A 48,593-nucleotide genomic window follows, 5' to 3' on the forward strand; every position below is an offset into this window, starting at 1 on the left:
TAAAGAGGGTGCTGAAAAAGTCATTGGCGAAGAGAAAGGCGTACCTCAGCGGCTAAAGCCGCGTTGATTTTGCAGCGTTAGCGGCACGGCTGAAGCCGTGCCCTTAAGCAAAACTGACTTTTTCAGCACCCTCTAAAGCCCCTTGAATTTGCTGGGATTTTCGCAGGCTGAAGCCCCGCGCTTCCACCGAAAAGCACAAGGCGCGCATTTCTCCGCAGCCTGTTTCAGCCCTTGATCTTCCCGGTTAATCCAGCCTGGATCTTTGGCCTGGGCTGGTATGTGTCGCGCCGCTGGCGCTTTCTCGTTTTGCGATTCTGCGGGAAGGCACGCATTTCCTACAGGGTTGCGGAGCGGGGTGGCGGCGCGTAGGCTTTAAGGTGCAGCCGGAGTTTTCCGGCTCAGGTGGCATCCGGCCAAAGCTGCCCGGTTGATGCGGACGGCGCGCGGTGGAGCTGCACTGGAGTTGGTATGAGTCTGACTACGTTCCGAACGGCGCCTGCCGGAGCGGCGGGTGAGGGTGTCGCGCGTGGGGAGCGCGGCGCGGAGCTTTCCTTAGAAAAAGTGACGGTGCCTTCGCTTGCGGAGAAGAAAGCGCGGCGGCAGCCGATTGTGTCGCTGACGGCGTATGACTATGCGAGCGCGCGGCTGCTGGACGAGGCGGGGCTCGACCTGGTTCTGGTGGGCGATTCGCTGGCCATGGTGATGCAGGGCCATGAGAATACGCTCTCCGTGACGATGGACGAGATGCTGGTGTATACGCGAGGCGTGCGGCGTGCAGTAAGGCGCGCGCTGGTGGTGGCCGACATGCCGTTCGGCAGCTATCAGGCGAGCGAGGCCGAGGGCGTGGCGAACGCGGTGAGGTTTGTGAAAGAGGCCGGGGCCGAGGCGGTGAAGCTGGAAGGCGGACGCGAGCGCGCGGGGCTGGTGCGGAGACTGGTCGGCGCGGAGATTCCTGTGCTGGGGCACATTGGACTGACTCCGCAGAGTGTGCATCGCATGGGCGGCTACAAGGTGCAGGGCAAGACGATGGCCGCGATGGAGGAGCTGCGTGCCGATGCGCTGGCTCTGGAAGAGGCTGGATGTTTTGCGATTGTGCTGGAAGGCGTGCCGCGCGAGCTGGCGCAGATGCTGACGGCTGAGTTGCAGATTCCGACGATAGGGATTGGCGCGGGGCCGGACTGCGATGGGCAGATTCTGGTGCTGCATGACATGCTCTCGATGACGTTTGGCGAGCCGGCGAAATTTGTGCGGCGTTATGCGGATGTGGCGGGCGTGATGCGCGCGGCGCTGGCGGAGTACAAGCGCGATGTCGAGGCGCGGGCGTTCCCTTCGGATGAGGAGAGCTATCATCTGCCGCGCGAGACGCGGAAGTCGCTTGAGGTTGTGGAAAAGGTTGCGGGTTAGACGGGCTGCGATGCGGATTGTGACAAGCGCACAGGAGATGCAGTGGGTGTGCCGCGAACTGCGAGGGGGCGGGGCCGTGCTGGGGCTGGTGCCGACGATGGGCGCGTTGCACGAAGGGCACCTTTCGCTGGTGCGACGGGCGCGCGGCGAGTGCAGCGTGGTGGCGGTTTCAATCTTCGTAAACCCGTTGCAGTTTGGCCCGCACGAGGACTTTGCTCAGTATCCACGCACGTTTAAGGAGGACTGCCGGGCACTGGAGCGCGAGGGCGTGGGAGTGGTCTTCGCGCCCGAGGCGGAGGAGATGTATCCGGCCGGCGCGGTGACGACGGTGTCGGTGGCGGAGGTGGGGGACCGGCTGGATGGGGCTTCGCGGCCTGGACATTTTGCCGGTGTGGCGACGGTGGTGGCGAAGCTGCTGCACATTGTGGGGCCAGCGCGGGCGTACTTTGGCCAAAAGGACGCCGCCCAGTTGGCCGTGCTGCGCCGGATGGTGCGTGACCTGAACTTCGATGTGAAGCTGGTGGGCTGTGCGATTGTCCGCGACGCAGACGGGCTGGCGCTGAGCAGCAGGAACCGGTATCTGAGCGCGGAGGAGCGTGCTCTGGCGCTGGCGATCAGGTGTTCGCTTGCGGTTGTGGAGAAGATGATTGACGAGGGAACGCGCGATGCGGACGTGCTGGTTTGCGCGGGCAGGCGGGTGCTCGACGCGGAAGGGCTGCGGGTGGATTATTTTGCAGCGGTGGATGCAGACACGCTGCTTCCGGTCCAGACGGTGACGCCGGGAACGCTGGTGGCTGTTGCGGCGTGGGTGGGTGCGACGCGGTTGATTGATAATTTTCTGGCGCGATAGCGTGTGGGCTCAAGTGGCTCGTTTGCCGGCTCAGGAAAGACGGCCCGGGCTCAAGCCGCTTGAATTCGCCGACGTTTTTGCGGGGCTGAAGCGTTTTCCCTGAGATGTAGTTCGGCGCGACTCAAAACGAGACGCGATTTCCTTCGGGAATGACGACAAAACAAGGCGTGGTCTATTCAACCGAGTGAGGCTAGGTATTGATGCAGCACGGCGTTGAAGTGTTCAGGCGCTTCGAGGTTGGGTAGGTGGCCGATGCCGTTGAAGACTTCAAGCTGCGCTGACGGGATGGCGGCCTGCATGCGTCGAGCCGTGTCGAGTGAGACGTACTTGTCTTCTGTTCCTACAGCGATGAGCGCCGGAACAGCAAGCGCGCGGAGCGTTGGGCTGTAATCCTTGCGTGTCGCGCGTCCGCGGAGCGCGGCGGCAGCTCCGGCGGGCGGGGCGTTGGCGATCATGGTGAACACTTTGATGGCGAGCGCGGGGTCGCGCTTGAGCGAGGCTGGGGCGAGCAGGCGAGGAAGCATCTCGCCACCGGGCACGACGGAGCCTTCGTTAAGGAAGCGGTCGGCGGCGGCGCGGCGGGCGGCCTGGACTTCGGCGGTGTCGGCCTCGGGGAAGGTTGCGGCAAGGATGAGGCCGCTGAGGCGCTGGGGGAACTGGTCCGCGAAGGCCATGGCTACCTGGCCGCCCATCGAGAGCCCTGCTACGACAGCGCGGTCGATGTAGAGATGGTCGAGCAGCGCGCTGACGTCTGTGGCCATCGTTGCGAGCGTGGTGGCTTCGACGGCGGGTACCTCGGATGCTCCGTAGCCGCGCAGGTCGAGTGTGACGACGCGGTACTTTGACGAGAGCGCGGCAACCTGCGGCTCCCACATGGACTGGTCGAAGGGATGTCCGTGCAGGAAGACCACGGCTGGGCCGCTGCCTGTGTCGCGGTAGGCGATGGAGACGCCGTTGAGCGAAGCTGTCTGCATCATGGTTTCTGTTCCCGAACTTATGCTTCCGGATGGAGCTTGATGCCTGCCATCTCTTCGAGCGCCTGCACGAGCGCGTGGTTGCCGAGGCCGCCTTTGCCCTGGCGCTGCAACTTGTTATAGAGCTGATGCACGAGACTGGTAGCCAGCATCGGCACGCCGAGTTCTTCAGCGGATTCGAGCACGAGGCGCAGGTCTTTCTGTTGCAGGTCGATGGTGAAGCCGGGTTTCCAATAGCCGTCGATGGCCTGAGTACCGCGCTGTGAGAGCATCCAGCTTCCGGCGGCTCCGGCCTCGACCGCGGCAACGGCCTTACGGAGGTCGAGGTTGGCGGCGCGGCCCAGCAGCAGCGCCTCGCCGACGGCCAGCATGTTGACGACGACCAGAACCTGATTCATCAGCTTGGTCATCTGTCCGGAGCCGGTGGGCCCGATGTGCGTGATGCGCGTTCCGATGGCTTCGAGGATGGGGCGCGCGCGGGCGAAGTCGCCCACCGAGCCGCCTGCCATGATGCTGAGCGTACCTTTGGCTGCTCCTTCGCTGCCGCCGGAGACGGGCGCATCGAGAAAGCCTACGTTTTGCTCGGTCAATTTTGCGCCGAAGCGTCGCGCAGCCGACGGGCTGATGGTGCTAAGGTCAACGACCAGCGCGCCCTGGCGAACGCCGGTGGCCACGCCTTCGTCACCGAACAGCACCTCTTCCACGTCCGGCGTGTCGCTGACGCAGATGAGCACAAATTCGCGACCTTCGGCTACGGCGCGGGGCGACTTTGCCACGGAAACTTTGATCTCTTTGCTCAGTTCGTAGGAGCGCTCGGTTGTCCGGTTCCATACCGCGACGGAGTGCCCCTTTTCGACGAGGTTTTTGACCATCCCCCGCCCCATGATGCCTAGCCCGATGAAGCCAATCTGTGAAGCCATTCTGTTCAATCCTCGCGGGTCTCTGTCTCGAAGTTACAACAACTGAGATGCGTCATCGTCCATGCCGACTCAGTGCCCGGAGTGGTAGGGGTGTCCGGCGAGGATGGTGAGGGCGCGGTAGAGCTGTTCGGCGGCAACGACGCGGGCGAGCTGGTGCGGCAGGGTGATACGGCCGAGGGAGAAGAGCAGGTTGGCGCGAACGAGCGCGGTGTTCGACCAGCCATCGGCGGGGCCGATGGCGAGTACCAGGCGCTGGGTGCCGGCGTCGCGGAGTGTGCCGACCTGCTGGGCGAACTCCTCGGAGCTGAGCTGGCGGCCGCGGCTGTCGAGCAGGATGGCATACGCCGGTGCGCGGCCGGCGCGGCGGTCGAGGGATTCGAGCAGGGCGGCTTCGGTGTCGAAGATTTGCGAGTTGCAGGGGAGATAGTGGCCGGCGCGTTCGATGTAGTCGGCCAGCAGACGGTCTGATGCCTCGGATTTGGTCCGGGAGCGGCGAGGCACGATGGCGGCGAAGGTAATCTTCATGGTCTGCCGGGAGGGATCTCAAAAGCTATTTTGCCAGCGCCTAAACCATTTGATACGCTGAAGTTACTGGCTAGTGGGTCTAAAATTGATCAACTTTCTCATTACTGGCTGGAACCAAGACTGCTTGTTCCCCGTATGCGATTATGTTCCGCAAACGAAGTTCTGCGTCGAGATAGCTTGTCTGGCAATCAAAAGACAATGTACTGTGTTGCTTCTTGTATTTTTGGAGCCTTCGGGCTCGGGAGGTAGTGTATGCGAGTAAAAGATTTAGGGATAGCAATATTATCCGTCGTTGCCTTGGTTGCAGTTGGATTTTCTCAAAGCAGCAAGGGAATCCTGGCCGGGGTTGTTCGTGATCAGACGGGCGCAGTGGTGGCTGGCGCACAGGTGACAGTGACGAACCAGCAGACGCAGGTAAGCCGCACCGTGGATACAAGCGGAAACGGTGCATACCGTATTGAGGGTATTGATCCCGGGCCATATACGATCCATGTGTCGGAGGCAGGTTTCGCTCCGGTCGATTCCAAGAATCTGCTGGTAACGGCTTCGCAGGTCACGTCGTTCGATCCCACGCTGACGGTTGGTAGCAACTCTGCGACAGTCGAGGTGGATGCCATCTCCAATACGATCAACACTGAAAACGGTCATCTGGGCGGCACGGTTAGCGAAGTGGCGCTGGCAAAGATACCGAACTTCTCGCTTAGTCCAGTGGCCCTGGCTGCGATTGTGCCTGGAGTCTCACCGGTCAATCAGATGCTCGGCCTGGGTGGGTCGGGCGGCAACGGGCAACAGATTCAGGTGAACGGCGCACGTCCTCGCTCGAACAACTTCATGCTCGATGGCCAGGACATTAACGATATCGGCATTGGTGGCCAGGCATTTCAACCTGCGCTGGTCGATGCATTTCAGCAGGTGACGGTGCTGACCAATAGCACCTCGGCGGAATTTGGACGCACTGGCGGCGCAGTGGTGAACAGTATCACCAAGACCGGCACAAACCAGTTTCACGGCACGGTGTGGGACCTCTATCAGGGCTCTGGCCTGAACTCGCAGGATGGACAGTCGCGCCAGAACGCTGGCACACCCAAAGCTCGGTTCGACGAACATAGCTTTGGAGCGTTGGTTGGCGGTCCAATCATCCGGGACAAGCTCTTCGCCTTTGGTGGAACGCAATTCCAACGGTTTTACGGAAACTCCCAGGCTTCTCCTATATTTTTGCCAGATCAGGCGAGCTACAACCTGATCAAAGCTATCGGAGGGCCGCAGGCAACATTGCTGGAGCAGTACCTGGGCAACGGCACTTATCTGAACACCTTTTCGCCAAGTGTGAGCGGCCAATCGTACAACATCAGTCCGCGCCCGGGTTGCCCGTCCGGTTGCACGATCGACACCGTTGCGTGGCTGCGTCCGCCTGTGCCACAGCAGGAACCCGATACGCAGTGGATCGTGCGTGTCGATTACACTCCGACTTCGAAGGACACTTTTACTTATCGCTACTTGCACGACAACCAGTCCTTCACCCCTGATCTTTCGACCAATACGTCTGGTCTTCCTGAGTTCGACAACACGCAGGGTGGGCCTTCGGAGCTGGCACAGGGCGGCTGGACACACGTGTTTTCGCCGAATGTGATCAACGAGCTTCGCGCAGGCGAGACGCGCATCCGGTTTGAGTTCGCGCCACTGCCTGCCACGGTCAATGGTCCGCTGGGCAACGCCCCCAATCTGAATTTTAGTGATAACAATGGCCTTGGAGATCTTGGCATCGATCAGAACCTTCCGCAGGGCCGCGCCGAGGATCTTTATCAGTTGCAGGACACGGTTGGCTGGACGATCGGGCGTCAGTCGCTGCGCATCGGCGTGGACCTGGGGCGGCAGATTGAGAAGGACATCGTCTCGCAAAATCACTTCGGCAATCTGACCTACTCGAAGTCGGGGACTCCTACGACTCCCGCTCTTTCCAAGCTGGACAACTTCTTCAACGATCGGATTGGAGGCTCAGGTAGCGCAAGCAAGAGCTTTGGGCCGACCCGCATTGACCCTCATGCCTACAAGGTTGCCGCCTTTGTTCAGGACGACATCAAGCTGAGGCCCGACTTCACGCTGAATGTGGGGCTGCGCTATGACTACACCTCTCCCATCGAAAACTCGCTGCCGTATCCGGCCCTCGACACCTCTAATCCGTTCCTGCCGATTACGGCTGTGATTAAGGTGCAGCCGGACAGGAACAACCTCGGTCCCCGTGTGGGCTTCTCGTATGCTCCTTCGGGCAACCACTGGCTGGAGAACACCTCAATCCGTGGCGGCTTTGGCGTCTTCTATGATGTAGATTTTTCGAACATCGCCATCAATGGGGCGCAGTCGGCGCCGAATTCGCCGACAGGGACGATCGTTTCGACGACCAAGAACCCGGTGGATGCTCCTGCTTCGACGTTGCTTGCCTCGATTACTCCGAACCTGACCCCCTTCAATAGCGTGTTGAGCGTCAGCAGTCATCTTGTCAACCCGCTGACTTATCAATACAACTTCGGTATCGAGCGAACCCTGCCTGCTGCGATGAAGCTGGGAATCAACTACGTGGGGGTCCGTTCACTGAAGCTCTACGCCAACCAGCAGTACAACTACTTCGACGCCAACACGGGTCTGCGGCTGAACCCGAACCGCGGCGCGGTGAATGCTCGTATCAATGACGGCGTTTCCAACTACAACGGTGTTCAGGTCGAGGTCTCCCGTCAGTTCCACCATGGGCTGTATCTGGAGAGCAACTACGTCTATAGCAAGCTGCTGGACGACAGCTCGGAGGTCTTCGCACTGTTTACCAGTCAGACGTCGTATGGCGCTCAGCTTGCCCCGGGTAAGCGGGGACAGGAGTGGGGCAACTCAGCGTTTGACCACCGACACTTCTTCTCGATCGCGTATGTCTACTCACCCGTAGGCTTCCGGTCAGGCAATGCGCTTACGAATGGCCTGCTCAGCGCATTTACCCGCAACTTTACCTTCTCTGGCTTGACTCAGTTGCAGTCAGGGTCCTATTCGAGCTTCCAGATCAACGGCCTGGACACGAATGGAGACGGCAACCCGGTCAACGACCGTCCGCTCATCGGCAACCCGCGCGCGCCGCTCGATACGGCTGGCATCGATGGAGCCTACGTGGGAGGAACGCCGGGGTCGTACTACGACATGGCAATCGCCAATACCCAGACCGACTCAAGTGGCAACCCCATCCTTAAACCGGTGGACGTGAACTCTGTTCACTTCCTGATTCCCCTTGGCGGTGCGGAGATTACACCACGTGAGCTGCGCCGGAACTCCTTCTCCAACCCCGGAACGACCACGTGGAACTTCGCGGTGGAGAAAGACGTTCCGGTTTCAAGATGGACCCATCTGGAAAACAGCGCGCTCCAGTTCCGGGTGGAGGCACAGAACGTCTTCAATCACAACGATGTGGGTGTTCTGGGAACGGATCTGCTTACCATCGGTACACCAGCGTATATGAATACGTCGGCGGCGCGTGATACGCGAAACCGCGCGCTTCACCTTTGGGCGAAGTTCGCGTTCTAAGCTGCCGGCTTCGAACTTCCATCGAAAAGACCCGCCATATTCGGCGGGTCTTTTTGTCTTGGAGGGCCGTTGTTGGGCGGCGTGTGTGCCATCGGGGGCAAAGGGCGGGGTTACTTGGGTGGTCTGTCCTCTCATTTTTGGAAGAAGCGGCCATTTGGAACATTCCATATTCAGTGAATATGGGTTCAGTGGTGGGCGGCTGATCCATTTTTTCATATTTTCCATGCAATGTGGAATTTTTTTGGAATAGTTAAGGCCTGAATAATCATTCATTTGTAGATTTTTTGTGATGAGTGTGTCGTGTGTGTGATTTTTGGCGTCGGAATTGCGTAATCGACACCCTGGGTAAGCGCATACGTTTGTGCAATGGACGTTCGCACGATTTCCTGGTAGAGCATCGGCGTCAAGAAGGACATTGGCAGGCGGCTTCCCGAACGAATGGTGTTCAATGGAGAGGTTTTTGAGCATGAAAAGATTATTTGGGCTTCTGGTAGTGATATTCGCTCTAGTGACAATGAGCTATGGGCAAACGACAAGCGGCAATCTGGTGGGAACAGTCAAGGACACAACGGGGGCAGTGATTCCGAACGCGACCGTGATCGCAGTCAACGAAGACACGGGCGCCACCTACACGGCGAAGACAAGCGCTACTGGCGACGTAAGCATCCCCAATCTTCCGCCGGGCAACTACGATGTCACAGCTTCCGCCGGCGGGTTTACCAACTACACGCTGAAGGCGTTTCGTATCGACATCAACAAATCATCGACGCTGAATATTGTGATGACAGTCTCGACGACGCAGACAGTTGAGGTCTCGTCCATCGCTGCTGTAGCCCTGGACACAACCTCAACCAACCTGACCCAGGTCTTCCAGACTAAAGAGCTTCAGAATCTGCCGAGTGCGACAGTTGGATTGGGCGTATTGAACGTCTCGCTGTTGAGTCCGGGTGTAGCGACTGCCGGCGGCATCGGTATTGGAACAGGTCCATCCGTTGGAGGCCAGCGCCCCCGCAATAATAACTTCACCATTGATGGCATCGACAATAACGACAAAGGCGTGACTGGCCCTCTCGTTTATGTGCCCAACGACGCTGTCGGCGAGTTCTCGATCATCACCAACCAGTTTTCTCCCGAGTTCGGACACTCTTCCGGCGGCCAGTTCAATACCAACATCATCAGCGGCACAAACACGTTTCATGGCGCGGTCTATGAGTATTTTCAGAACCGCAACCTCAATGCAGAAAATGTTCCTGCCGGCCAGCATCAGGCCAATCCGCGGTTCGATTTCAACCGCTACGGCGGCCAGCTTGGCGGGCCGATCTTCAAGGACAAGCTCTTCTTCTTTGCCAACTTCGAGCGGCAGACCACGGGCCAAAGCTCGTCCTATTACATTTGCACGCCGACTGCCAAAGGCATCACGGACCTCAAGGCTGTACCCGGTCTGAATGCCAACAACCTTGCGCAGTATGTGAAATATACCCCTGTCTCTCCCAGCCAGGTGACTGACGCGAACGACGTTGCCTGTTTCAACCAGAAATCCGGACCGCAGACGGCCGCTGTCTTCGAGGACACGACGAAGAGCCCCGGTCCCTATGCTGACAATGCACTCGGACAAGTGTACGGCTCGGGCACTCGGCACGATATTGCCCTCGGCAACTATCTGGTCTCCGCACCGGCGTATATCAATTTCAACGCCCTGACTACGAACGTCGATTTCAATATCTCGCCGTCCGACAGCCTTCGGGTTAGTTACCTGCACAATACCAACTCACAACAGGACACCGCCGCTCAGGTTCCTATCTTTTATCAACCATTGCCGTTGAAATATCATCTGGGGGCTCTCAGCGAATTTCATACGTTTACGCCGAACCTGACCAACGAGGTCCGTCTAGGCTTCACTCGCTTTACGCAAGTTTATTCGGCCGGAAACTACTCATATCCTGGGCTGGATTCGTTCCCCAACGTGTACGTCTACGATCAGAACTTTCTTGACTATGGTCCCGACGACAATGCTCCGCAGTCAACTGTCCAGAACCTCTACCAGTTCGTGGACAACATCAGTTGGACAAAAGGCAAGCACCTGTTCAAGGTCGGCTTCGACGGACGTAAGTACATTGCTCCGCAGACCTTCACGCAGCGTGTTCGCGGAGACTATGAGTATAACTACCTCACCGAATTTCTCCACGACCTTGCCCCCACGGCCTTTGGTGATGTTCGACAGGCAACTTCGTCTACTATGGCGACCAGACGGCGCTCTATGGATATTTCAACGATACGTGGCGCTTTCTTCCGAAGGTCACGATCAACTACGGCGTCCGGTATGAATTCACCTCGGTTCCTGTCGGCGAGCGGGCCCAGGCCCTCAATAGCGCCGCCAGCGTTCCCGGCCTGATCTCATTCCACGCGCCGCAGCCGCAGTACAAGAACTTCGACCCTCGCGTCGGAATCGACTGGGCGCCGGACGATAAGACCTCGGTCCGCCTTGGATTTAGCGTGGCGCAGGATGTTCTCTTCGACAACCTTGGCCTGCTCTCGTTCCCGCCGCAGTACTCGTCGACCAACGACGTGGGAGGAGCGGGGAATGCGTCTCCAGGAGACCCCAACTTCCTGGCTAAGGGTGGCTTACCGGCAGGAACCGGGACGCTTGCGGTCTTCTGCACGGATGGAACAGGGCCTGGCACAGGCGTACCTTGCGTGCAGGATTTAGCCAAGCAACGCAAGGCCACCTCGGCCTACATGCCGAACCAGATCGTCCCTTATGCAGAGACGTGGTCGCTCGGCGTCCAGCGCGTCTTCGCCGCGAATTACACTGCGGAAATCCGCTATGTCGGAACCCGCGGCATCCATCTTCCCACCCAGATTCAGCTCAACGTACAGCCGCGAGTCAACGCGCAAAATCAGCTGTTCACCTCGTTCGATTCCACCGGGATTGTGATCGACTCCGCCAGCAATACCGCATCGACGAGCACCGCTGCAAACGTCAACACTTTAGCCAATATCGAGGCTCTCTCGAACATCCTCCCGCAGTATGCCAGCCAACATTTCACCAGCAAGATCACTTCGTACCAGCCTTACTCCGGTTCCAACTACAACGGCCTTCAGGCCAACCTGACGCGGCGCTTCCAGCATGGGTTCCTGCTCAATGCCTCCTATACCTGGAGCAAGACCATGGATGATGCGACCGCCGAGGTTTTCTCCACGGTCCTTACGCCGCGTCGTCCACAGAACTCGCAGGACCTCAGCGCGGACTATTCCCGCTCTGCGCTGGATCGCACCCATCGCCTGACCGTCGCGGCTGTTTATGACCTGCCGTACTTCAAGCACTCCAACTGGTTTGAAAAGAACCTGATCGGCAACTGGGAGATCTCGCCGATCTATACCTATGAATCGCCTGAGTACGCTACGGCACTCTCCGGAGTGAACTCAAATATGAATGGCGACTCCGGGGGAATTGATCGTCCGATCGTCAATCCAAATGGAAAGAAGGGGATCGGCAGCGCAGCCATTCCGGTCTACAGTACGAACCCGACTCTGGTCGCATCGTGCCAGACAGATCCGCCCACGGTCCCAGCGCCCACCCAGTGCGATGGCAACCTTGTTGGCTATGTAGCGGCCAATCCGAGTGCCTACTACGTCCAGGCGGGCGTCGGTACATTGCCCAACGTCACCCGCAATACTCTGCCGATTCGTCCGATCGACGATATCGACGTATCGGCGGCGAAGCGGGTCAACTTCACTGAGAAGGTTGCAGTCGAGTTCCAGGTGCAGGCCTTCAACGTGCTGAATCATCCGCAGTACACCGCAGGTAAGATCAGCACGATCGACCAGACCTCGACACAAGGGCTGTCTACTCAGTTCCAGTCCGTAAGCAATCCCGCCTACAACCATCCTGAGTTGCTTTTCACTCCCAACGCTCGCAACCTGCAACTCGCGGCCAAGTTCACCTTCTGAACCGGGCTGAACGAAGACGGCCCACCAGTGATCCTGGTGGGCCGTCTTATTTCTGGCAGAGAAGAGGAAAACAGGCTTCCCGCAGCATGGAAGCATGACGACTGAGTGAAGTCCGCAAGAAGGGTGGCGTGGCGGATCTTCGACACGATTTATTTTGCGCGTGTCTTTGTCTTCGCCTGCTTTTTAGGGGTCGCTTTCTTTGCGCCGGAGGCTCTTACAGCGGCCTTTCGGGTTGCTTTTTTTGCAGGTGCTTTTTTCTTTGCTGGCGCGGTCTTTTTGGGGGCCTTGGCGCGGGCGGCGGTGATGCGGGCCTTCAACTCGGCGTTGAGGTCGTCGATGCTGAGCGTGGTTGCGGTTTTACGGAGGCGTTCGAGGCCGTAGAAGGCGCGCTTTTCGGCGGAGAAGACGTGGACGATGAAGTCTACGTAGTCGAGCAGGATCCACTCGGCCTGGCGTCGGCCTTCGACTGAGTTGGGATAGACGCCAAACTCGCGCTTGAGGCGTAGCTCGATCTCGTCGGAGATGGCGATGTTCTGCCGGTCATTGGTGCCGTTGCAGATGAGGAAGTAGTCGGTGAGGCCGCTCTCGGCCGGGTCGAGCGCGAGGATGCGGATGTCTTCGGCTTTCTTGTCTTCGCAGGCCTGGGCTGCGGCGAGCAGTAGCTGGTTGCTTTCGATAGAGGCCATGGAACTCCTTGAATTCCATGGTAACGGCTTAGGGCTGCCGATTCCAGCGTTTGGGGAGATCCGGCGTCAGTTTGCCGAGGCGATGGCCGGCTGTGCGGCGGGCGCATTCCACATAGCCGCCCAGGCGGAGAGATCGCCGGGGGATTCGATGCGACGGTCCATCAGCGCGTCGAGCAGAGCGCGGGTGTGGATGGCGGCATAGGGGAGGTCGATGCGCTCCGGCTGGTGTTGATGCGGAAGCTTCACGATGTAGACGGGGCGGCTGTCGAACCGGCCGCCGTCGCTGGCGCGCTGCTCCTCCGGGGTCCACGAAGGCATGGGCTTCCAGAGGAAACTGGTTCTCCACGAATGGTCTCCCATGACGACGATGATGGAGGAGTCCCATGTACCGTTCTGTTCGAGCAGGGAGCGGACGTGTGCCAGGTAGCGGTCGGCCAGGGCGAGGTTGTCGATGTAGGTGGACTGGGTTGTGGTCAGGTCTCCTGTTGCGCGGTCGTAGATGCCGCCGGGATGCGGTATGGGCATGTGGAGAAAGACGAAGCTAGCGGAACGGTCCTGGAGAAGGCGGTCGGCATCGGAGTTGAGCGCAGTGTAGTCGAGGATGTGGAGGCTGGAAGCCTGAGCGTTGTGCGTGGGGACTCCTCTCAGTTGATCGACGAGAGAGAGTGCGGATGCAAGCGCATGGCGGAGTGGATTGAGGGTGTTTTCCACCAGGGAGTGGGCTGGAGAGATTCCGCCCAAAGATGGGAAGTTGAATGACCAGAAACACTGGTCGAGCACCTGCGGCAGGATGCGACAGTAGGGGTTGTACCAGCCGGCGATTGCGGTGCTGTAGCCGTTGTTCAGAGCGTCCTCGAAGACGGTCTGGCGTGGGTCGAACGGTGTCCACTGCCGGGTATCGGGGTTGTGGAGCGCAAGGTGGCGTCCGTCGATCGATGCCTTGATGCTGTCTACCGGTTCCGACGTCAGCAGGGAGGGGATGACGTTTTCGGTCATTTTGCCGGCGGGGATTGTGTGGGTGAAGAGTGTGGACTGAGCGGCGAGATGGTCGAAGGCAGGCAGCTCCAGCCCCGGGAAGCGCCGTTCGTAGACTTGCCGGTAGGAGAGCTCATCGAACAGGACCCAGATGATGCGGGTGTGCTCTCCGGTGGACTGGGCGGGTGAACGGAGTGCCATCTTCGTGTTGAGGTCACGGGCTTTCCAGCCCAGCCAGAGAATCTGGCCAACGACAAGTATGGCGACCACGGAAACGAAGCCAAGCGCTGTGGAAAGCAGGCGTCGTGTGCGTTCAAAGGCCGGGACGAATCGCGGCTTCCAACTCGTCAGGACGAACAGTAGGATTGCGAGCCCTGCTCCGCAAAGCAGAGCGTTGGTCCATAGCGGCAGACGCTGGCCGGTCAAGATGGTCCAGTTTCTGCAAAAGACCCAGGGAATCGGCACGGCCAGTGCGGTCCATATTGCCGCACCCAGCCTGTTTGGCCGCTGCGCCAGAAGCAAAAGGAGAGTCAGTACGATCCAGAGCAGCGAGAAATCAAGCAACATCGGCAAAATGAGGCCGGAGGAGGAACCTGCCCAGTGGTAGAGAATATCGTGACGGGCAGAGATAAGCTGCCCCGTGATTCCAAGTAGATAAATCTCCGTGAGCCCGAGCGCTGTCGTGACCGGATGCGTGAGCAGTCTCATCGGCGCTTATGCCCTTGAGAAGTGGAACAGGAGGCGGCCGTTCGCCAGAGTCCGTTCAGAGCAGAGAGTAAAGTGGGCGGAGAAAGCGCGGCGGAAGGCGGATTCGTCCAGATGCGCATAGATGGCATCGCGTCCGCGCAGCAGCTCCTGAAACTTGGGGTCCGATGGCGGTACCCACTCGATGATGAGGTGGTTGGTCGTGAGCTGGGCGCAGAGAGCGGCAATGCGGTCCAGCGGAATCTGACTGCGTAGCAGGAGATGGTGGATAACGGCCAGCATCAGGACTGCGTCGAAGCGGCCGGAGCAGCGATCGAGAAAGGACGAGTATTCGCGGTTCTCCCAGCCTACGGCTGGGGTTGGCTGGGCGAGGTCGAGGCACAGCGGAAGCACGTTTTTCCCGGATCCTCTGAGTTTGCTCGCGAGGCGATCGACGGCCTGGAGGTCGGTGTCCACCGAGACCACCTCGGCGCCGGTCTCGGCGGTGAGCAGGGAGTAGACCCCTGTGTTGCAGCCGATGTCGAGCAGGCGTGACGGTCTGACCGCGTCGAGCGTCTCGCGTACAAAGGCGCGCTTGCCCGCGTGGTCGTCATCGCTGTAGTGGTTCGCCGTCTCCGTGTAGTCGGACCATGTGGAAGACCGCTGGTGCGGCGTCGCCCGGCGCATTTGCGTGAGCAGGCCCTTCAGGGTCTTGAGCAGAATATGCCTTGCCACTTCGGGATCTTTGACGGTACGCGATGCGAGGGTGCTGGAGCCGGCCTTTTTGTTGCCTGCAAGCAGCGAAGGCAGTGTGACTGCCGAAAATGCGGGACGGCCAAGGCGTGAGCGCCACGGCATGGCGGCGTACAGTTCTTCCGGCTCGTAGCCGTCGCGGCGCGTCAGGGTCGTCTGCAAGGGCCAGCCCAGTCTGGAATGGGCCAGGAGGGGAAGCAGAAAGGTGCGAACGAACTGTCCGTAGGGAAGCCAGATGGACTGGTGAGGATCGATGCGCTCGATCGAGAGCGTATCGACGAAGATGGGCGCGGTTCCCTGGAAGAGGATGTTGAGCGGCGTGGCGTCTTTGAGTACCCAGCCCTGCTTCACCAAATCAACGCATAGGTCGATGGTCAACTCCGCCGCAGCGAGCCAGAGTGAAGGGGACCACTCCCATGGATACGACTGAAACCAGATGCGAGGATGACGGAGCACAAGCGGCTGCGCATCGGAGGCAGGCGTGACGGCTGCGCTGGCCACGAGCCTGCCTTCGGCAACAAGCCGGGCTGCCAGCGGCAGGGCCAGAAAGTCGAGAATCTCCCGGTCGTAGGGCGGGCGAACCGTGCGATACACGGCGTCAGGCCTGACCTCGACACTTCCTGCCGGATCGCGGAAGGTGGGGAGTGAGGACAAAGGTGTTTCCGTCATCGAATGGTTACTCTGCGGATTTATTGGCTGACGTCCTGGTGAAGAGCGCCTTGATGCGCCGGCGCAGGTAGAAGAGAGCGCCGGTGACGATTGCGCTCAGGGTCTGAAACATCAAAAGGCTGGAGCCGGGGTCCACATAGGCGTAGGCCGAACGCTCGAGTGTGAAGCTGAGCGCGATGAAGAGGGCAGCGGTTACGGCAAAATACTTCAGTTTGTGAGACATGAGATTCCTTCGGGCGTCTTGGGAGGCGGACGTGCGCCACCTTGTGAGTTCCAACACCAGGCCTCGTCGATAGTTTCGCGCCCATGTCGTGGATGTAGACGCTTCGCTATTGACGAAAGACGCACCTGGCGACCGGTGAGCAGTTCATGCTGTTGTTACTATCGGTCGTCTTATTTGAAGATGCAGCTTATTTTTCTCTCATAATCGGCCGTGCATCCCGGAACGGGAATGGGCTCGATGACGCCAAGGATGGGCATCCGAACGTAGGTGAGGGTTCAAAGAGAGATGGGTTCGCGTGCGCCTGTGCGCCAGCTTTTGTAGGCTGCGTCGAGGGCCAGCATATTCAAGACGCCGTCTTCGCCGGAGGCGCGGAAGGTCTCCTGTCCGCGAAGGGCGAGGGCGAAGCTGTCGAGCATACGGACGTAGCCATCGCCGTTATCGACGGTCTTTGTCTCGACGACTTCGCCTGCGCGGCGGAGGACGATCTCGATGGGGCGATCGACGGTGAGGCCGTTTTCGGCAACGAGTACGCCTTCGGAGCCGACGATCTCAACCAGCGTGCGGTAGGGTGAGCGTGCGCTGACGGTGACGTTGGCGAAGATATTGCCGGTCATCTCCAACTGAAGCGAGGCGATGGATTCAACCTGCGCAGCGTCGTCGTCCTTTGTGGCAGCGGTCGAGACGGAACGCACCTCTTCGCCGAGCACATAGCGCAGGGCGTCGATGCAGTGGACACCGACATCGGCGATGGGGCCCCCAGTGGCCAGAGTGGGGTCGGCGATCCAGCGGCGCGGAGCCTGATGGGCCGGATAGCAGTATTGGGCGTGGGCAAGCTGTGGCCGGCCGATGCGTCCTGCGGTGATCTGCTGGCGTATCCAGTCGAGGCTGTGGTTGTAGCGGAAGTTCTGGCCGCAGCCGTAGAGGATGCCGGCAGCCTTTGCGGCGTCGGCCATCTGACGCGCTTCGGCGGCGTTCATGGCCAGAGGTTTTTCACAGAGCACCGCTTTTTTGTGCCGGACGGCCAGCAGCAGGTCGTCTTTGTGCATGGCGTCAGGCGAGGTGATGAAGATGACATCGACTTCGGGAGAGGCGCAGAGCTCTTCGCGCGAGGCGAAGCAGTGCGGGATGTGGAACTCGGCGCAGTTTTTGTTTGCGGCGGCCTGGTCGCGCCGCCACATGCCGGTTAACACCGTGTGCTCGGAGCGGCGAAAGGCAGGCAGCAGGCGACGCACGGCGTGATGGCCGAAGCCGAGAATGGCGAAGCGGACGCGGGACATGTGTGCCTCGGGATCAGAGTATATGGAATAGGGTATAGGAACAGTTGGATGTTCCCCACCTTAGCGACGATAAAGCCGTCGCGAAGATGGGGCACCCGGCGTCTGTGGTGGGTTGAGGGAACAGCAGATCCCGCTGCGCTACGGAATGGAAATGGGAGGGGGGCGCAACTGAGAACTGGCAACTGAGAACGGACCACTATCGCACGGTCTGGTAGCCGCCGGGGACGCCGTGTTTCGAGAGGGCGATCTGCCAGAGCTGGGCTTCGCGGGCGCGGAGTGTTCCGGCGCAGGAGAGCAGATAGTACTTCCACATGCGATAGAAGGTCGATCCGTACTTCTGGGCAATGTCCGGCCAGTGGCGGTTGAAGTTGTCGAACCAGGCCATGAGCGTGTTGTCGTAGTAGGCGCCGAAGTTGTGCCAGTCTTCCATGACGAAGCGGCCTTCAAACGCGCGTCCTATCTGGGCAATGGAGGGGAGCATGCCATTGGGAAAGATGTATTTGTGAATCCAGGGGTTGGTGTGGCTGGCCGAGGTATTGCGTCCGAGTGAGTGGAGCAGGAAGATGCCGTCGTCCTTCAGGCAACGCTCGGCCACCTTCATAAATGCGCGGTAATTTTTGTAGCCGACGTGTTCGAACATGCCGATGGAGACGATGTGGTCGAAGGAGCCGTGGACGTCGCGGTAGTCCTGGAGGCGGAACTCGACGGGCAAGCCCGCACAGTGCTCGCGTGCCCAGGCCATCTGCTCGGCCGAGACGGTGATGCCGGTGACGGTTACGCCGTAGTTCTCTGCGGCAAATCGGGCGAAGCTGCCCCAGCCGCAGCCGATGTCGAGCACGCGCTGGCCGGCGCGGAGGCCGAGCTTGCGGCAAACAAGGTCGAGCTTGGCTTCCTGTGCCTGGTCGAGCGTGGTGGCGTGGAGCCAGTAGCCGCAGGAGTAGGTCATGCGGCGGTCAAGCATGCGCTCGAAGAGATCGTTGCCGAGGTTGTAGTGCTGCTCGCCTACCTTGAAGGCGCGGCGTTTTGACCCGAGATTGCCGATGAGCGCATGGAGCGCGAGGACGACATTGGCTGGAGTGATGCGGATGCGGCTGGCGAGATGATGCGCGGTGAGGTGCCCGGCGAGTTCGTCGAGCCGTTCTGTGTCCCACCAGCCGGCCATATAAGACTCGCCGAAGGCCATTACGCCACCGTGCAGCACGGCGGGGAAGAATCGCTCGTCATGGATATGGATGTCCCAGGGGCGGCGTCCGTTGATCCATACGTCGGCCTCGGCAAAGAGCTTCTCGATCAGTGAGCGCCCTCGATCCATGCGAACCACTATAAACCCTTATAAGCGGCTGAAAGGAGGGAGGTTGCAATTTTTTTTGCAGTGGAGCAGGCAACTCCACGGGTTCAAGACGGAAACGGATTCTTCTGCCGAGTCCCGACGAAAAATGCGAATTCTGGCAACGGAGAGCGATAGTCGATCACTGAGAACCTGCGGTTCGTGCGATCTCCGTGTGGTTGTAGCTCTTCCTGTGGGGGCAGATTTTGTGTAGCCACAGGGAAATGCGGGGATTCTTCCCATTCGACTTCGCTCAGGGCAGGCTGCTCCGCTCAGAATGGCGGATCAAAAATCGGAGACTTAATCAGAGGTTCCCTAGTGCGCGTCGTTCTTGAAGATCTGTTCGGCGAAGAAGTTCTGTACTTTGGCCTGATCGCGGAGCATCTCGAAGTACGCGCCTTTGAGAAGTTGCGAGCGGCCTTCCTGAAGCTGCTGGCGAATGGCCTGCTGGACGCGCGGGTCGCTCAGCTCGCGTTGTCCTGCGGGCTCTCGCGAGAGCAGTTTGTAGATGGCGTAGCCGACGGTCTTCTTCGATTGCGGCTCGACCATGGGGATGATGTCGGTGATATCGCCGGCCTTGAGCTTCGAGATAGCTGCATAGACGCTGGCGTCGGTGCGCAGGCGCGACTCGGGTACAAAGCCAATGTCGCCGCCGTTGGGGGCGGTGTCGGGCTGCTCGGAGTAGTTCATGGCGAGAACGCCGAAGTCGGCTCCACTGTCCAACTGGTTTTTGAGCGCCTGTATCTTCTTCTTCGCTTCGGCGTCGTTGGTGGCTTTGCTGTTCTGTAGGTTGCCGGGCTGCGAAGGCACGTTCGTCACCTGAATCTGCGCCAGGTGGTACTGCGTCTCGATGAAGTTGAACTCGGCCTTGTGCTGGTTGTAGTAGTTGGCCACGTCGGCGTCGGTGACGGTGATCTTGGAGTTGATCTCTTTATTGAGGAGTTTATTGATGGTGAGCGTGCGGCGCAGGTTGTGCTTCAGGTCGTCGAGCGTGGTGTGGTTGGCCTTCAGGCGCTCGTCGAACTGGGCGTCCGTGTAAGGAGCCTTCATCTCCTTGAGCTTGTCGTCCACCTCCTGGTCGGTGGCGGTGAGGTTCATCTTGGCGGCACGCTGCTCGACGATTTCTTCGTTGATGAGCGACTGGAGTACGTTGAGGCGTAGCGAGTCGGCCTGGTCGGGCGAAGGGGTCTGCTGCTGGGCCTCGCCAAGCTGCGCTTCATAGGCCTTGTCCAGATCGCTGCGCATGATGGCGTGGCCGTTGACGGTGGCGACGACGTCTGCGTTGTGGCTGCGTTTGCAGCCGCCCACGAGGGCTAGCGCGGAAAGTGCAAGAAGCCCGACGGCAAGAGATGTCCGCGAGCGCGCAGCGGAGCTGTGATCGGTATCAGTCAACAAAGTCGGCACGTGCTATCTCTCCTCGATGGGGCTAGTGCAATCTATTTTGCCTAATTGCCCGGTTTGGGTGCGGCAGCGGCAGGCGGCGTCGCCGCGGGTGTCTCCGGGGCGGGCGGCGGAGGCGGCGTCTGGCCGGCGGCAACGAGCGCGCTATCGATCATACGGTAAACATAGGCGAGCGGCTCGGCGCCCTCGAGTTTTTCGCCGTTGATGAAGAGAGCGGGGGTGGCCTGTACGCCGAGTGCCTCGCCCTGCGCGATCTCCGCCATCACTGCCGCGTCGTCCTGTTTGGCAATGCAGGCGTCGAGCGCGGTGACATCAAGGTTCTGACGCTTGCCTTCGTCGCGGGTCAACTGATCGAGCGCCTTGTTGGCCTCGGCCAGGCTCCCTGCCTGACCGCCCAACTCTGCTGCGTGGGCGTGGATGTAGTCCACCAGGTTCCAGTATCCGGCGGTGCTGTGCGAGCCGACACAGTTCACGTCGATGGCCGCGCGCATGGCCCAGGGGTGTTTGTCGTACAACGGAAAATCGCGGTAGACGATGCGGACTTTGTCGCCGTAACGCTGGAGGAGGGCAGGAAAGAGCTGCTCGTGCATCCGGGCACAGAAGGGGCACTCGAGATCGTCGAAGCCGACGATGACGACGGGCGCATTGGGAGGACCGCCACGGCTGGGCCGTCCGTCGGCGCTGACCAGTTCCTTGGGATCTTTACTGATGTCGTATTTGCTGAACTGGGCGAGCGTCTTATTGTCGTCGGAGAGCAGAAAGACGATGGGGCGGCTGGTCTTGTCTCCTGCCGAAAAGGTCACGGAGATGGCGTTGTAGCCGGGCAGCTCGCTTTTGGTCGGCGGGCTGATGTGGATGACATACGCCGCGGGCACGTCGAACTTCGAGCGGATGAGGACCTCGACGCGCCGGGTAAGCTGGGGCGAGAGGCCATTGGCGGCAGAGGCGCTCGCCGTCGCGGCGGAGGCGTTCTGGGCGGTGGGCGTCTGGGCGTGGCAGCCCAACGCGGCCAGGGTAACGGCAAGGACGAGGGCCCGGAACGGCCTGATTCCAGTCAACACAGTACCTTTGATTATCTCATGTGCCGCAGGCGGGAAGGGGCTGGCAGGTGCGAGCGACATCGTTATTCGTGGCTATTCGTAGCGGAGTGCGTCGATCGGGTTCAGGTTCGCGGCCTTCCAGGCGGGATAGATGCCGAAGACCAGGCCGATGCCGCACGAGCTTAAGAATGCCACCGTCATCCAGATTGCCGACAGTGCAGCCGGGAAGACGTAGCTCACGCCTACGGCGATTCCACTGCCGAGCAGAAGGCCGATGACGCCCCCGACGGCGCACAGCGTCATCGCCTCGAGCGTAAATTGCGTCAGGATGGTCTGTCTGGACGCACCAATGGCTTTGCGCACGCCGATTTCTCGCGTTCGCTCGGTGACTGAGACCAGCATAATGTTCATGACGCCCACGCCGCCAACGAGGAGAGCTACGCTTGAGAGCGACACCAGCAGCAGAAACAGGCCGCTGGTGATGTTGTTCCAGAGGCGTGTCAGCGAGTCGGTGCCGAAGATGGCGAAGTTGTCGGGCTGCTCGTTGCGCACCTTGCGACGGCGGCGCAGCAACTCAGTCAGCTCGTCTTCGACCAGCGAACGGTTCTTGGGGTCGTCGTACTTCAGGGTGATCCAGTAGTCGAGTTCCTCCGGGTGGATGTAATGGAAGGTCGTGATGGGGAAGTAGGCGTGGTTGTCCTGCGGGTTTTTGCCGCCGCCGAAGGCCTGCTTCTGCTTGTCGAGCACGCCGACGACAGTGAAGACCATGCCTGCGACCTCGACATCTTTGCCGATGGCGCTCTGGCCGGGAAACAGTTGCGCGGCGGTGTCGTAGCCGAGGACTGTGACTTTAGCTGCGCGCTGCTGGTCTTCGTCGTTGAAGAATCGGCCTTCGAGCATGTCCAGGTTGCTCACGTCCTGCTGGGCGGGCGTGTCGCCCTCGAGGATGGTGCCCTGCATGGTCTTGCCATTGCCACGTATGGCCGTGTTACCCGCGCGTCCGGGGGCGGTGTTGTCGGTGTACTGCAAGGCGGGCGAGACCGCGACGACGTGCGGCAGGTCGCGCATGGCCATCGCATCGTCGTAGGTGAGCTGCTTGCGCGTCAACATCTCCGAGGTGGGTCGCTGGCCAAAGACGGGAAAGCGGAAGACGAAGAGGACGTTCGAGCCCAGCGATTCGACCAGGCCCGAGACACGGCTGTTGAGCCCGTTGACCACTGACGAGATCACAATCACCGTCATTACGCCGATGACGATGCCCAGAATGGTCAGCCCGCTGCGCAGCTTGTTCGTGCGCAACGTGTCAAGCGCCATGATCACCGTGTCTTTGACATCTCTGATTTTCATAGAGCAGCTTCCAGTGAATCTCCAATCCAAGCTAATCGGCTCGTAATGCCACGATGGGATCCAGCATCGCAGCCTTGCGCGCGGGATAGACCCCGAAGAAGACTCCTGTCCCGGCAGCCATAACCAGGCCGACGAGCACGCTCCAGAGTGCGACGGTCGAGGGAAATCCGGCGACCAGCGTAATCAGTTCGGCTACGATGATTCCGCCGATGACCCCGAAGAATCCGCCGACGAGAGCAATCGTTCCTGACTCGATCAGGAATTGGGTGAGGATGTCGCGTGGTTTTGCGCCGAGTGCTTTGCGGATGCCGATCTCTCGCGTCCGTTCGGTTACGCTGACCAGCATGATGTTCATAATGACGATTCCACCGACCACGAGCGCAATCATCGCGAGGCCTCCGGCGACCGCGCCGAAGGAGTTGGTGATGGTGCTGAAGAAGCCGACGAGCGTGTTGTTGGTGTCCAGCTCGAAGCTGTCAGGCGCGCCCGGGGAGTCGTGGCGGCGCGAGCGCATGAGCACGCGCACCTCGTCGGCGGCATCGTCGAGCGCCGGGCCTGCGGACCCGGCCTTGACGTAGATGGTCAGGGTCTTCTGCGTGCCGTAGTTGCGCTGGTAGGAGGTCAGCGGTACGCCGACCCAGTTGTCCTGGCTCTGCCCGAAGGTGCTGCCCTGTTTTTCGCTGATGCCGATGACGGTGTAGGGCGTGCCGTCTACGCGCAGCTCCTGGCCGAGCGGGTTGACGCCGGGGAAGAGATGGTCCTGAATGTCGGTGCCGATGATGCAGACGCGCGAGGCGTGGTTCTCGTCGGCCTCGGTGAAGCCACGCCCCTGCTCGATGTTGAGGTTCTGTAACGAGGGCATCTGCCAGGTGTAGCCGCGAATCTGTGTGTCCGTGACCGACTGCGTGCCGCGCACGATCAGGCCCGTGGTGGATTGCATCGCGCCCATCCCCATGCAACGTTTGCAGTTCTGCCGAACGTAGAGGTAGTCGTCGAAGAGGATGTTCTTGCGCTTCTGGTAGCGGGTGTACTCCTCGGAGCTGGTGATGATGCGCGGCATCTTCGAGACGGTGAAGACGTCGGCGCCATAGCTGGAAAACTTGGTCGTCACATAGGTATTCGCGCCGTTGACCAGCGTCACGACCGCGATGACGCTGGTGACGGCGATGACGACGCCGAGCAGCGTGAGGATCGAGCGGAGCTTGTTGGCCCACAGAGACTGAAGGGCGATTTTGACGGCCTCTTTAAATTCCATGGTTACTCGATTTACTGGGCAGGCTTGAGACTACCAGCCCGTCGCGGCCAAAGCGAGGCCAGCCGCGAGATGATGTACGCAGCGGTGCGGGAATTGGTTCGCTGCGATAGACTTGGAGTGCAGGCGGCCGGATGATCGCTGCCGCCCAGCGATGGGCGGGGGAGGAAAGTCCGAACTCCGCAGGGCAGTGTGCCGGATAACGTCCGGGACGGATGGTTCAAGCCATCCGGACGGCCAGTGCAACAGAAAGGATACCGCCCAAGTTATTCATTTAGCTTGGGTAAGGGTGAAATGGTGCGGTAAGAGCGCACCGCGCGTCCAGTAATGGGCGCGGCAGGGTAAACCCCACACGGAGCAAGACCAAATAGGCAGGGACTTTGCCGCTTCTCTTCAGGCGGCACGGCGCGTACCGGCCCGGTGCGCCAAGGCGGAGAGACCCGGAAGGGGGCCGAAACCTGCGGGTAGGTTGCTAAAGCGCCGCAGCAATGCGTCGCGTAGAGGAATGATCGTCTAAAACAGAATTCGGCTTACGGGCCGTCTGCACGACCTGTGGCCCCGGGACCGCTCAAACGATCCCGGGGCCTCGAATTTTGGCATGGCTGTGGCTGGCGTTTATCTGCTGCGGATCGCTGTACGCATGTGGGCGATCTGGTCGAGGATGCGGCTGGCCATCTCGGTCTTGCTCATGGTGGGAAGCTCCACGGCACCATTGCGGGTCAGGAAGCTGCCTGCGTTCCGCTCCGAGTCAAACCCGGTTTCGGCGGAGGAGACATCGTTGGCAACGATGGCGTCGATGCCCTTGCGATCGAGCTTGGCAAGGGCGTTGGCGACGATGTGCTCGGTTTCCGCCGCGAAGCCGATCACCAGCGTTCCGGGGCTGCGCCTGGAGGATACTTCGGCGAGGATGTCTTCAGTTGGCTCGAGTTCGAGGGTTCGCGTGCCGGTGCGCTTGAGCTTTTGTTCTGCGACGTCTTTGACGCGATAGTCGCTGACTGCTGCGGCCATGACGACGATGCTGGCTTCGGGCAGCCGCTCGATGACTGCCTGACGCATCTCGCCTGCGGTTACGACGGGGATGACTTCGCATCCGGCAGGCGCGGGCAGGACTGTCGGTGCGCTGATGAGAATGACATGCGCCCCTCGCTTTCGGGCCGCCTCGGCTATGGCGTAGCCCATGCGTCCGCTGGAGCGGTTGCCGATGAACCGCACTGGGTCGATGGCCTCGCGTGTGCCTCCGGCTGTCACCAGCATGGTTTCTCCGGCGAGGTCGTCTTTGCCGCTGGCGTCGGCGGCCTGGGCGAGGACTTCCGCGACCGCAGCAGCAATCTCCGCCGGTTCGGCGAGTCGGCCGCCGCCGACCATGCCACAGGCCAGATAGCCGCTGCCCGGTTCGACCACACGCACTCCACGGGCGCGCAGCGTAGCAAGATTTGCCTGGACTGCCGGATGCTGCCACATATTGACATTCATGGAGGGAGCCACGATGACCGGAGCCGAGGTGGCCAGGAACATCGTCGTCAGGAAGTCGTCGGCCAGGCCGTGAGCGAATTTGCCCAGTATGTCAGCCGTTGCGGGGGCGACGACCAGCAGGCGCGTCGTCTGGGCTTCGTTGATGTGCTCCATTGGGGAGACTGCGCCCTCTTCAGCTTCGGCACCTGCGCCTGCACGCTCGTTCCAAAGGCTGGTGATCACGTTGTGCCCGGAGATGCCGGCAAAGGTGAGAGGACGAATGAACTCCTCGGCGGCTCGTGTCATGATCACATGCGGATCGAGCCCGGCGTTCTGTAGCAGGCGCACCAGCTCTACGGACTTATAGGCCGCAATGCCGCCCGCGACCCCTACCGTTACCTTTACACGCTCTGTGCCCATACCGTTACCTGAAACGATGGTCTCACAGGCTGCGAAGGGCCGTCGAAGCGGCGAAGCAAGCATCGTGACTATCTAATTATTTTTGTTTGATTTACGCGGAGACCACAACCATCGCGACGATGGCGCAGGAGATCGCGATGGCGTCTTCGGCCATGGCGACGTGCCAGTCCTGGAGGTTGGCCTTCTGGACGAGGTCGCGACGGATGAGGAAGCCGCCGTAGGTGCCTACCAGCACGCCCAGTACGCCGAGGATGATGCCCTCAATGACTGCTCCGTCGAGCCCGGTGGCCACGATGGCTCCGAGCAGGCCGCCAAGAAAGAGTTTTGCTACCACTGAGTACAGGCGGGTTCGGTCTGGGATCCAGGGCTGCTTGTCGGCCACCAGTTCGCAGATGGCCAGAACAGTGAAGGCGATGGCGACGGCGAGCTTTGCCGCCCAGAAGGCCCAGGTGTCGTCCAACGGCAGGGCCCGGGACCAGGCGAACCAGCAGAGGGCTGCCATGGGCGTGAAGGTGCGCAGACCGGTCACGATTCCCAGCATAGGAAGCGCGATGAGCCACGCGATGACCTCCATCGCCATAGTTGTCCCCCGGGGTCACGTCTATATTTCTGGAGATACTGACGTTCGAACTAACTGCGGAGCCAACTATACAACGGAAATTTTTCGGCGAGCGCCAAAACTTCAGCGCGTATCTGTTTGATCCTGCCCGGATCGTTGCGATGTTCGAGCGCCTGTGCGATCCAGCCGGCGATGATGCGCATCTCGGCCTCTTTCATGCCGCGTGTGGTCAGGGCCGGGGTGCCGATGCGGATGCCGCTCGGCTTCATGGGCGGGTTGGTGTCGTAGGGGATGGCGTTCTTGTTGACCGTGATACCTGCCGCGCCAAGGGCCACTTCGGCTTCGGAGCCGAGGATGCCCTTCTGGAAGACATCGACCAGCATGAGGTGAGTGTCGGTTCCGCCGGAGATGATACGGTAGCCCGCGACGGCCAGCTCCTCGGCCAGCACCTTGGCGTTGGCGACGATTTGCCTGGCGTAGCCGGCAAACTCCGGTTGCAGCGCCTCTTTGAACGCGACAGCCTTGGCCGCGACGATGTGCATCAGCGGGCCGCCCTGCTGGCCGGGGAAGACGCTACGGTCAATGCCGGCAGCGAACTCCTGTTTCGAGAGGATCAATCCGGCGCGCGGGCCGCGCAGGGTCTTGTGCGTAGTGGTGGTGACGACGTGCGCGTGCGGCACGGGCGAGGGGTGGACTCCGCCAGCGACGAGGCCGGCGAAGTGCGCCATATCGATCATCAGGTATGCGCCCACTTTGTCGGCGATGGCGCGCATCCGGGGGAAGTCGAACTGGCGCGGGTAGGCGCTGCCGCCGCCAACGATGACCTTCGGCTTCTCGCGCACGGCGAGCGCCTCCAACTCGTCGTAATCGACGACTTCGGTGTCTTTGCGGACCTGGTAGCCGACGATGCGGTAGAGTTTTCCGGAGAAATTGAGCTTGTGGCCGTGCGTCAGGTGGCCGCCATGCGCCAGGTCGAGTCCGAGGATGCAGTCGCCGGGTTGAAGCAGTGTCATGTAGGCGGCGGCGTTGGCCTGCGAGCCTGAGTGCGGCTGCACGTTGACGTGCTCGGCGCCGAAGAGCTGCCTGGCGCGGTCACGGGCGATGTTTTCGACCACGTCGGCGTGCTCGCAGCCGCCGTAGTAACGTTTGCCGGGATAGCCTTCGGCGTATTTATTGGTGAAGACGGTGCCTGCGGCTTCGAGTACGGCGCGGCTGACGAAGTTCTCCGACGCAATCATCTCCAGCCCTTCGTGCTGGCGGTTGACTTCACTGGCAATCTGCGCGGCAACGTCAGGATCGGCGGCAGAAAGGGAGGCATTCAGATCAATGGGCATACTGCCATTCTATGTCATGGGGTGACTGGGAAGGCTTAACGCAATCGGGATTAAGCCTTTCGGGCCAGTTCCTTGAACGCCTTATATACGAACGATCCCAGGTACCATCCGTCGAGGAATTTATAAGGCGTCTCGCCGGTGGTGTAGTGACCGCAGGGCAGCACTTTGGATACGTAGTCGATGCCGAGTGAGTCGAAGTTCTTGAGCACATCGAGCGAAAATTCGAGGGGGAACGTGAGGTCGTAGGTCGCGTGGACAACCAGCGCTCGTTTGGGATTGGCTGCGAATCGCTGCATGTACGACATGGGGCTGACGATGGCGAAGATCTCGCGCACCTGGTCCTGAGTAAGCCCGGCCTCTTCGAAGGCGGCGCGGATGTGGCGCGTGCTCTGGCCCTGCCATACCACGTCGCCAAACCATGTGGAGGCGTGGTTGAAGGCGCAGACACGAAGACGCGCGTCGAAGGCCGCCGCGATGAAGGCGTAGCAACTGCCGAGCGAGGTGCCCAGCACGCCGAACTGCTCGTAGCCCTGATGCTGGAGCCAGTCAAGACAACTGCGGACGTCGACGACGGCCTGACGGCAGGCCTCGGTTGTGCGGCCGATGTTGGCGCTGACGGCGTAGTCGGACCGCTCCAGCTCGGAAGGGCGGCGGATGTCGTGGTAGGGCTTCGAGAGCCGGAGCGCGGAGATGCCGAAGCGGTTGAAGAGCGTGCAGAGCGCGTTGTGGCTGAATGCGTCAGCGTTCCATTGCGGCATGACGACGATGGCCTGCTTTGGTTTGCCCCGCTGTTTTTCAGGTGGAGCGGGATACCAGCGCGCGTTGACGGTATCGTTTTCTGGATAGCGCGTGCGCACGGCGGAGGTGAAGCGGAGGAACTCAGCTTCGTCGAGTTCGCCGGTTTCGGCCTGGCGCTTCAGCTCGGCGTCCTGGGCCAGCGTCTCGGGGCGGACGTTGGTTGGGAAGAGTTCGGGGTGGCGTCGTTCGAGGCGGAAGTCCTCGGGCGTGCGGTAGCTGAAGAACTCATCGGCGCGGCGCACGATGTCGGCGTTGATGGCGGTCATGCGCTCGAAGCCGCCGCCGTTGGCGCTTTCAGCGGCTAGCGGGCTGAAATCTTCGAGCCAGTCGAATCCCCACTCCAGAGGACGGACGATGCGGTTGGTGTCGCGTGTGGTGAGCGCAGTCTCCCAGGCATACATCCACTTTGCGTAAAGGCTTTGGGGCATTGATTCAGTTTAACGTTTTTCAGGGATCAGATGGAGGTGTGGTTACAGCGCGGCGGCCTGTTCGGCTAAGACTGCTGCGCCGATGACACGCGTCTCCGGCAGGTCTTCGACGATCTCGAGCGAGTAGCTTTGCAGCGGGCTCATCTTGACCATCTCTCGCATGTACTCCTTGAGCAGTGGAAGGTCGAGGAAGTGGACGTTGATGCCGGTGAGATAGACCTTGCTCGGCCCGCTCATGTGGATCGAGGTAGCCGTTGCCGCAGCCAGCGCACGGTGCCAGAGCTTCTTGAACTCGACGCAGCGCGGGTCGCCCTTCTTTGCTGCCTCGAAGACTTCTTCCGGCTCCATGTCCAGAAAGCGTAGCCGCATGGCGCGGTGGCCCATGATGCCTTCCAGGTGTCCGTGCCCGCCACAGCCGCAGTATCGCTCTTTTTCGTCGAGCGTCACCACGGTGTGGCCGCCCTCCCACACGCCCGGAGCGAATGGGTAGCGTCCATAGCCGATGCCGGTGCCGAGCGTCCAGACGCGGATCATGCTGCCGAGCTTGCCGTGGCGCGAGGCCAGTCCGGCGGCCATGCCGTCGGCGTCGTTCACTGCCGTGACGGAGGTATTGAGCCCCTGCTCCTTGAGTTGAGCGGTCAGCATGTCCTGGATCTTTGCGCCCTTCAGTTGCGGCAGGTTTGGAGCTTCTTCGACGATGCCGTTTTTGATGAGGCCGGGCAGTGCGACGCCTACGGCGGCGATGTCTTTGGCTCCGGCGGCGGCCAGCATGACCTGGCGGGCGATCATGTGGACCAGACCGTCGGCGTGCAACTCGACCAGGCCGTCTACCTCGTCGTGGTCTTCCGGAAAACGATAGAGCTGCCCCACCAGCCTGTGATCGACGACAAGCGCAGCCGAAATCCGCTCCGAAACTGTGACCCCAATCGTCTTTGCCATGCCTGCCTTGCCTTCCCGCCGTGCGCTACTCGATCTTGCTTACACGGTTCAACCCGTTGAAAGCAGCCACTTTATAACATTCCGCCAGCGTTGGATAGTTAAAGACCGTATCGACAAAGTAGTCGAGTTTGCCGCCTAGCGCCATGACGGCCTGGCCAATATGCAACAGCTCGCTGGCGCCTTCGCCGATGATGTGGACGCCCAGAATCGAGTGGTCGAGCCGGTGGAAGATGAGCTTCAGTCGCCCGGTCGTGTCGCCGCGAATCTGCCCGCGCGCAATCTCCCGGTAGTAGGCTACGCCCACCTCGTAGGGCACGTCCTCTTCGGTCAACTGCTCCTCGGTCTTGCCGATGAAGCTGATCTCGGGAATCGTATAGATGCCGTAGGGATAGAGGCCGGGGTTCGAGAGCAGCCGTTCGTCTCCGAACGCCCGCGCCGCTGCCACGCGCCCCTGTTCCATGGAGACCGAGGCCAGCGAGGGAAAGCCGATGACATCGCCCACGGCGAAGATGGTCGGGACTTTGGTGCGGAAGTCCTTGTCCACCGGGATGCGCCCGCGCTTGTCGGCCTCGATGCCGACGGCGGCCAGGTTCAGTTCGTCCACATTGCCTTGCCGTCCTACGGCGTAGAGCAGCGCGTCGCACTGGAGTTTTTTCTTGCTTTCGAGATTGGCGACGACGGTGCCGTCGGGCATCTCTTCGACCGACTCCACTTCTTCGTTGAGCCGCATGGTGACGCGCGAGTCGCGCAGGTGATAGCTCAGCGCCTCGACGATCTCCTGGTCGGCGAACTCGAGCAGCCGGGGGCGCTTTTCAATCAGCGTGACGCGCACGCCGAGCGCGGAGAACATGCAGGTGTACTCGACGCCGATGACGCCGCCGCCTACGACGATCATTGTCTTCGGCAGGTTCACCAGATCGAGCACGAGATCGCTATTGATGATGCTGTGCCCGTTGATTGGCACCTTGGGCGAGCAGGCGGGCTTGGTTCCGGTGCCGATGACCACATTTTTCGTCTCGTAGACCTGTGAGCCGCGCGAGTTCGTTACCTTCACGTGGGTTGCGTCTTCAAAGCTGGCTACGCCGACCAGCATCTCGATGTTGTTGCGCGAGAGCTGTGCCTCGGTCACGTCGATCTCGGTCTTGATCACATGCTGCACGCGGAAGGCGAGGTCCGCCATGGTGATCTTTTCCTTGACCCGGTAGTTCATCCCGTAGATCGATTTGTAGTTGTAGCCGGAGAGATGCAGCACGGCTTCGCGCATCGTCTTGGAGGGGATGGTGCCGGTGTTGATGCAGACGCCGCCCACCATCTCGCGCATCTCCACGAGCGCGACTTTTTTGCCCAGCTTGGCGGCGTAGATCGCCGCTCGCTGCCCGGCGGGGCCGGACCCGATGACGATCAAATCGTAAACATTACTCATATATCCACTGGCTCGCCTGACTCCGCCAAACGCTTGAGTGACGGTGTCTTATCGTTATCGGCCCCTCAATCGCTATCGTGAGGGCCGGTTATCGTTCATCATTTTCAGAACTTCCACAGCCTAAAAACTAACACAGAGAGCATACGCCTCTGTTGGGTCTGTCAGTACACTCAAGAGGCGATGATTCGATATGCGATTACGAGCCGCGCCCTCTTCCCCGGCGATGAAGCCCGGCGGCAGGAGTCGCTGATCGAGCAATGCGCGCGCTGGGCTGCCGAGGATATCGACTTCATCCAGCTTCGTGAAAAGGACCTCCCGGCAGGCGTTTTGGCCAGTCTGGCACGAAGCGTCCTCGCCGTCATCTCCGCCTCGCAAACGAAGCTCCTCATCAATGCGCGCGCCGACGTCGCTATGGCCACCGGCGCTCATGGCGTCCACCTCACTGCCGCTCCCGGCGAGCTCACGCCGGCGCAGGTGCGCCATCTCTACGCTTACGCTGAGCGTCCCACGCCGTCCGTCTCTGTTTCCTGCCACACGCTCGATGAAGTCATACAAGCCTGTACAAACGGTGCCGATGCTGTCCTTTTTGCGCCGGTCTTCGGCAAGATCGTCGCGGGCGAAGTGATTACGGCTGCAGCAGGCCTTGAAGCTCTTCGGGAAGCCTGTGCCATCGCCGCGCCTGTTCAGGTCTATGCGCTTGGCGGCGTCACTTTGGAGAATGCCTCAAGCTGCATCGAAGCCGGAGCCGCAGGTGTTGCGGGCATCCGGCTATTTATGGGTTGATTCGCTGTTGAGTGCTATGTCGTCTTCTGCTTCCGGCATATCATCCACGAGGTGCTGAGAGGCTATGGCAAGAATGAGGCAGACTCCGGCAACGCCAATGCCTTCAAGTTCAGCGAGCGTGCGATCTGTTTTCGTCAGAGCATGAATCAGTACGCCGCCGAATAAAAATGACAAACCTCCGACTCCTGCCAAGACTCGGACCGTGCCCTTCAGAAAGATATTTCTGGCAGAGTTCTTTGAGGCCATAAGGTGAGCGCCAGAAGAGCACCCGAAATGCTCGTTGCCAGCTAAAACATCTCGTCCGCCGAAGGCCCATAGAGCGCCGGGACAGCCGCCTGATTGAGCCGCAGATACACCGTCAACTGGCCGCGATGGTGCGCCCAGTGGTTGATGACGCCGTGGCGGATGTTGATGTGCCGGGGGTCTTCGCTGATGAGGTGGCCGCCTGCCTTCAGTCGCCACGTCGTCATCAGGTGCTCGTCGGTGGTGCCTTCGAGCGCGGCTTGCGCCTTGGCGAGGGACTCGTCGAAGCAAGCCAGAAGCTCCGCTCGCGTCGTCCACTCCTGAGGCTTGTTTGGGTTTCCGCCTACGGGCGCGAAGTCCAGTTCGTCGCGGTTGATCATGTAGTCGATCCATGCCGGCATCGTCGCCACCAGCGAGGCCAGATACCCAAGCGGCATCGACTTCTCGTGCGGCTTCCAACTGTTGTGGCCCTCCGGCACGCGCTCGAGCGCCTTCCGCGTTCCTGCCGCTTCGCGCTTCAACTCATCCAGAAAAAGCTGTGTCATCTTCATGTGGTCCATCCTCAATTCAGATTTCGTCCGACTACTCTTCGAGAGTACATATCCCATACTGACAACGCTGTGTCAGTAGTGTTACGACTCAAAAATCGTTTGAGTGGAACTCTACCAGCCGCCGTGCCGTATGATGCTGGACGAGCCGAAACGCACGCTTCGCCTGTTCCATGCCATTGTGTCTATCCCAAACGAACGCCGAGGATCCATGACCCGATTCATAGCCGCCACCTTCCTGCTTGCCGCCGTTTCCGTGCTTCCAGCCCAGACTACGCCTGCCGCCGCTCCGGCCACCGCTCCTTCGGCCACACCTGCCACTGCCGCGCCGAATCTCTCCGGCGCATGGAGGCTCGACATTGCGAAGAGCGACTTCGGCCAGGTTCCCCCGCCCAACAGCGAGACCGACATCATCATCGAAAATGGCAACGATTTGAAGGTCGCTGTTGCCAACGATAGCGACAACACCGGCAAACAGACCTATCTGCTCCCCATCGTCATCGGCGGGGCCGAGTCGGCAACGCCGGCAGGAGCTTTTTCCGCCGCCGCCATCTTTAAAGTCCTCGCTTCCAAAGCGCAGTGGCAAGGCGCGACGCTGGTCGTGGACCAGAAGATGAGCTACCAGGGCTCCAACGGCACTGTCCACTCTGTTTACACGCTCTCGGCGGACGGCAAGGTGCTCACGCGCCAGACGCACTACTCGCTCGACCTCGGGGAGTTCGATGTGACCTACGTCTTCGATAAGCAATAGCATCGATGACCTGCACTCGCGCCGCAGCATCCTAAAGAATGAGGGGCGATTTATCGTCGCCCCTCGCGCGGCTCCGGCCGGGGGGACAGCATGACACTTCAGTTCTACGCGACCGTCGTTGGCACTACTCAGGGCACCTTCAAAGGCGAGACGCTCTCGACGAAGATCGCCAACAAGATTCCCGGTGTGGCTTTCAGCTACGGCATTGTGGATTCGTGCGACGCGGCCCCCGGAGCGGATTCAGGCAGGCGCAGGCAGCAGCCCGTCGTCTTCACCAAGCAGTGGGGGCCAGCCTCGCCGCAGTTCTACCAGGCAGCCTACACGGGCGAGGTTCTGTCTTCGGTGCTCTTCGAGTTTTTCCTGCCGCTCTCCGACGGCACCGAATCGCTGGACCACACCGTCCGTCTAACGAATGCCACTGTTTCTGCCGCGCGGCAGTGGGTGCAAGTCAATCAGCAGGATGGCCCAATGGTGGATACGCGCAACCTGCAAGAGATTTCGTTCCATTTCGAGAAGATTGAGATTGTCAGCCTCACCGGCCATACCGAAGCCCTCGGCGAGGGGTAGTGGCTACTGTGCTGTCAGGACGGCAGTGCTGGCCTTGTTACTGCACTGTCCGCCAGACACGATAAGAGACACAGGATTGAGAGTCGTTTCACTCGTATCGGTCATCCATGCGTCCATGTGCATTTGCGAACCGTCGTCCATGGTGAAGTCCAGAATGATGAAATCTCCCATAACCTCATTCGGAAAGGCGTTCCCCGTTGTCGTGCCATGCTTGAAGCAAGGCGATCCGTTGATAGAGATCGTTGCGCTTAGCGGGTAGTAGGTCGATGTCGTCCCATTGGCGTGTTGGAACACTACAGGGATTCCCTCGGAGACTTGCATGCTCATGCTCGTCCCGGAGCCGAGCGCTATCCCGCCAATCTGCCCCGCAAAGATCCCATTAATCGGTTGAAATATCGTCGCTGTAAAGCTGCCCGTCTGGCTACCACTACAGGCTGTGCTTGTGATCGTATATGTTCCAGTCCAGCCGGCGCTGCCCTTTGCAGGCACTCTGCCATCGATCATTACCTGTGTGCTATCCAATGAGGGTACAGCCAAATGAAATGTTCCATCGGTAGCGATCAGGCCGCTAAATGCCATGGTGCCTCCGACACCCAACCCCAGACCCGCCTGGCATCGAATGTCCACATACCCTTCGCCCGTAATCTGATTTCCATTCACTGTCAGGGTCGTCGATAGAAGAGGATACTGACTCAGCGCCCGGTTGCCCACCAGGTTCCAGTTTCCATTCAGACCAGCGGTTGAAACCGGAGCGGTAGCCGTCCCGCACGAGGTCAGCGCAACCGACACCACGAAGGCTAAGGCAGATAGCGACTTAGAACGTAAGTTCATCAAGCGGACCGTCGGCGGCCATCTTAGCATCGCCCCACTCGTTAGCATCACAAAACTTTGACCTCGCTTCCCAACCTGCTACCCTTAAATACGTGCTGATTACTCCTCTCCAACTGGTCGACGAGCCGTTGTATTTTGACGAGATCATCGATCCCGGTGCGCTCGATTATGCCCCTGACATTCGTCAGGCGACCCCGCTGCCGGTCAAAGGTCGGGCCGACCTGATCGTTGAGCACCATGCTGCTGACCACCATGGTCGCGGCGTTCAGGACATCAACGACCTCCGCCTGCGTGCCCATTATTCGGCTGGGTTCGAGATTCTCTGCGCCCGCTGCCTGGAACCGGTCCAGGTGCCGCTTGAGGGCGATTTCGACCTCATTTTCCGCCCCAGTTCCGCTGCCTCGGAGGCGGGCGAGCACGCCATTACCCCAGATGAGACCGAAATCGGGTATTATCAAGAGAGCGGTCTTTTGCTCGAAGATGTGGTGCGCGAGCAGGTGTTGCTCTCCCTGCCCAGCCGTACCCTCTGCACAGCAGACTGCAAAGGGCTTTGCCCGCGCTGTGGTCAGAATCTGAATCAGGCGAAATGTTCCTGCGATGCGGCGCCCGCCGACCCGCGATGGAATGCGCTTGCCGGTCTGGCCGAAAAGCTCGAGCCGAAGCACTAATCAGGTTTTGCCGCGATTTGCGCGTGTTTCGCGCCGCGCGGTCATTGAAAGGGAACTGCAATGCCTAATCCGAAACGGCGTCACTCCAAGCAACGCACCGCGAAGCGCCGCAGCCACGACTTCCTTACTCCCACGGGCCTCTCTGAGTGCCCCAACTGCCACGAGCGCAAGCTGCCCCACCGCGCCTGCAAGAAGTGCGGCGAGTACAAGGGACGCTCTGTGCTGGCATCGAAGGAAGCCGTCAGCTAACTCACGCAATCCAAACCCTGCTACGATTCGCTGATGCCGACTGACATCGTTGTAGACGCGATGGGTTCCGACAAGGCCCCCGAACCTGAGGTTCGCGGGGCTGTCCTTGCTGCGCGCCAGTACGATGTTCGCGTCCATCTAGTCGGCCCTGAGGATAAGCTGCGGCCCCTGCTCCGGCAGGCGCTGCGGGGTCAGCGTCACCCTGTTTTCATCGTTCCGGCCAGCGAGTGGATCACCATGGACGACAAGGCCGCCCAGGCCGTCCGCTCGAAGCGCGACTCCTCGATGCGGGTCGGTCTGCGCATGGTGCGCGAAGGTCTGGCCTCCGGGTCTACGCACGGTCCCGGCAAGGCTGCCGGGTTCTTTACCGCAGGTAATACGGGCGCGGCCATGGCTACGGCCAAGATGGTGCTCGGCATGTTGGCCGGAGTGCATCGCCCGGCGCTTGCCACCATTATGCCCACCTCGCGCGGTGTGCCGTCGCTGCTGCTCGATGTAGGCGCCAACGTAGACTGCGATCCCGACAATCTTGTGCAGTTCGCCGTGATGGGCAACATGTATGCCAAAAACGTGCTCAAGATTGCCAACCCGCGTGTCGGTCTGCTCTCTATCGGCGAGGAGGAGTCCAAGGGCAACTCGCTTACGCGCGACACGCTGCCTCTACTTCGCGCCGTGCCGAACATCAATTTCATTGGCAACGTCGAGGGCCGCGACCTCTTTAACGGCCACTCGGATGTGACGGTGTGCGATGGTTTTGTCGGCAACGTGGCCATCAAATCCATCGAAGGCTGCGCGCATCTGATGAGTCACTCTTTGCGCGAGTCGCTCAAATCGACCGTGACCTCGCAGGTGGGTGCGCTCCTTAGCCGCCGCGCCTTCGCTGAGTTCAAAAAGCGTCTTGACTACTCCGAGTACGGTGGCGCACCGCTCCTGGGTGTGCGTGGTGTCTGCATCGTTGGCCACGGCTCATCGAACGAAAAGGCTGTGATGAACGGCATCCGCGTCGCCGCCGAGTTTGCCCAGGCCGAGGTCAACTCAGGCATCGAAGCCGCCCTACAGACGACTTGAACCTTCCTTAAGACAAACCTTCAGGCGTGTTGCTCTTCCAGCGCCAGCGCGAGGTCTTCCCATTGCGCGAGCGTAGCTGTGCGTTTTTCACGCAGCGCGTCGAGTTCGGCTGCGTCTTTTTGCGACTGTTCGGCTGAGGTGAACTGGCCGAGGCGTTCTTCGGCGGCTTCGATCGCGGATTCGAGGCGCGCAATCTCGTCTTCGGTCGAGCGGAGGCGGTCTTCGAGCTGCTTCAGCTTGATGGGGTTCAGGCGCTTGGCGGGCGCAGTTTGGGCTGCCGGCGTTGGTTCGGGTGTTGGCGCAGGCGACGCGAGGGGCGGAGGCGCGAGCGATTGCGTGATCTGTTCTGTGACTTTCTCCGGGCCGCCCTGTTTGCGCCACAGGTAGTCCTCGTAATTGCCGGGGTAGATGTGCAGTCTGCGGTCTTCCACCTCGAAGACGCGCGTGGCGAGGCCGTCGATGAAGTAGCGGTCGTGCGAGACGAACAGCACTGTGCCGGTAAAGTTCCTGATTGCATCCAGCAGTACGTCCTTCGCGCGCAGGTCGAGGTGGTTTGTCGGCTCGTCGAGCAGGAGCATGTTGCTCGGAGAGACGAGCATCTTTGCCATGGCGTAGCGGTTGCGCTCGCCGCCCGAGAGCACGCCCAGCTTCTTGAAGACGTCGTCGCCCGAGAACATGAAGCAGCCCAGCAGCGAGCGCAGCTCGACGACCGGAACCTTCGGCGCGGCGGCGGCGATGTCGTCGAGCATCACGGCGGCGGGGTCGAGCACCTTGTACTGGTCCTGCGCGAAGAAGTCCACGAGCGCGTTGTGCCCGAGCTTGATCTCACCGCCGGTAGGCTCCTCCTGCTGGCTGAGCAGACGGATGAGTGTCGATTTACCTGCGCCATTGGCGCCGACCAACGCGATGCGGTCGCCGCGCTCGATGGTGAAGTTGAGGTTGTCCAGAATCAGCTTCTCGCCGCCGTCGGGCGTAGGGTAAATCTTGCGCAGGTTCTGTGCCTCGATCACTGTGCGGCCTGAAGCGGGGGGCTGCGGGATGGCGAAGTGGAGGGTCGCTTCCTCTTCCGGCACCTCGATGCGTTCGATCTTTTCCAGCTCCTTGATGCGCGACTGCACCTGCTTGGCCTTCGTTGCCTGGTAGCGGAAGCGACTGATGAAGGCTTCGAGCGCCTCGATGCGGTCGCGCTGGTTCTTGTACGCATTCATCAACTGCGTGCGGCGCTCTTCTTTTTGCGTGATGTATTTCTCGTAATTGCCGTGGTAGGTGTGCATCCGCTTGTTCCATAACTCGACGGTCTTGTTGACCGTGACATCGAGGAAGTAGCGGTCGTGTGAGATGAGGATGAAGGCGTTGGGATAATCGTGCAGATAATTTTCCAGCCAGTTGCGGCTTTCGAGATCAAGATGGTTCGTCGGCTCGTCGAGCAGGAGCAGGCTCGGCTTTTGCAGCAGCAGTTTGGCCAGTGCGATGCGCATCTGCCAGCCGCCGGAGAACTCTTCGGTCTTGCGCTCCCAGTCTTCCTTTGAGAAGCCCAGCCCGCCGAGCACCGCGCCTACCTGCGCGTCGAGCGTGTAGATGTCGTGGACGTGGAGCTGGTCGGCAATCTCGGAGTAGCGGTCAGCGGCGGCGGCGTACTCTTTCGATTTCGGGTCTGCCGTGGAAAGCGTATGGGTCAGTTCCTCCGCTTCCCGCTCGAGCGCGTGCAGGTGGTCGAAGACGGAGAGGCATTCGGCGAAGACGGTTTTGCCGCGCAGGGCCAGACCGTCCTGCGGTAGGTAGCCGAGCGTCATGCCTTTGACACGAGTGAGCTGGCCGTAGTCGAGCGTCTCGATACCGGCCAGCACCTTGAGCAGTGTCGATTTGCCGGTGCCGTTGCCACCGACCAGGCCGGTGCGCTCGTTCGGCGTGATGAGCCAGTTGGCGTCTTCAAAAAGGAGCTTGGGGCCGAAGCGTTTTCCGGCTGCGGAGAGTTGGAGCATGTACCTCTATTTTCTCATTATTGAAGAGGGCGGTTCGTGCGGAACAGGTCGGCGAGACAACGGGCGGCTGCTCTGCTAGTGTCAGACATGGGAGTTTGATGTCGGGACAGTCACAACTTTTTCCGAACCCTGAGCCGATGGTTGAGCAACCGCCGGAGAACCGAGGCGAACCCGCCAGAAAGACAGCGCCGGTGTGGCTACAGCGGCTCTCGCTGTTTGTGCTGGTGTTGTTCTGCGTCTACCTCGGCATTCTGGTGACGGTGCTGCCGTGGTGGCACCAGATGTGGGACCGCAACATGTTTATTCTGGCGCGGCCCTGGTTGGCTGCGATCCTGCACAACGGCGCGGTGCGAGGAATCATCTCTGGGCTGGGGCTGCTGGACATCTGGATCGGCGTCTCTGAGGCGATCCACTACCGCGACTATCGCGAATGACGGAGAGGGGTACGGATTCCAGGGTATGGATCAGAAGAACATGGACGAGGAGAACCTACGGGAGTTGGAAAGCGCGCCGCTGGCGTATGAGAACCCTGACTTTATTAATTCGCCCGATGGCCGTGTGCTGAGGATTCTGGCCGAGTATCAGGAGCCGATGGCGCGCTTCAGGCGTGAGCGCATTCAGGACACGGTGGTGTTCTTCGGCTCGGCTCGGTTTCGCGCACTCGACGAGGCCAACTCGGCACTGGAACTATTGGAGAACACGGGCTCTGCCAAACCGGCTCCGAAGCACGAGCAGCCGGCGAGTGCCGATGAGATTGAAAAGGGCGAGGCTACGGCGCTCAAGCTGCGTTTGGCCGAGGCCGCCGTCGAGATGGCGCGCTACTACGAGGACGCGCGCAAGCTGGCGGGGATGATGTCTACGTGGTCAGCCTCGCTGCCCGGACGCAGACATCGCTTTGTGATTACGTCAGGTGGCGGCCCGGGAATCATGGAAGCGGCCAACCGCGGCGCGCACGAGGCAGGCTGCAAGACCATCGGCCTGAACATCAAGCTGCCGTTTGAGCAGCATCCGAACCCTTACATTACGCCGTCGCTGAACTTCGACTTCCACTACTTCTTCATGCGCAAATACTGGTTTGCATATCTGGCCAAGGCGCTGGTGGTGTTTCCAGGCGGCTTCGGCACGCTCGACGAGATGTTCGAGGTGCTGACGCTGGCGCAGACGAAGAAACTCGCCAAGAAGATTACGGTAGTCGTCTACGGCTCTTCGTACTGGAAGAACGTTATCAACCTGGAGATGCTGGCCGAGAAAGGAGCGATTGCGCCGTCGGACCTCGACTTGTTTCAGTTCGCCGACACGCCGGAGGAGGCGTTCGCCATCCTGAAGAAGAGCCTGACGGTGAACCATCTGGAGTCGGAGTACGAGCGCGAGCAGCGCAGGCTGGAGGCCGAACGCATTCCAGACGAGCCCGCTCCGAGTGCGCAGGAGATGCTTGGTCCTGACATCACAAAGACGATGTAGCGGCAGAGAGGATGAGGCGGACTGCGTGTATTTACTTATGCTGAAAAGCTCGAGCCACACCCGCAGCTCTTCGATGAGTTCGGATTGATGAAGTTGAAACCCTGCCGCATCAACGTCTCTTCAAAGTCGAGTACCATGCCCGCGAGATAGAGGAAGCTCTTCGGATCGACGAAGAGGCGGATCGGTGCTCCGTTTGTGGGGTCGCCAGCCGTCTCCACTCCTGCGCCGAAGACGTACACGCGGTCGCGCTCGCGCGGTTGGGAATCGAACCGAATGGAGTAGCTAAGGCCCGAGCAACCACCACCCTGAATGCCAACGCGAAGACCGCCTTGCTCTGGCGACACGCCCTCCTTCGACATTGCAATGCGGATGCGCTTTAGCGCCTTCTCGGTGATCTCGATGGCAGCCTTGGCGCGAGGCTCCTGTCCTTCAGCAGTCAGCAGCCTCAGTCCGGCGAGCGCGTCTTTCTTCTCGCCGGAAGCGGGCTGGTTCCGGGCCGCTTCAAGCTCCGCCTGCGTTTGGATTGTCACCATCGCCATTGTTCATGCCCTCTGACAAAACGACCACGGATTCTCGCGGATTGGACGGATAAATCCGTGTTCATCCGCACCGATCCGCGGTCGCCTGATGCTGTTGAGAACTAGTGCGCCGCTACTGCAGCGGTCTCCGCGACGTTGTTCTTCTTCTTCCAGTCGCCAATCGCGGCGCGGATTGCGTCTTCTGCAAGCACCGAGCAGTGGATCTTCACTGGAGGAAGCGAAAGCTCCTTGACGATGTCGGTATTCGAGATCGAGAGCGCCTCTTCGACGGTCTTGCCCTTCACCCACTCGGTGGCGAGCGAAGAGGAAGCGATGGCTGAACCGCAGCCGAAGGTCTTGAACTTCGCGTCCTCGATGACCTGGGTCTCGGGGTTCACCTTGATCTGGAGCCGCATCACGTCGCCGCACTCCGGCGCGCCCACCAAGCCGGTACCGACCTCGGTTGCGCTCTTGTCCAGCGTGCCGACGTTCCGGGGATGGTTGTAATGGTCAACTACCTTGTCGCTGTATGCCATAGTGTGTTCCTCGTCTCTCTACTTAGATGATACTCCGGCACATTTCGCTGCGCCAACGTTGAATCTATGTGATTGCTCACGTTATCGGGGATCGAGGTGCAGGCGTCTGAAGGGTGTAACCCGAACAAAACGCATTGCTACAACGATTGCAACCAGGAAAGCCATAAACACAGCCACTTGCGCCGTTCTCGGGAGAGCATCGAATGCCTCGCCCGTGCGAAGCATCCGGAGATTGACTGCATCGTTGATGCGATGCCAACCAGCCCTCTCGCATTTAGTGCGCCGCCCACTCAATCTTCGAGAGGTCGATCCCTTCCTTGACCATCTCGTACAGCGGCGAAAGCTCACGCAGCTTCTGCACCACGTCGATAATCTTGTCCGAGACGTAATCCACTTCGGCCTTGGTATTGAATCGGCCAAGCCCAAAGCGGATCGAGCTGTGGGCTACATCGTCGCCCAGTCCCAGAGCCTTCAGCACATAGCTCGGCTCAAGCGTGGCAGATGTGCAGGCCGAACCCGATGAGACCGCGATGTCGTTGATGCCCATCAGCAGGCTCTCGCCTTCGACGTAGATGAAGCTCATGTTGAGGTTGCCGGGCAGATGGTGCTCCATGTTGCCATTCACCTTCACATAATCGAGCGCCTTCTCCATCTTGTTGCGCAGATAGTCGCGCAACTCCTGCTCGCGCTTCGCTTCGGCCTCCATTTCCTTGCCGGCAATCTCGCAGGCTGCGCCGAGTCCAACGATGCCCGGTACGTTCAGCGTGCCCGAACGCATTCCGCGCTCGTGGCCGCCACCGTTGATCTGCTCGGAGATCTGCACGCGCGGATTACGGCGACGCACATAGAGCGCGCCCACACCCTTTGGCCCGTAGATCTTGTGACCACTGAGCGAGAGCACGTCGATGTTGTCTTTCAGGACATCGACCGGCACCTTGCCCACGGCCTGCACAGCGTCGGTGTGGAAGATGACTCCCTTCTCGTGACACAGTGCGCCAATCTCGCGAATAGGCTGGAGCACGCCAATCTCGTTGTTCGCGTACATGATGGAAACGAGGATGGTCTTGTCGTCAATGGCGCGCTTCAGGTCTTCGAGGTCGATCAATCCATCGGCCTGCACGGGCAGGTAGGTGACGCGGCAGCCCTGCTTTTCGAGCTTCTTGCAGGTGTCGAGCACGGCCTTGTGCTCCGTGACCTGGGTGATGATGTGGTTGCCGCGCTCACGGTACATCTCGGCAATGCCTTTGAGGGCGAGGTTGTTCGACTCCGTCGCGCCAGAGGTGAAGATGATCTCTTTGGAGGTTGCACCGATCAGTTTTGCAATCTGTTCGCGCGCTTTTTCGACGGCCTTTTCGGCCTCCCAGCCGTAGCTGTGGTTGCGGCTGGCCGCGTTGCCGAAGGTTGTGGTGAGGTAGGGCATCATGGCCTCGAGTACGCGCGGGTCGAGCGGCGTCGTCGCATGGTTGTCCATGTAGATGGGAAGATGCACACCCGCCGGCACCGGCTTTGAAGACTCTGTAACCACTACTCCGTTATTGCTCATATCGCTGCTCATCCTTATCTAGTTTCCAGATTTCCTAAATCGCAATGCTCACTAAACCGCCGCCTACGGGCGCGCCCGAGCCGACATGCTCTGCGTCTGCTTCAACCAGGTCGGCAATGTAGATCCCGCTGAGCAGGTCCTTGATGCTGTCGTTCACCTTGCGCAACGGCTCTTTGATGGTGCAGGTGCTTGTAAGGTCGCAGGCACCGTGAATCGTAATGCAACTTGTAATAAACAGCGGCCCGTCGATTGCCCGGATCACCTCGAACGCCGAAATCTCCTTTGCGGGTCGGGCCAGCGCATATCCGCCATTCGTTCCGGCGTGCGAGACCAGTAGCCCGGCCTTGGCTAGAGTTTGCAGGATCTTGGCCAGCAACTGCGGAGGGATGTGGTATGCCTCGGCGATGTCCTTGGCGCTATGGGCGCTGCCGCCCTTCTGCTCTGCCAGATACTTCAGAGCCATCAGGCCGTAGTCCGCTTTCTTGGTAAGACGCAGCATCTTTAACTTTAACCGCTCCCATACCCAAATACCGACAAATCCAGTCCTAGATAGTTTACGTCCTCACGAACGCCGTTTGCAAACTTCGTTTGATGGTGTCAATTCCACCCAGACTGGGTCCAATCTGCCTGCAAAATCCGCTTAGAACGCTGTTGACAAGCCCCGGCGAGACGGGCAAAATCCATAGAATCTATCGCCCACCCCCATGACCGCCGCTTGCAAACACCCCATCGTCAAGATTGTCGCCCGCGAGGAAGATATCGAGTTCGTAGAATGTCAGACGTGCGGAGAAGTGTTTGATTCGGCAGAGTTTAGCGACATTGCCATTGAGGAGAAAGAAGACCTCGAAGATACTCCGAAAGACTAGACGCCAGCTAAGCCGCGCTCTGCTCTGGTGCATTCATGCGCCGGAAGACGATCCAGGCATATTGAGCGGCCGATAATGGTGCCAGCACGGCAATCGCCCGCACCAGCCCAACGCGCACGATGGTGAGATGTGCCGAGGCGGATATCTTCTCGCAAAATACGGCGATCAGGGCAATAATCTGGGCCAGCGTGTTGAGCTTTCCGAACAGGCTGGGACGAAAGTCGCGCAGCGTTCCGGTGGCAAACAAGAGAGTCGCAATCAGCAGAATGCCCAGATCGCGGCTGAAGACAAGTACGGTCACATACCGGGGCATCAGCCCAACATGTGTGAGCACGACAAATAAAGTGCTGAGCAAGAGTTTGTCGGCAATCGGATCGAGATATTGACCTAACGTGGTTCGCTGCTTCAGTGTTCTCGCCAGCAGTCCATCGAGCGCATCGCTGATACCGGCCAGCAGAAATAGCGCGAATGCGGCATCGTAGCGCCCGTCCAGAATCTCAATGACTAGAAAAGGGATGATGAACAGCCGCATCAGCGTCAGCAAATTGGGGGCGGCGCGAAATTGATTCAAAAGAAGCATGTTGCGGGATCAATTCATCTTAACCTAAGTTCATCCCCGTGTTGCCTCTAGTATCACATCCGATTTAGACTGAAAGAACACGCAGGCGCGTAGCTCAGTTGGTTAGAGCGCTACCTTGACACGGTAGAGGTCAGCGGTTCGAATCCGCTCGTGCCTACCATATTTTCAATTACATACACCCTTCCAAGTTGCGAAAAGGGCGCAAAACGGTCACAGAATGGGCACAAAACTACCACAAGATGTTGTGGCCGCCTGCTCATAACGCGACCGCCTCCGGGCGTTGCCGCCCAAACAGCATATCCACGACTTTGCTCTGTGCTTCCCGCTTCTTCTCCATCCGGGGATGCGTGTAGATCTCCATCGTGGTCGAGAGCTTGGCATGCCGCATCAGCTCTTGCACTACCTTCACATCGTTGCCGTGCTCTGTCAGCATCGTGCTGTAGGTGTGTCGGAATGTATGCCAGCCGATCAGTTTCATAATCCGCGCCCTCCGGGCAGCAGGCCGCAACACCTTCTGCAGGGAAGCGTTGGACCAGATCGGTATCTTTCCAAAGAGGAGCTCGCTGGCGAAGACCCAGTCCACATCGGAGGCATACATCCTTTCCTCAGCCAGCAGCGCCTGCTCCACAGTCCGGACTGCGTCGGCGTAGAACACCTTTCCCTCTTTCGTGAGCGACATCCCTTCGTTTGTCCCGATGAACAGACGCTGACCCAATAGACCTTCCGCTGTGCGGACACGTTTGTGGACCGCCGACGCGCTGAGGGACAACTCCTCCCCCGCTAGCGCATACGTTCTTCGCTCCACCAGAGCGATGACCGCCACCAGGACGTCGATCGTCAACGACGGAATCCTCATGGGAAATCATGGGACTTCTTGTTCCTGTCGCAAAGCTCACTGCGGATGAGCGTCTGCATTCTCATGCAGAACATAATCCAGGAAGACTATCCCGTGATGGATTGCTGTGCCGCTGGTCGGTGTTCCGGCCATACGGGGTCAGCGAAACGCCGGGTATACGGGCAGATGTCGATCGCGGTGAGTAGCTTCCTCTATCGGGCGAGACGCTCGAACCAGCAATTGCAAGACCGCTTGGTGGGATTGGCCAGGAGAAGCGGAGAAGCTGCGGTATGGTTCCCGCAAATTGCAGGTGCTGATGGAGAGTGACTGATCGGCCTCGGAATTCCTGAACCAGTTGAAATGTTAGTCTTCGGCCCAATTGAGGAGGGCTGGAGATGAAGAAGAAGCGACTCAGTGTGGAGCAGATCGTTGGAGTGTTGAAACAGGCACAGGTAGGAGTTCTAGTGGCGGAGGTGATCCGGAAAGCTGGGATCAGCGAGCAGACGTTCTACCGCTGAAAGTCGAAGTACGCCGGCCTTGAGGTCGACCAGGTCCAGCAGATGGCACAGATGCAGGAGGAGAACCATCGGCTGAAGCGACTGGTTGCTGACCTGACGCTGGACAAGACGATGTTGCAGGATGTGCTGTCAAAAAATGGTGAAGCCTTCGGGGCGTGGGCCGATGGTAGAGCATCTGGAGCGGATGTACTGCGTGGGTGAGCGGCGTGCCTGTCGCGTGCTGCGAGTCCCACGAGCGACCTACCGGTACCGGAGCTGCCTCGATCCACGAACGGAGCTACGGATGCGTATCCGGGAGATCGCGCAGTCGAGAGTGCGCTACGGATACCGTAAGATCCGCGTTCTGTTGAACCGCGAAGGCTGGGATGTTGGCAAGCACCTGGTGTACCGGCTGTACTGCGAAGAGGGCCTTTGCCTTCAGCGCATGCGTCCAGCGGGTAAGCGCAAATCAGCACGGCCTCGCGCCGAGAAGTTAAAGCCTGTAGGACCTGATGACACATGGAGCATGGACTTCGTTGCTGACTAGTTGCAAGACGGCACGAAGTTCCGTTCGTTGACGATCGTCGATGTCTACACCAGAGAGGCTGTGGCCATCGAGGTTGGCCAGAGTCTGAAGGGAGACGACGTGGTGCGGACGCTGAATCGCGTCAAGCTGGAGCGTAATGTACCGAAGGTGCTGTTCTGTGACTACGGGCCAGAGTTCAGAAGGCATAACAATCGCGCAAAACACACCGTGACGTCATAGTCCGTGCCAGGGCCTACCTAATAAGCCTCGTTGAGGGTGAGAGGAAGGTTTGACTTCGACGACAACGCGACGACTCTTCGCAGAGTTTTGCCAGTTTGCAAGAAGATTCACGCTGTAATAGGACGAAAATCACTTGACAAAACGAGAAGACTACGCCTATGTTTCTGCGCATTATTGGTTTAGCTAAAAACTTTGATTGAACTGAATTTCTACTCTTGACTTCCCAGGTCCTAAATCCGATAAGGGCCGAGCCATGTCACGATGCGTCCATAGAATTCAGTCTGCTTCCAATCGCTATTCTGCTTCAGTCACCGTCGATTCCCCAACAATCAGATTCGCTCCGAGTCCCGGAAAGCCGCGAATGGTGGAAGCCACCCTGCGCTTGATCTATTCCTGCCTCGCTGTCGCTTTGCTGGCGTCCATTGCCTACTGCCAGACGACTGCTGTCCAGCAGATGCGCAGCGCATTTTCTTCTTCTCCCGTGACCAGAGTCACTTTGTCGGGAGATGCGAATTGGTATGCCGGCAGCCTCAAGGATTCAGGTACCGTCACCTTGACCGCGGCATCGGACGGCTCAGCCCAGATGCAGCTGAACTTGGGAACGACGGGCGAGCGCATCGAATCACAACTGGCGATTGGGCCCGGGATGAAATGTCAATGGTCTGGCCCTGACGGGAAAGTTCATCAGCAGGACTATTTCGTCTGCCTGAAGCCTCTCACTTGGTTTATGCCCTCCCTCGGACTTCAGTCGGCGTCGATGCCAACGTCAATCACCTTCGCTGATCTTGGGACAGAGAGCACCCCTGAAGGCAGCTTCCGACATGTACGGGCACAGTTTGCTTCTGCGGCCTTTACCGGCGATGCAAACACCGTTGGCCAGTTGACCGCAACTGTCATGGATATTGATCTTGATCCCGCCTCTTCGCTGCCAGTAAGGCTGCGTTATAGTGTGCGACCCGACAGTGGAGCCGATGTCAAGATTCCGATTGTCGTGAAGTTCTCGGACTACCGGAATATCAACGGTACCGAGATCCCATATCGCATCGAGAGATATGTGAACGGCACTCTCCAGCTGCAGATCACCCTTCAGTCCTCACATATCGAATAACGAACTAAGCAATTGAGGAGAACACCGTGCGCGTTGACCTTCGTTGTTGCCTCTTCCTGGCCCTTTCATTTGCTCTTGTGATTCCACGAGGCTCCAGTCAAACTGGCACCGGGCCCTATCCATTCAGCACCTTCGACAATCGAGGATTCGATTCCATCAATCTGGGAAATCTAAATGTTCACCTGGACATCCCGGTCTTTCATAAGGCGGGAAGAGGATTGCCGTTCACCTACGACCTTACTTACGACGGACTGGTCTGGCAACCATACTCCGTTTCAGGCGGGTCAACCTGGACTCCCGTACAAAACTTCGGATGGACGGCACAAACGGTAATCCAAACGGGCTATGTCTCCTACGATAAGACAACGTATCAATGTAGCTCAGGCGCGTTCTATACCATATTTGACAACTTCGTTTATCACGACACTTGGGGCGTCAGCCATGCATTTACAGGGCAACTGGAGTACGACAAACATGATTGCGACCTCGGGAATTTGCCGTCGTTTACTTCTGGCACAGGAGATGGCTCTGGATTGACCTTAACTGCAACAGAAAGCGTCGGTGTTGTAAACCGTACAATCATTACTACCCGAAATGGGACGTCTGTAAACGCCCCGAGGTCTTCAACAGACGGATCGACGATTACTGACACGAATGGAAACGAGATATCGGTGAGTTCCTCCGGCGTTTACACCGATACACTGGGAGTCGCTGCCCTCACAGTTGCCGGAACACCTCCAACGAATGTGACCTTGACCTATCCCAACGTATCCGGAGGCACCGCGTCGTACACAATCAAGTATTCCAGCTACAACATCCAGACCAACTTCGGATGCAGTGGCATTGGGGAATATTCTGCATCCGGTGCATCGCTGATTAGCGAAATTGACCGTGCCGACGGCACTAAATACTCGTTTACCTATGAGCCGACACCGAACGGGAGCGGCACAGTCACGGGACGTTTGGCGTCGATCACTCTACCAACGGGCGGCACTATTAGCTACGCATACAGCGGCGGCTGTAA

Annotated in this window: 47 protein-coding genes, 1 tRNA gene, 1 other RNA gene and 1 pseudogene; 21 read left to right on the forward strand and 29 right to left on the reverse strand. The window is 59.7% G+C overall.

Going from position 1 to position 48,593, the window contains the following annotated elements:
- Positions 1–468: 468 nt before the first annotated feature.
- Together panB and panC are read left to right on the forward strand one after the other, a co-directional pair.
- Positions 469–1,404, forward strand: a complete 936-nt coding sequence (panB, locus tag VFU66_RS02855) for a 3-methyl-2-oxobutanoate hydroxymethyltransferase (protein ID WP_326444722.1) — start codon at positions 469–471, stop codon at positions 1,402–1,404.
- A gap of 10 nt (positions 1,405–1,414) precedes the next feature.
- Complete coding sequence (gene panC, locus VFU66_RS02860; protein ID WP_326444723.1) at positions 1,415–2,254, forward strand: pantoate--beta-alanine ligase; 840 nt, start codon at positions 1,415–1,417, stop codon at positions 2,252–2,254.
- Positions 2,255–2,430: 176 nt separating this feature from the next.
- Here the strand turns inward: panC and VFU66_RS02865 are convergent, their stop codons facing one another.
- The 3 genes from VFU66_RS02865 to VFU66_RS02875 form a co-directional block, all read right to left on the reverse strand.
- Positions 2,431–3,231: an alpha/beta fold hydrolase gene (locus VFU66_RS02865; RefSeq protein ID WP_326444724.1), complete on the reverse strand. Its 801-nt coding sequence runs from the start codon at positions 3,229–3,231 to the stop codon at positions 2,431–2,433.
- Positions 3,232–3,248: 17 nt separating this feature from the next.
- The gene (locus VFU66_RS02870; protein ID WP_326444725.1) at positions 3,249–4,148 is read right to left on the reverse strand and encodes an NAD(P)-dependent oxidoreductase; all 900 of its coding nucleotides are present in this window, start codon (positions 4,146–4,148) and stop codon (positions 3,249–3,251) included.
- A 69-nt stretch (positions 4,149–4,217) separates the two neighbouring features.
- The gene (locus VFU66_RS02875; RefSeq protein WP_326444726.1) at positions 4,218–4,673 is read right to left on the reverse strand and encodes a 23S rRNA (pseudouridine(1915)-N(3))-methyltransferase RlmH; all 456 of its coding nucleotides are present in this window, start codon (positions 4,671–4,673) and stop codon (positions 4,218–4,220) included.
- 252 nt (positions 4,674–4,925) lie between these two features.
- Here VFU66_RS02875 and VFU66_RS02880 point away from each other — a divergent pair, with 252 nt between their 5' ends.
- From VFU66_RS02880 to VFU66_RS02890, 3 genes and pseudogenes are all read left to right on the forward strand, one after another.
- The gene (locus VFU66_RS02880; RefSeq protein WP_326444727.1) at positions 4,926–8,231 is read left to right on the forward strand and encodes a TonB-dependent receptor; all 3,306 of its coding nucleotides are present in this window, start codon (positions 4,926–4,928) and stop codon (positions 8,229–8,231) included.
- 514 nt (positions 8,232–8,745) lie between these two features.
- Positions 8,746–10,623, forward strand: coding sequence for a TonB-dependent receptor (locus tag VFU66_RS02885; RefSeq protein WP_326444728.1), 1,878 nt, complete (start codon positions 8,746–8,748; stop codon positions 10,621–10,623).
- Positions 10,521–12,182, forward strand: a pseudogene (locus VFU66_RS02890) (outer membrane beta-barrel protein); the annotation flags it as partial. The gene VFU66_RS02885 and the pseudogene VFU66_RS02890, both read left to right, overlap by 103 nt.
- Positions 12,183–12,331: 149 nt before the next feature.
- On the opposite strand, the gene rsfS reads toward VFU66_RS02890, so the two are convergent.
- The 10 genes from rsfS to VFU66_RS02940 form a co-directional block, all read right to left on the reverse strand.
- Positions 12,332–12,868 carry a ribosome silencing factor gene (gene rsfS / locus VFU66_RS02895; RefSeq protein ID WP_326444729.1) on the reverse strand — a complete coding sequence of 179 codons (537 nt, stop codon included), beginning with the start codon at positions 12,866–12,868 and terminating at the stop codon, positions 12,332–12,334.
- Positions 12,869–12,934: 66 nt separating this feature from the next.
- Positions 12,935–14,551, reverse strand: a complete 1,617-nt coding sequence (locus tag VFU66_RS02900; RefSeq protein WP_326444730.1) for a sulfatase-like hydrolase/transferase — start codon at positions 14,549–14,551, stop codon at positions 12,935–12,937.
- Positions 14,552–14,557: 6 nt separating this feature from the next.
- On the reverse strand, positions 14,558–15,934 hold the full coding sequence (locus VFU66_RS02905) for a class I SAM-dependent methyltransferase (protein ID WP_326444731.1): 1,377 nt from the start codon (positions 15,932–15,934) through the stop codon (positions 14,558–14,560).
- Between the two features lie 22 nt (positions 15,935–15,956).
- Positions 15,957–16,172, reverse strand: coding sequence for a hypothetical protein (locus VFU66_RS02910; RefSeq protein ID WP_326444732.1), 216 nt, complete (start codon positions 16,170–16,172; stop codon positions 15,957–15,959).
- A 275-nt stretch (positions 16,173–16,447) separates the two neighbouring features.
- Positions 16,448–17,449 (reverse strand): Gfo/Idh/MocA family protein, encoded by a 1,002-nt coding sequence (locus VFU66_RS02915; RefSeq protein ID WP_326444733.1) that lies wholly within the window; start codon positions 17,447–17,449, stop codon positions 16,448–16,450.
- A gap of 196 nt (positions 17,450–17,645) precedes the next feature.
- Positions 17,646–18,761: a cyclopropane fatty acyl phospholipid synthase gene (cfa, locus tag VFU66_RS02920; protein WP_326444734.1), complete on the reverse strand. Its 1,116-nt coding sequence runs from the start codon at positions 18,759–18,761 to the stop codon at positions 17,646–17,648.
- A 330-nt stretch (positions 18,762–19,091) separates the two neighbouring features.
- Positions 19,092–20,180 carry a SurA N-terminal domain-containing protein gene (locus VFU66_RS02925; RefSeq protein ID WP_326444735.1) on the reverse strand — a complete coding sequence of 363 codons (1,089 nt, stop codon included), beginning with the start codon at positions 20,178–20,180 and terminating at the stop codon, positions 19,092–19,094.
- A 41-nt stretch (positions 20,181–20,221) separates the two neighbouring features.
- Positions 20,222–21,238, reverse strand: a complete 1,017-nt coding sequence (locus VFU66_RS02930; RefSeq protein WP_326444736.1) for a DsbA family protein — start codon at positions 21,236–21,238, stop codon at positions 20,222–20,224.
- Between the two features lie 72 nt (positions 21,239–21,310).
- Entirely contained in the window at positions 21,311–22,564 is a 1,254-nt protein-coding gene (locus VFU66_RS02935; protein ID WP_326444737.1) for an ABC transporter permease, read from the reverse strand.
- Positions 22,565–22,595: 31 nt separating this feature from the next.
- Positions 22,596–23,819, reverse strand: coding sequence for an ABC transporter permease (locus VFU66_RS02940; protein ID WP_326444738.1), 1,224 nt, complete (start codon positions 23,817–23,819; stop codon positions 22,596–22,598).
- A 119-nt stretch (positions 23,820–23,938) separates the two neighbouring features.
- On the opposite strand from VFU66_RS02940, the gene rnpB reads away from it, so the two are divergent.
- Positions 23,939–24,365: RNase P RNA component class A (gene rnpB, locus VFU66_RS02945), an RNA gene on the forward strand.
- Between the two features lie 66 nt (positions 24,366–24,431).
- On the opposite strand, the gene coaBC is transcribed toward rnpB, so the two are convergent.
- From coaBC to sthA, 6 genes are all read right to left on the reverse strand, one after another.
- A complete protein-coding gene (gene coaBC / locus VFU66_RS02950; RefSeq protein ID WP_326444739.1) occupies positions 24,432–25,688 on the reverse strand; it encodes a bifunctional phosphopantothenoylcysteine decarboxylase/phosphopantothenate--cysteine ligase CoaBC in 1,257 nt (418 codons plus the stop codon).
- Between the two features lie 91 nt (positions 25,689–25,779).
- Complete coding sequence (locus VFU66_RS02955; RefSeq protein ID WP_326444740.1) at positions 25,780–26,229, reverse strand: DUF4126 family protein; 450 nt, start codon at positions 26,227–26,229, stop codon at positions 25,780–25,782.
- An 89-nt stretch (positions 26,230–26,318) separates the two neighbouring features.
- Positions 26,319–27,581, reverse strand: a complete 1,263-nt coding sequence (glyA, locus tag VFU66_RS02960; protein WP_326444741.1) for a serine hydroxymethyltransferase — start codon at positions 27,579–27,581, stop codon at positions 26,319–26,321.
- A gap of 50 nt (positions 27,582–27,631) precedes the next feature.
- Positions 27,632–28,807 carry an alpha/beta hydrolase family protein gene (locus VFU66_RS02965; protein WP_326444742.1) on the reverse strand — a complete coding sequence of 392 codons (1,176 nt, stop codon included), beginning with the start codon at positions 28,805–28,807 and terminating at the stop codon, positions 27,632–27,634.
- A gap of 42 nt (positions 28,808–28,849) precedes the next feature.
- Positions 28,850–29,746, reverse strand: coding sequence for an ROK family protein (locus VFU66_RS02970; protein WP_326444743.1), 897 nt, complete (start codon positions 29,744–29,746; stop codon positions 28,850–28,852).
- A gap of 25 nt (positions 29,747–29,771) precedes the next feature.
- Positions 29,772–31,169 carry a Si-specific NAD(P)(+) transhydrogenase gene (sthA, locus tag VFU66_RS02975; protein ID WP_326444744.1) on the reverse strand — a complete coding sequence of 466 codons (1,398 nt, stop codon included), beginning with the start codon at positions 31,167–31,169 and terminating at the stop codon, positions 29,772–29,774.
- A gap of 180 nt (positions 31,170–31,349) precedes the next feature.
- On the opposite strand from sthA, the gene VFU66_RS02980 reads away from it, so the two are divergent.
- On the forward strand, positions 31,350–31,952 hold the full coding sequence (locus tag VFU66_RS02980) for a thiamine phosphate synthase (protein WP_326444745.1): 603 nt from the start codon (positions 31,350–31,352) through the stop codon (positions 31,950–31,952).
- Here the strand turns inward: VFU66_RS02980 and VFU66_RS02985 are convergent.
- Both VFU66_RS02985 and VFU66_RS02990 read right to left on the reverse strand, forming a co-directional pair.
- Complete coding sequence (locus VFU66_RS02985) at positions 31,938–32,126, reverse strand: hypothetical protein (RefSeq protein ID WP_326444746.1); 189 nt, start codon at positions 32,124–32,126, stop codon at positions 31,938–31,940. The two genes, VFU66_RS02980 and VFU66_RS02985, sit on opposite strands and share 15 nt — an antisense overlap.
- A 113-nt stretch (positions 32,127–32,239) precedes the next feature.
- A complete protein-coding gene (locus tag VFU66_RS02990; RefSeq protein ID WP_326444747.1) occupies positions 32,240–32,746 on the reverse strand; it encodes a DinB family protein in 507 nt (168 codons plus the stop codon).
- A gap of 208 nt (positions 32,747–32,954) precedes the next feature.
- On the opposite strand from VFU66_RS02990, the gene VFU66_RS02995 reads away from it, so the two are divergent.
- Positions 32,955–33,494, forward strand: coding sequence for a hypothetical protein (locus tag VFU66_RS02995; protein ID WP_326444748.1), 540 nt, complete (start codon positions 32,955–32,957; stop codon positions 33,492–33,494).
- A 90-nt stretch (positions 33,495–33,584) separates the two neighbouring features.
- Positions 33,585–34,061, forward strand: coding sequence for a type VI secretion system tube protein TssD (tssD, locus tag VFU66_RS03000; protein ID WP_326444749.1), 477 nt, complete (start codon positions 33,585–33,587; stop codon positions 34,059–34,061).
- A 3-nt stretch (positions 34,062–34,064) separates the two neighbouring features.
- On the opposite strand, the gene VFU66_RS03005 is transcribed toward tssD, so the two are convergent.
- Positions 34,065–34,892, reverse strand: a complete 828-nt coding sequence (locus tag VFU66_RS03005; protein WP_326444750.1) for a hypothetical protein — start codon at positions 34,890–34,892, stop codon at positions 34,065–34,067.
- Between the two features lie 92 nt (positions 34,893–34,984).
- Between VFU66_RS03005 and VFU66_RS03010 the strand changes: the two genes are divergently transcribed.
- From VFU66_RS03010 to plsX, 3 genes are read left to right on the forward strand one after another with little or no spacing between them, the layout of a single operon-like run.
- Positions 34,985–35,560 carry a YceD family protein gene (locus VFU66_RS03010; RefSeq protein ID WP_326444751.1) on the forward strand — a complete coding sequence of 192 codons (576 nt, stop codon included), beginning with the start codon at positions 34,985–34,987 and terminating at the stop codon, positions 35,558–35,560.
- A gap of 60 nt (positions 35,561–35,620) precedes the next feature.
- Positions 35,621–35,809, forward strand: a complete 189-nt coding sequence (gene rpmF, locus VFU66_RS03015; RefSeq protein ID WP_326444752.1) for a 50S ribosomal protein L32 — start codon at positions 35,621–35,623, stop codon at positions 35,807–35,809.
- Positions 35,810–35,842: 33 nt separating this feature from the next.
- The gene (gene plsX, locus VFU66_RS03020; RefSeq protein WP_326444753.1) at positions 35,843–36,877 is read left to right on the forward strand and encodes a phosphate acyltransferase PlsX; all 1,035 of its coding nucleotides are present in this window, start codon (positions 35,843–35,845) and stop codon (positions 36,875–36,877) included.
- Between the two features lie 20 nt (positions 36,878–36,897).
- Here the strand turns inward: plsX and VFU66_RS03025 are convergent, their stop codons facing one another.
- On the reverse strand, positions 36,898–38,859 hold the full coding sequence (locus VFU66_RS03025; RefSeq protein WP_326444754.1) for an ABC-F family ATP-binding cassette domain-containing protein: 1,962 nt from the start codon (positions 38,857–38,859) through the stop codon (positions 36,898–36,900).
- 98 nt (positions 38,860–38,957) lie between these two features.
- Here VFU66_RS03025 and VFU66_RS03030 point away from each other — a divergent pair, with 98 nt between their 5' ends.
- On the forward strand, positions 38,958–39,293 hold the full coding sequence (locus tag VFU66_RS03030) for a hypothetical protein (RefSeq protein WP_326444755.1): 336 nt from the start codon (positions 38,958–38,960) through the stop codon (positions 39,291–39,293).
- A gap of 25 nt (positions 39,294–39,318) precedes the next feature.
- Positions 39,319–40,320 (forward strand): LOG family protein, encoded by a 1,002-nt coding sequence (locus VFU66_RS03035; RefSeq protein ID WP_326444756.1) that lies wholly within the window; start codon positions 39,319–39,321, stop codon positions 40,318–40,320.
- 35 nt (positions 40,321–40,355) lie between these two features.
- Here the strand turns inward: VFU66_RS03035 and VFU66_RS03040 are convergent, their stop codons facing one another.
- The 5 genes from VFU66_RS03040 to VFU66_RS03060 all read right to left on the reverse strand — a co-directional run bounded on the left by VFU66_RS03040 (position 40,356) and on the right by VFU66_RS03060 (position 44,363).
- Positions 40,356–40,859: a HesB/IscA family protein gene (locus VFU66_RS03040; protein WP_326444757.1), complete on the reverse strand. Its 504-nt coding sequence runs from the start codon at positions 40,857–40,859 to the stop codon at positions 40,356–40,358.
- A gap of 101 nt (positions 40,860–40,960) precedes the next feature.
- Positions 40,961–41,374: a Fe-S cluster assembly scaffold IscU gene (gene iscU, locus VFU66_RS03045; RefSeq protein WP_326444758.1), complete on the reverse strand. Its 414-nt coding sequence runs from the start codon at positions 41,372–41,374 to the stop codon at positions 40,961–40,963.
- A gap of 274 nt (positions 41,375–41,648) precedes the next feature.
- Positions 41,649–42,917, reverse strand: a complete 1,269-nt coding sequence (locus VFU66_RS03050) for an IscS subfamily cysteine desulfurase (RefSeq protein ID WP_326444759.1) — start codon at positions 42,915–42,917, stop codon at positions 41,649–41,651.
- 34 nt (positions 42,918–42,951) lie between these two features.
- Positions 42,952–43,416: an RrF2 family transcriptional regulator gene (locus VFU66_RS03055; RefSeq protein ID WP_326444760.1), complete on the reverse strand. Its 465-nt coding sequence runs from the start codon at positions 43,414–43,416 to the stop codon at positions 42,952–42,954.
- 374 nt (positions 43,417–43,790) lie between these two features.
- Positions 43,791–44,363, reverse strand: coding sequence for a CDP-alcohol phosphatidyltransferase family protein (locus tag VFU66_RS03060; protein ID WP_326444761.1), 573 nt, complete (start codon positions 44,361–44,363; stop codon positions 43,791–43,793).
- Between the two features lie 83 nt (positions 44,364–44,446).
- On the opposite strand from VFU66_RS03060, the gene VFU66_RS03065 reads away from it, so the two are divergent.
- Positions 44,447–44,523 (forward strand) — tRNA-Val (locus tag VFU66_RS03065).
- A gap of 96 nt (positions 44,524–44,619) precedes the next feature.
- Here the strand turns inward: VFU66_RS03065 and VFU66_RS03070 are convergent.
- Positions 44,620–45,204, reverse strand: a complete 585-nt coding sequence (locus VFU66_RS03070; protein ID WP_326444762.1) for a tyrosine-type recombinase/integrase — start codon at positions 45,202–45,204, stop codon at positions 44,620–44,622.
- A 389-nt stretch (positions 45,205–45,593) separates the two neighbouring features.
- On the opposite strand from VFU66_RS03070, the gene VFU66_RS03075 reads away from it, so the two are divergent.
- The 6 genes from VFU66_RS03075 to VFU66_RS03095 form a co-directional block, all read left to right on the forward strand.
- Positions 45,594–45,716 carry a transposase gene (locus VFU66_RS03075; RefSeq protein WP_326444763.1) on the forward strand — a complete coding sequence of 41 codons (123 nt, stop codon included), beginning with the start codon at positions 45,594–45,596 and terminating at the stop codon, positions 45,714–45,716.
- A 42-nt stretch (positions 45,717–45,758) separates the two neighbouring features.
- Positions 45,759–45,917, forward strand: coding sequence for a hypothetical protein (locus tag VFU66_RS03080; protein WP_326444764.1), 159 nt, complete (start codon positions 45,759–45,761; stop codon positions 45,915–45,917).
- Positions 45,918–45,999: 82 nt separating this feature from the next.
- Positions 46,000–46,242 (forward strand): IS3 family transposase, encoded by a 243-nt coding sequence (locus VFU66_RS15735; protein ID WP_414649367.1) that lies wholly within the window; start codon positions 46,000–46,002, stop codon positions 46,240–46,242.
- On the forward strand, positions 46,243–46,461 hold the full coding sequence (locus tag VFU66_RS03085; protein WP_326444765.1) for a hypothetical protein: 219 nt from the start codon (positions 46,243–46,245) through the stop codon (positions 46,459–46,461).
- Between the two features lie 361 nt (positions 46,462–46,822).
- A complete protein-coding gene (locus VFU66_RS03090; protein WP_326444766.1) occupies positions 46,823–47,569 on the forward strand; it encodes a hypothetical protein in 747 nt (248 codons plus the stop codon).
- 26 nt (positions 47,570–47,595) lie between these two features.
- The coding region (locus tag VFU66_RS03095; protein WP_326444767.1) for a hypothetical protein at positions 47,596–48,593 on the forward strand (998 nt) is incomplete at its 3' end.

The organism is Edaphobacter sp. (genome assembly GCF_035763405.1).
GTDB lineage: Bacteria > Acidobacteriota > Terriglobia > Terriglobales > Acidobacteriaceae > Edaphobacter.

What these genes read in the sequence shown, in the direction of transcription:
- iscU (WP_326444758.1), bottom strand. Translation starts at nt 41,374, where the DNA reads ATGGCATACAGCGACAAGGTAGTTGACCATTACAACCATCCCCGGAAC.
- VFU66_RS02970 (WP_326444743.1), bottom strand. Translation starts at nt 29,746, where the DNA reads ATGGCAAAGACGATTGGGGTCACAGTTTCGGAGCGGATTTCGGCTGCG.
- VFU66_RS02935 (WP_326444737.1), bottom strand. Translation starts at nt 22,564, where the DNA reads ATGAAAATCAGAGATGTCAAAGACACGGTGATCATGGCGCTTGACACG.
- VFU66_RS02885 (WP_326444728.1), top strand. Translation starts at nt 8,746, where the DNA reads ATGAGCTATGGGCAAACGACAAGCGGCAATCTGGTGGGAACAGTCAAG.
- VFU66_RS02900 (WP_326444730.1), bottom strand. Translation starts at nt 14,551, where the DNA reads ATGAGACTGCTCACGCATCCGGTCACGACAGCGCTCGGGCTCACGGAG.
- VFU66_RS03025 (WP_326444754.1), bottom strand. Translation starts at nt 38,859, where the DNA reads ATGCTCCAACTCTCCGCAGCCGGAAAACGCTTCGGCCCCAAGCTCCTT.
- VFU66_RS03080 (WP_326444764.1), top strand. Translation starts at nt 45,759, where the DNA reads ATGGCACAGATGCAGGAGGAGAACCATCGGCTGAAGCGACTGGTTGCT.
- VFU66_RS03090 (WP_326444766.1), top strand. Translation starts at nt 46,823, where the DNA reads ATGGTGGAAGCCACCCTGCGCTTGATCTATTCCTGCCTCGCTGTCGCT.
- coaBC (WP_326444739.1), bottom strand. Translation starts at nt 25,688, where the DNA reads ATGGGCACAGAGCGTGTAAAGGTAACGGTAGGGGTCGCGGGCGGCATT.
- panB (WP_326444722.1), top strand. Translation starts at nt 469, where the DNA reads ATGAGTCTGACTACGTTCCGAACGGCGCCTGCCGGAGCGGCGGGTGAG.
- VFU66_RS03055 (WP_326444760.1), bottom strand. Translation starts at nt 43,416, where the DNA reads ATGCTGCGTCTTACCAAGAAAGCGGACTACGGCCTGATGGCTCTGAAG.
- VFU66_RS02980 (WP_326444745.1), top strand. Translation starts at nt 31,350, where the DNA reads ATGATTCGATATGCGATTACGAGCCGCGCCCTCTTCCCCGGCGATGAA.
- plsX (WP_326444753.1), top strand. Translation starts at nt 35,843, where the DNA reads ATGCCGACTGACATCGTTGTAGACGCGATGGGTTCCGACAAGGCCCCC.
- VFU66_RS15735 (WP_414649367.1), top strand. Translation starts at nt 46,000, where the DNA reads ATGCGTATCCGGGAGATCGCGCAGTCGAGAGTGCGCTACGGATACCGT.
- sthA (WP_326444744.1), bottom strand. Translation starts at nt 31,169, where the DNA reads ATGAGTAATGTTTACGATTTGATCGTCATCGGGTCCGGCCCCGCCGGG.
- VFU66_RS02880 (WP_326444727.1), top strand. Translation starts at nt 4,926, where the DNA reads ATGCGAGTAAAAGATTTAGGGATAGCAATATTATCCGTCGTTGCCTTG.
- rsfS (WP_326444729.1), bottom strand. Translation starts at nt 12,868, where the DNA reads ATGGCCTCTATCGAAAGCAACCAGCTACTGCTCGCCGCAGCCCAGGCC.
- VFU66_RS02910 (WP_326444732.1), bottom strand. Translation starts at nt 16,172, where the DNA reads ATGTCTCACAAACTGAAGTATTTTGCCGTAACCGCTGCCCTCTTCATC.
- VFU66_RS02875 (WP_326444726.1), bottom strand. Translation starts at nt 4,673, where the DNA reads ATGAAGATTACCTTCGCCGCCATCGTGCCTCGCCGCTCCCGGACCAAA.
- VFU66_RS02990 (WP_326444747.1), bottom strand. Translation starts at nt 32,746, where the DNA reads ATGAAGATGACACAGCTTTTTCTGGATGAGTTGAAGCGCGAAGCGGCA.
- VFU66_RS03030 (WP_326444755.1), top strand. Translation starts at nt 38,958, where the DNA reads ATGTCGGGACAGTCACAACTTTTTCCGAACCCTGAGCCGATGGTTGAG.
- VFU66_RS02940 (WP_326444738.1), bottom strand. Translation starts at nt 23,819, where the DNA reads ATGGAATTTAAAGAGGCCGTCAAAATCGCCCTTCAGTCTCTGTGGGCC.
- VFU66_RS03050 (WP_326444759.1), bottom strand. Translation starts at nt 42,917, where the DNA reads ATGAGCAATAACGGAGTAGTGGTTACAGAGTCTTCAAAGCCGGTGCCG.
- VFU66_RS02870 (WP_326444725.1), bottom strand. Translation starts at nt 4,148, where the DNA reads ATGGCTTCACAGATTGGCTTCATCGGGCTAGGCATCATGGGGCGGGGG.
- VFU66_RS03075 (WP_326444763.1), top strand. Translation starts at nt 45,594, where the DNA reads ATGAAGAAGAAGCGACTCAGTGTGGAGCAGATCGTTGGAGTGTTGAAA.
- cfa (WP_326444734.1), bottom strand. Translation starts at nt 18,761, where the DNA reads ATGGATCGAGGGCGCTCACTGATCGAGAAGCTCTTTGCCGAGGCCGAC.
- VFU66_RS02865 (WP_326444724.1), bottom strand. Translation starts at nt 3,231, where the DNA reads ATGATGCAGACAGCTTCGCTCAACGGCGTCTCCATCGCCTACCGCGAC.
- VFU66_RS03035 (WP_326444756.1), top strand. Translation starts at nt 39,319, where the DNA reads ATGGATCAGAAGAACATGGACGAGGAGAACCTACGGGAGTTGGAAAGC.
- VFU66_RS02995 (WP_326444748.1), top strand. Translation starts at nt 32,955, where the DNA reads ATGACCCGATTCATAGCCGCCACCTTCCTGCTTGCCGCCGTTTCCGTG.
- VFU66_RS02915 (WP_326444733.1), bottom strand. Translation starts at nt 17,449, where the DNA reads ATGTCCCGCGTCCGCTTCGCCATTCTCGGCTTCGGCCATCACGCCGTG.
- glyA (WP_326444741.1), bottom strand. Translation starts at nt 27,581, where the DNA reads ATGCCCATTGATCTGAATGCCTCCCTTTCTGCCGCCGATCCTGACGTT.
- rpmF (WP_326444752.1), top strand. Translation starts at nt 35,621, where the DNA reads ATGCCTAATCCGAAACGGCGTCACTCCAAGCAACGCACCGCGAAGCGC.
- VFU66_RS03060 (WP_326444761.1), bottom strand. Translation starts at nt 44,363, where the DNA reads ATGCTTCTTTTGAATCAATTTCGCGCCGCCCCCAATTTGCTGACGCTG.
- panC (WP_326444723.1), top strand. Translation starts at nt 1,415, where the DNA reads ATGCGGATTGTGACAAGCGCACAGGAGATGCAGTGGGTGTGCCGCGAA.
- VFU66_RS02965 (WP_326444742.1), bottom strand. Translation starts at nt 28,807, where the DNA reads ATGCCCCAAAGCCTTTACGCAAAGTGGATGTATGCCTGGGAGACTGCG.
- tssD (WP_326444749.1), top strand. Translation starts at nt 33,585, where the DNA reads ATGACACTTCAGTTCTACGCGACCGTCGTTGGCACTACTCAGGGCACC.
- VFU66_RS02955 (WP_326444740.1), bottom strand. Translation starts at nt 26,229, where the DNA reads ATGCTGGGAATCGTGACCGGTCTGCGCACCTTCACGCCCATGGCAGCC.
- VFU66_RS03005 (WP_326444750.1), bottom strand. Translation starts at nt 34,892, where the DNA reads ATGAACTTACGTTCTAAGTCGCTATCTGCCTTAGCCTTCGTGGTGTCG.
- VFU66_RS03040 (WP_326444757.1), bottom strand. Translation starts at nt 40,859, where the DNA reads ATGGCGATGGTGACAATCCAAACGCAGGCGGAGCTTGAAGCGGCCCGG.